The organism is Curtobacterium oceanosedimentum (genome assembly GCF_020297365.1).
Lineage (GTDB): Bacteria > Actinomycetota > Actinomycetes > Actinomycetales > Microbacteriaceae > Curtobacterium.
Genome location: NZ_JAIXIG010000001.1, coordinates 123,205 through 177,310 on the forward strand (window position 1 = coordinate 123,205; position 54,106 = coordinate 177,310).

General features: G+C 72.8%; 62 protein-coding genes (1 of these 62 cut by a window edge). 34 read left to right on the forward strand and 28 right to left on the reverse strand.

The window, feature by feature from the left end; translation table 11 throughout:
* Positions 1-166: 166 nt before the first annotated feature.
* Positions 167-1,396: an ROK family protein gene (locus tag LEL83_RS00530; RefSeq protein ID WP_225557311.1), complete on the forward strand. Its 1,230-nt coding sequence runs from the start codon at positions 167-169 to the stop codon at positions 1,394-1,396.
* Here LEL83_RS00530 and LEL83_RS00535 read toward each other — a convergent pair.
* Positions 1,308-2,000: an NUDIX hydrolase gene (locus LEL83_RS00535; protein ID WP_372454418.1), complete on the reverse strand. Its 693-nt coding sequence runs from the start codon at positions 1,998-2,000 to the stop codon at positions 1,308-1,310. The two genes, LEL83_RS00530 and LEL83_RS00535, sit on opposite strands and share 89 nt — an antisense overlap.
* A gap of 118 nt (positions 2,001-2,118) precedes the next feature.
* Here LEL83_RS00535 and LEL83_RS00540 point away from each other — a divergent pair, with 118 nt between their 5' ends.
* On the forward strand, positions 2,119-2,685 hold the full coding sequence (locus LEL83_RS00540) for a hypothetical protein (RefSeq protein WP_225557312.1): 567 nt from the start codon (positions 2,119-2,121) through the stop codon (positions 2,683-2,685).
* 104 nt (positions 2,686-2,789) lie between these two features.
* On the forward strand, positions 2,790-3,254 hold the full coding sequence (locus tag LEL83_RS00545) for a hypothetical protein (RefSeq protein WP_225557313.1): 465 nt from the start codon (positions 2,790-2,792) through the stop codon (positions 3,252-3,254).
* Positions 3,255-3,294: 40 nt separating this feature from the next.
* On the opposite strand, the gene LEL83_RS00550 is transcribed toward LEL83_RS00545, so the two are convergent.
* Positions 3,295-3,690 carry a hypothetical protein gene (locus LEL83_RS00550; protein ID WP_225557314.1) on the reverse strand — a complete coding sequence of 132 codons (396 nt, stop codon included), beginning with the start codon at positions 3,688-3,690 and terminating at the stop codon, positions 3,295-3,297.
* A 100-nt stretch (positions 3,691-3,790) separates the two neighbouring features.
* On the opposite strand from LEL83_RS00550, the gene LEL83_RS00555 reads away from it, so the two are divergent.
* Complete coding sequence (locus tag LEL83_RS00555; protein WP_198656507.1) at positions 3,791-4,153, forward strand: hypothetical protein; 363 nt, start codon at positions 3,791-3,793, stop codon at positions 4,151-4,153.
* 84 nt (positions 4,154-4,237) lie between these two features.
* On the opposite strand, the gene LEL83_RS16100 is transcribed toward LEL83_RS00555, so the two are convergent.
* Together LEL83_RS16100 and LEL83_RS00565 are read right to left on the reverse strand one after the other, a co-directional pair.
* Positions 4,238-5,221 carry a glycoside hydrolase family 16 protein gene (locus LEL83_RS16100; RefSeq protein WP_225557315.1) on the reverse strand — a complete coding sequence of 328 codons (984 nt, stop codon included), beginning with the start codon at positions 5,219-5,221 and terminating at the stop codon, positions 4,238-4,240.
* 236 nt (positions 5,222-5,457) lie between these two features.
* The gene (locus LEL83_RS00565; protein WP_225557381.1) at positions 5,458-6,651 is read right to left on the reverse strand and encodes an alpha-hydroxy acid oxidase; all 1,194 of its coding nucleotides are present in this window, start codon (positions 6,649-6,651) and stop codon (positions 5,458-5,460) included.
* 308 nt (positions 6,652-6,959) lie between these two features.
* Between LEL83_RS00565 and LEL83_RS00570 the strand changes: the two genes are divergently transcribed.
* Positions 6,960-7,244 carry a hypothetical protein gene (locus LEL83_RS00570; protein ID WP_225557316.1) on the forward strand — a complete coding sequence of 95 codons (285 nt, stop codon included), beginning with the start codon at positions 6,960-6,962 and terminating at the stop codon, positions 7,242-7,244.
* A gap of 30 nt (positions 7,245-7,274) precedes the next feature.
* Here LEL83_RS00570 and LEL83_RS00575 read toward each other — a convergent pair whose 3' ends face one another.
* A complete protein-coding gene (locus LEL83_RS00575; RefSeq protein ID WP_225557317.1) occupies positions 7,275-8,285 on the reverse strand; it encodes a threonine aldolase family protein in 1,011 nt (336 codons plus the stop codon).
* A 59-nt stretch (positions 8,286-8,344) separates the two neighbouring features.
* Between LEL83_RS00575 and LEL83_RS00580 the strand changes: the two genes are divergently transcribed.
* Both LEL83_RS00580 and LEL83_RS00585 read left to right on the forward strand, forming a co-directional pair.
* On the forward strand, positions 8,345-9,259 hold the full coding sequence (locus LEL83_RS00580) for a metallophosphoesterase (RefSeq protein ID WP_225557318.1): 915 nt from the start codon (positions 8,345-8,347) through the stop codon (positions 9,257-9,259).
* Positions 9,260-9,431: 172 nt separating this feature from the next.
* Complete coding sequence (locus LEL83_RS00585) at positions 9,432-10,493, forward strand: NADP-dependent oxidoreductase (RefSeq protein ID WP_225557319.1); 1,062 nt, start codon at positions 9,432-9,434, stop codon at positions 10,491-10,493.
* Positions 10,494-10,534: 41 nt separating this feature from the next.
* Here the strand turns inward: LEL83_RS00585 and LEL83_RS00590 are convergent, their stop codons facing one another.
* From LEL83_RS00590 to LEL83_RS00605, 4 genes are all read right to left on the reverse strand, one after another.
* Positions 10,535-11,386: an ABC transporter permease gene (locus LEL83_RS00590; protein ID WP_225557320.1), complete on the reverse strand. Its 852-nt coding sequence runs from the start codon at positions 11,384-11,386 to the stop codon at positions 10,535-10,537.
* Positions 11,373-12,338 carry an ABC transporter ATP-binding protein gene (locus LEL83_RS00595; protein WP_225557321.1) on the reverse strand — a complete coding sequence of 322 codons (966 nt, stop codon included), beginning with the start codon at positions 12,336-12,338 and terminating at the stop codon, positions 11,373-11,375. Before LEL83_RS00595 ends, LEL83_RS00590 begins: the two co-directional genes overlap by 14 nt.
* A 29-nt stretch (positions 12,339-12,367) precedes the next feature.
* Positions 12,368-13,444, reverse strand: coding sequence for a LolA family protein (locus LEL83_RS00600; RefSeq protein WP_225557322.1), 1,077 nt, complete (start codon positions 13,442-13,444; stop codon positions 12,368-12,370).
* A gap of 143 nt (positions 13,445-13,587) precedes the next feature.
* Positions 13,588-14,070, reverse strand: coding sequence for a ribose-5-phosphate isomerase (locus LEL83_RS00605; RefSeq protein ID WP_198656497.1), 483 nt, complete (start codon positions 14,068-14,070; stop codon positions 13,588-13,590).
* 111 nt (positions 14,071-14,181) lie between these two features.
* Here LEL83_RS00605 and LEL83_RS00610 point away from each other — a divergent pair, with 111 nt between their 5' ends.
* Entirely contained in the window at positions 14,182-15,144 is a 963-nt protein-coding gene (locus LEL83_RS00610) for a sugar-binding transcriptional regulator (RefSeq protein ID WP_198656496.1), read from the forward strand.
* A gap of 96 nt (positions 15,145-15,240) precedes the next feature.
* On the opposite strand, the gene LEL83_RS00615 is transcribed toward LEL83_RS00610, so the two are convergent.
* The gene (locus tag LEL83_RS00615; protein ID WP_225557323.1) at positions 15,241-15,765 is read right to left on the reverse strand and encodes a DinB family protein; all 525 of its coding nucleotides are present in this window, start codon (positions 15,763-15,765) and stop codon (positions 15,241-15,243) included.
* 168 nt (positions 15,766-15,933) lie between these two features.
* Between LEL83_RS00615 and LEL83_RS00620 the strand changes: the two genes are divergently transcribed.
* The gene (locus tag LEL83_RS00620; protein ID WP_225557324.1) at positions 15,934-16,590 is read left to right on the forward strand and encodes a histidine phosphatase family protein; all 657 of its coding nucleotides are present in this window, start codon (positions 15,934-15,936) and stop codon (positions 16,588-16,590) included.
* Between the two features lie 84 nt (positions 16,591-16,674).
* On the opposite strand, the gene LEL83_RS00625 is transcribed toward LEL83_RS00620, so the two are convergent.
* On the reverse strand, positions 16,675-18,414 hold the full coding sequence (locus LEL83_RS00625) for a glycerol-3-phosphate dehydrogenase/oxidase (RefSeq protein ID WP_198656492.1): 1,740 nt from the start codon (positions 18,412-18,414) through the stop codon (positions 16,675-16,677).
* A gap of 212 nt (positions 18,415-18,626) precedes the next feature.
* Here LEL83_RS00625 and LEL83_RS00630 point away from each other — a divergent pair, with 212 nt between their 5' ends.
* The 3 genes from LEL83_RS00630 (at position 18,627) to ald (ending at position 21,803) form a co-directional block, all read left to right on the forward strand.
* Positions 18,627-19,568: a sugar-binding transcriptional regulator gene (locus LEL83_RS00630; protein ID WP_225557325.1), complete on the forward strand. Its 942-nt coding sequence runs from the start codon at positions 18,627-18,629 to the stop codon at positions 19,566-19,568.
* 48 nt (positions 19,569-19,616) lie between these two features.
* Entirely contained in the window at positions 19,617-20,576 is a 960-nt protein-coding gene (locus LEL83_RS00635) for a helix-turn-helix transcriptional regulator (protein ID WP_225557326.1), read from the forward strand.
* 126 nt (positions 20,577-20,702) lie between these two features.
* Positions 20,703-21,803 (forward strand): alanine dehydrogenase, encoded by a 1,101-nt coding sequence (ald, locus tag LEL83_RS00640; RefSeq protein ID WP_225557327.1) that lies wholly within the window; start codon positions 20,703-20,705, stop codon positions 21,801-21,803.
* A 92-nt stretch (positions 21,804-21,895) separates the two neighbouring features.
* On the opposite strand, the gene LEL83_RS00645 is transcribed toward ald, so the two are convergent.
* Entirely contained in the window at positions 21,896-22,672 is a 777-nt protein-coding gene (locus LEL83_RS00645) for a TspO-related membrane protein (RefSeq protein ID WP_225557328.1), read from the reverse strand.
* 164 nt (positions 22,673-22,836) lie between these two features.
* On the opposite strand from LEL83_RS00645, the gene LEL83_RS00650 reads away from it, so the two are divergent.
* Entirely contained in the window at positions 22,837-23,820 is a 984-nt protein-coding gene (locus LEL83_RS00650) for a magnesium and cobalt transport protein CorA (RefSeq protein ID WP_198656487.1), read from the forward strand.
* Between the two features lie 77 nt (positions 23,821-23,897).
* Entirely contained in the window at positions 23,898-26,009 is a 2,112-nt protein-coding gene (locus LEL83_RS00655; protein WP_225557332.1) for an alpha-galactosidase, read from the forward strand.
* A 104-nt stretch (positions 26,010-26,113) separates the two neighbouring features.
* Here the strand turns inward: LEL83_RS00655 and LEL83_RS00660 are convergent, their stop codons facing one another.
* Positions 26,114-26,896, reverse strand: a complete 783-nt coding sequence (locus LEL83_RS00660) for a helix-turn-helix domain-containing protein (protein WP_225557333.1) — start codon at positions 26,894-26,896, stop codon at positions 26,114-26,116.
* A 164-nt stretch (positions 26,897-27,060) separates the two neighbouring features.
* Between LEL83_RS00660 and LEL83_RS00665 the strand changes: the two genes are divergently transcribed.
* The 4 genes from LEL83_RS00665 (at position 27,061) to sufU (ending at position 30,533) form a co-directional block, all read left to right on the forward strand.
* Positions 27,061-28,344, forward strand: a complete 1,284-nt coding sequence (locus tag LEL83_RS00665) for a chloride channel protein (RefSeq protein ID WP_225557334.1) — start codon at positions 27,061-27,063, stop codon at positions 28,342-28,344.
* A 94-nt stretch (positions 28,345-28,438) separates the two neighbouring features.
* Positions 28,439-28,651 (forward strand): Rv0909 family putative TA system antitoxin, encoded by a 213-nt coding sequence (locus tag LEL83_RS00670; protein ID WP_225557335.1) that lies wholly within the window; start codon positions 28,439-28,441, stop codon positions 28,649-28,651.
* A 143-nt stretch (positions 28,652-28,794) separates the two neighbouring features.
* A complete protein-coding gene (locus LEL83_RS00675) occupies positions 28,795-30,087 on the forward strand; it encodes an aminotransferase class V-fold PLP-dependent enzyme (RefSeq protein ID WP_225557382.1) in 1,293 nt (430 codons plus the stop codon).
* Positions 30,084-30,533 carry a Fe-S cluster assembly sulfur transfer protein SufU gene (gene sufU, locus LEL83_RS00680; protein WP_225557336.1) on the forward strand — a complete coding sequence of 150 codons (450 nt, stop codon included), beginning with the start codon at positions 30,084-30,086 and terminating at the stop codon, positions 30,531-30,533. The genes LEL83_RS00675 and sufU overlap by 4 nt, the downstream gene beginning before the upstream one ends.
* 80 nt (positions 30,534-30,613) lie before the next feature.
* On the opposite strand, the gene LEL83_RS00685 is transcribed toward sufU, so the two are convergent.
* Positions 30,614-31,429, reverse strand: a complete 816-nt coding sequence (locus tag LEL83_RS00685) for a hypothetical protein (RefSeq protein ID WP_225557337.1) — start codon at positions 31,427-31,429, stop codon at positions 30,614-30,616.
* Between the two features lie 79 nt (positions 31,430-31,508).
* The gene (locus LEL83_RS00690) at positions 31,509-31,964 is read right to left on the reverse strand and encodes a GNAT family N-acetyltransferase (protein WP_225557338.1); all 456 of its coding nucleotides are present in this window, start codon (positions 31,962-31,964) and stop codon (positions 31,509-31,511) included.
* A gap of 53 nt (positions 31,965-32,017) precedes the next feature.
* Here LEL83_RS00690 and LEL83_RS00695 point away from each other — a divergent pair, with 53 nt between their 5' ends.
* Entirely contained in the window at positions 32,018-32,587 is a 570-nt protein-coding gene (locus LEL83_RS00695) for a uridine kinase family protein (protein ID WP_225557339.1), read from the forward strand.
* A 121-nt stretch (positions 32,588-32,708) separates the two neighbouring features.
* On the opposite strand, the gene LEL83_RS00700 is transcribed toward LEL83_RS00695, so the two are convergent.
* Positions 32,709-33,158: a MarR family winged helix-turn-helix transcriptional regulator gene (locus tag LEL83_RS00700; protein WP_225557340.1), complete on the reverse strand. Its 450-nt coding sequence runs from the start codon at positions 33,156-33,158 to the stop codon at positions 32,709-32,711.
* Between the two features lie 61 nt (positions 33,159-33,219).
* Here LEL83_RS00700 and LEL83_RS00705 point away from each other — a divergent pair, with 61 nt between their 5' ends.
* From LEL83_RS00705 to LEL83_RS00715, 3 genes are all read left to right on the forward strand, one after another.
* Positions 33,220-33,588 (forward strand): VOC family protein, encoded by a 369-nt coding sequence (locus tag LEL83_RS00705; protein ID WP_225557341.1) that lies wholly within the window; start codon positions 33,220-33,222, stop codon positions 33,586-33,588.
* Between the two features lie 276 nt (positions 33,589-33,864).
* Entirely contained in the window at positions 33,865-35,268 is a 1,404-nt protein-coding gene (locus LEL83_RS00710; RefSeq protein WP_308009844.1) for an LLM class flavin-dependent oxidoreductase, read from the forward strand.
* A 4-nt stretch (positions 35,269-35,272) separates the two neighbouring features.
* Entirely contained in the window at positions 35,273-35,764 is a 492-nt protein-coding gene (locus LEL83_RS00715; protein ID WP_225557343.1) for a GNAT family N-acetyltransferase, read from the forward strand.
* Here the strand turns inward: LEL83_RS00715 and LEL83_RS00720 are convergent.
* The 3 genes from LEL83_RS00720 to LEL83_RS00730 form a co-directional block, all read right to left on the reverse strand.
* A complete protein-coding gene (locus LEL83_RS00720) occupies positions 35,749-36,552 on the reverse strand; it encodes an SGNH/GDSL hydrolase family protein (RefSeq protein ID WP_225557344.1) in 804 nt (267 codons plus the stop codon). The two genes, LEL83_RS00715 and LEL83_RS00720, sit on opposite strands and share 16 nt — an antisense overlap.
* 128 nt (positions 36,553-36,680) lie before the next feature.
* Positions 36,681-37,244: a VOC family protein gene (locus tag LEL83_RS00725; RefSeq protein ID WP_225557346.1), complete on the reverse strand. Its 564-nt coding sequence runs from the start codon at positions 37,242-37,244 to the stop codon at positions 36,681-36,683.
* 96 nt (positions 37,245-37,340) lie between these two features.
* Positions 37,341-37,853 (reverse strand): SRPBCC family protein, encoded by a 513-nt coding sequence (locus LEL83_RS00730; protein ID WP_225557347.1) that lies wholly within the window; start codon positions 37,851-37,853, stop codon positions 37,341-37,343.
* A 74-nt stretch (positions 37,854-37,927) separates the two neighbouring features.
* Here LEL83_RS00730 and LEL83_RS00735 point away from each other — a divergent pair, with 74 nt between their 5' ends.
* From LEL83_RS00735 to epsC, 4 genes are all read left to right on the forward strand, one after another.
* Positions 37,928-38,965, forward strand: a complete 1,038-nt coding sequence (locus tag LEL83_RS00735) for a dipeptidase (RefSeq protein ID WP_225557348.1) — start codon at positions 37,928-37,930, stop codon at positions 38,963-38,965.
* 81 nt (positions 38,966-39,046) lie between these two features.
* Positions 39,047-40,063, forward strand: a complete 1,017-nt coding sequence (locus LEL83_RS00740; protein WP_225557349.1) for a PDDEXK nuclease domain-containing protein — start codon at positions 39,047-39,049, stop codon at positions 40,061-40,063.
* A 142-nt stretch (positions 40,064-40,205) separates the two neighbouring features.
* Positions 40,206-41,144, forward strand: a complete 939-nt coding sequence (cysK, locus tag LEL83_RS00745; protein ID WP_225557350.1) for a cysteine synthase A — start codon at positions 40,206-40,208, stop codon at positions 41,142-41,144.
* Positions 41,141-41,725 carry a serine O-acetyltransferase EpsC gene (gene epsC / locus LEL83_RS00750; RefSeq protein ID WP_225557351.1) on the forward strand — a complete coding sequence of 195 codons (585 nt, stop codon included), beginning with the start codon at positions 41,141-41,143 and terminating at the stop codon, positions 41,723-41,725. The genes cysK and epsC overlap by 4 nt, the downstream gene beginning before the upstream one ends.
* 415 nt (positions 41,726-42,140) lie before the next feature.
* Here epsC and LEL83_RS00755 read toward each other — a convergent pair whose 3' ends face one another.
* The gene (locus tag LEL83_RS00755; RefSeq protein WP_225557352.1) at positions 42,141-42,440 is read right to left on the reverse strand and encodes an excalibur calcium-binding domain-containing protein; all 300 of its coding nucleotides are present in this window, start codon (positions 42,438-42,440) and stop codon (positions 42,141-42,143) included.
* Positions 42,441-42,579: 139 nt separating this feature from the next.
* Between LEL83_RS00755 and LEL83_RS00760 the strand changes: the two genes are divergently transcribed.
* The 5 genes from LEL83_RS00760 to LEL83_RS00780 all read left to right on the forward strand — a co-directional run bounded on the left by LEL83_RS00760 (position 42,580) and on the right by LEL83_RS00780 (position 44,758).
* Positions 42,580-42,948 carry an MmcQ/YjbR family DNA-binding protein gene (locus tag LEL83_RS00760; RefSeq protein WP_225557353.1) on the forward strand — a complete coding sequence of 123 codons (369 nt, stop codon included), beginning with the start codon at positions 42,580-42,582 and terminating at the stop codon, positions 42,946-42,948.
* Between the two features lie 69 nt (positions 42,949-43,017).
* Positions 43,018-43,167: a hypothetical protein gene (locus LEL83_RS00765; RefSeq protein WP_198656468.1), complete on the forward strand. Its 150-nt coding sequence runs from the start codon at positions 43,018-43,020 to the stop codon at positions 43,165-43,167.
* A gap of 9 nt (positions 43,168-43,176) precedes the next feature.
* On the forward strand, positions 43,177-43,731 hold the full coding sequence (locus tag LEL83_RS00770; RefSeq protein WP_225557354.1) for an RNA polymerase sigma factor: 555 nt from the start codon (positions 43,177-43,179) through the stop codon (positions 43,729-43,731).
* Positions 43,728-44,447, forward strand: coding sequence for an Asp23/Gls24 family envelope stress response protein (locus LEL83_RS00775; RefSeq protein ID WP_225557355.1), 720 nt, complete (start codon positions 43,728-43,730; stop codon positions 44,445-44,447). The genes LEL83_RS00770 and LEL83_RS00775 overlap by 4 nt, the downstream gene beginning before the upstream one ends.
* Positions 44,444-44,758, forward strand: a complete 315-nt coding sequence (locus LEL83_RS00780; protein ID WP_225557356.1) for a hypothetical protein — start codon at positions 44,444-44,446, stop codon at positions 44,756-44,758. Before LEL83_RS00775 ends, LEL83_RS00780 begins: the two co-directional genes overlap by 4 nt.
* A gap of 87 nt (positions 44,759-44,845) precedes the next feature.
* Here LEL83_RS00780 and LEL83_RS00785 read toward each other — a convergent pair whose 3' ends face one another.
* The 7 genes from LEL83_RS00785 to LEL83_RS00815 form a co-directional block, all read right to left on the reverse strand.
* Positions 44,846-45,718 carry an aggregation-promoting factor C-terminal-like domain-containing protein gene (locus LEL83_RS00785; RefSeq protein WP_225557358.1) on the reverse strand — a complete coding sequence of 291 codons (873 nt, stop codon included), beginning with the start codon at positions 45,716-45,718 and terminating at the stop codon, positions 44,846-44,848.
* A 284-nt stretch (positions 45,719-46,002) separates the two neighbouring features.
* Positions 46,003-46,458 (reverse strand): MarR family winged helix-turn-helix transcriptional regulator, encoded by a 456-nt coding sequence (locus LEL83_RS00790; protein ID WP_225557360.1) that lies wholly within the window; start codon positions 46,456-46,458, stop codon positions 46,003-46,005.
* Positions 46,459-46,633: 175 nt separating this feature from the next.
* Positions 46,634-47,284 (reverse strand): GntR family transcriptional regulator, encoded by a 651-nt coding sequence (locus tag LEL83_RS00795; protein ID WP_198656462.1) that lies wholly within the window; start codon positions 47,282-47,284, stop codon positions 46,634-46,636.
* 130 nt (positions 47,285-47,414) lie between these two features.
* Complete coding sequence (locus LEL83_RS00800; protein WP_225557361.1) at positions 47,415-47,867, reverse strand: DUF1810 domain-containing protein; 453 nt, start codon at positions 47,865-47,867, stop codon at positions 47,415-47,417.
* Positions 47,864-48,655, reverse strand: a complete 792-nt coding sequence (locus tag LEL83_RS00805; protein WP_225557363.1) for a YqjF family protein — start codon at positions 48,653-48,655, stop codon at positions 47,864-47,866. Before LEL83_RS00805 ends, LEL83_RS00800 begins: the two co-directional genes overlap by 4 nt.
* Entirely contained in the window at positions 48,652-49,050 is a 399-nt protein-coding gene (locus tag LEL83_RS00810; protein ID WP_225557364.1) for a DoxX family protein, read from the reverse strand. Before LEL83_RS00810 ends, LEL83_RS00805 begins: the two co-directional genes overlap by 4 nt.
* Positions 49,051-49,109: 59 nt before the next feature.
* Positions 49,110-50,378 carry a bifunctional phosphopantothenoylcysteine decarboxylase/phosphopantothenate synthase gene (locus LEL83_RS00815; protein ID WP_225557384.1) on the reverse strand — a complete coding sequence of 423 codons (1,269 nt, stop codon included), beginning with the start codon at positions 50,376-50,378 and terminating at the stop codon, positions 49,110-49,112.
* Between the two features lie 64 nt (positions 50,379-50,442).
* Between LEL83_RS00815 and LEL83_RS00820 the strand changes: the two genes are divergently transcribed.
* Positions 50,443-51,234 carry an NRDE family protein gene (locus LEL83_RS00820; protein ID WP_225557365.1) on the forward strand — a complete coding sequence of 264 codons (792 nt, stop codon included), beginning with the start codon at positions 50,443-50,445 and terminating at the stop codon, positions 51,232-51,234.
* A gap of 71 nt (positions 51,235-51,305) precedes the next feature.
* Here the strand turns inward: LEL83_RS00820 and LEL83_RS00825 are convergent, their stop codons facing one another.
* Positions 51,306-52,214, reverse strand: a complete 909-nt coding sequence (locus LEL83_RS00825; protein WP_225557366.1) for an SDR family oxidoreductase — start codon at positions 52,212-52,214, stop codon at positions 51,306-51,308.
* Positions 52,215-52,345: 131 nt separating this feature from the next.
* Between LEL83_RS00825 and LEL83_RS00830 the strand changes: the two genes are divergently transcribed.
* Together LEL83_RS00830 and LEL83_RS00835 are read left to right on the forward strand one after the other, a co-directional pair.
* Positions 52,346-53,455, forward strand: coding sequence for an LLM class flavin-dependent oxidoreductase (locus LEL83_RS00830; protein WP_198656456.1), 1,110 nt, complete (start codon positions 52,346-52,348; stop codon positions 53,453-53,455).
* 82 nt (positions 53,456-53,537) lie between these two features.
* On the forward strand, positions 53,538-54,106 hold the 5' portion of the coding sequence (locus tag LEL83_RS00835; protein ID WP_198656455.1) for a hypothetical protein. 61 nt of this gene lie beyond the right edge of the window; only the first 569 of its 630 coding nucleotides appear in the window; its start codon is at positions 53,538-53,540; the stop codon falls past the right edge of the window.

Genomic DNA, 54,106 nt, shown 5'->3' on the forward strand with positions numbered 1-54,106 from the left:
ATGCCGTGCTCCTGGCGGTGGCGTGTGCTTGCACGTCGTCTCCGTCCGTCCGGACCCGGCGTCCCTGCCGTTCCGACCTGCGAACGGCTCCGCTGCCGCTCGCAGGACTAAATGTAGCGAGAAAATCGAATTCCGCAAGGAACTCGTCGCGCGATAGGGTCACGGCATGCCGCCACCCCGTGGAACGAGCGCAGAGACGCTGCTCGCGTACGCCTTCGACTCGTCGGCGTTCACCGCGACCGAGGCGATCGACGCCACCGGCCTGACCCGGTCCACCGTGCTGAGCGCGGCCGAGGAACTCGTCCGGCTCGGCTGGATGTGCGAGCTCGACGACGCCCGCGCCGCGGGGGAGTACCGGATGGGGCGCCCGGCCCGTCGCTACGCGCTCGACACCGCCGCCGGCGTCGTCGTCGGCGTGGACGCCGGGCAGCACCGGGTGACGGCGTTCGTCGCCGACCTGCGCGGCACCGTGCTGGGTCGTGCCGAGGGGGCGCTCGGCGAATCGGGCCTCGACGTGCCCGTGCGGCTCGGGGTCCTGGCCGACACCGTGGCGGCCGCACTCGCATCGGCCGACGTCGACCGCGCCCGGGTCCTGGTCACCGTCGTGGGCATCCCCGCACCGGTCGACGCGGCCGGGGCGTCACCCGACGACGGTGGCTTCTGGGTCCGGATGAACCCCGGGTTCGCCGACGCGGTGCCGCACGGGCGGGTGCTGGTCGAGAACGACGCGAACCTCGCCGCGCTCGCCGAACGGCCGTCCTCGGGAGACGCCTCGTTCGCCGCGCTGCTGTCCGGCGAACGGTTCGGTGCCGGGCTCGTCGTCGACGGGGTCCTGCTGCGCGGTGCCCACGGCGGTGCGGGGGAGATGCGGGTCCTCGAACTCGTCGAGGGTGTCGGCTCGTCCGACGGCATCGGTGCCGTCGCCCGCACGTTCGTGGCCGACGCCGTCGCCGCCGGGCTCATCCCCGCCGACACCGCGCTCGCCGCCGACGCCGCCCTGGTGTTCGCGGCCGCACGGAGCGGTGATCCGGTCGCCCGCACGATCGTCGACCGGTTGGGCGACCGCCTGGCCCGGGTCTGCATCCTGCTCGCGAGCCTGCTCGACATCGACCGCGTGGTGGTCGCCGGCGCGATCGCCCAGCCCGCCGTCGCCGTCATCGACCGCGCACGCGACCTGCTCGCCGAGGGGCACTTCGACCCGGTCCCCGAACTCGTCGCGTCCTCGCTCGGGGCCGACGTCGTCGTCATCGGGGCCGTGGCCCACGCGGTCGACGCGGTGCGGGCCGACCCGCTGTCGTTCCCCCTGCTCAGCCGGGCAGCGGGATCTCCCGATCGCGGTCCCACGGCTCCGTCCAGCCGAGCCGGGCGAACAGCGCATCCAGCAGCATCGCGGTGAACCCCCACACCAGGTGCTCGTCGCCGTCGGCCTCGATGGTGAACGCCGGGCCGCGCCACTCCTGACCACTGCGCCGGATCACGGTGACGCCCCGGTGCGCCGGGTCGAGCAGGTCGGCGACCGGTACCCGGAACACCGCGGCCGACTCCTGGTCGTCGACGACCCGGATCGGTGACGGGTCCCGCCACCAGCCGATGACGGGTCGCACCAGGTGGTTCGAGAACGCCAGCGGTACCGACGGCAGCGTGCCGAGCACCTCGACGCCCCTCGGGTCGAGGCCCGTCTCCTCCTGTGCCTCGCGGAGCGCAGCAGCGACGGCATCGGCATCACCCGGGTCGACACGGCCGCCCGGGAAGGCCACCTCGCCCGCGTGCGAGCGGAGGGTCGCGGCACGGGCGAGCAGCAGGACGTCGAGCTCGCGGGGGACCGCGGAGGCCAGCGCCGGGCGGTCGCTCGCGGTGTGGTCGAGCGTGCCGAAGAGCATGAGCACGGCCGCTCGTCGGGGCGAGAAGGTGTCGCCCGGCTCGAAGGGTGGCGCGGCGTCGCCCCAGCCGGCCGCTGCCACCGCCGCGAGTGCTGCCCGTGCTGATCCGTCCTGCGCCACCCGTTCACCCTAGGCGTGCCGCTGAGCCCTCCGGCCGGTGCGCCCGCTCAGGGTGCTCCCGGGTGGCGTGGGCAGGGTGATCAGAGCGAGGATCGCTCGGACAACCAGGAGAGACACGATGGACCGCTTCCGCTCACTGCCCCTCCCGGCGCTGCTGCCGATCCTGTTCGTCCTGGTCGGTGGCCTGTACTTCGCCATCGGTCTCGTGTCGGACCAGGACACCGACTCCCTGGTCGCGCGGGCCGTCGGCTCCTTCTTCTACGCCCTCGTCATGACGACCTTCTTCGGGTTCCTCATCGCACACCGGCGCCGTCGCGCAGGCGGGACGGAGACGGCGGCGGCGATCCAGCGTGCGGTCCGGAGCGGCGAGCTGCCCGAGCACGTCGACCACGTCGTGTGGACGCGCGAGCTCGAGTCGACGCGCAAGCGGTACCGCAACAACCGGGTCGTCGTGCCGGTCATGGTGGTGCTGTTCGCGGCGTTCTCCGTCTGGGCGGCGGCCACCGTCAGCCCGTTCTGGTGGCTCATCCTGGTGCTGTTCGTCGGGGCGTGCGCCTACTCGGTGTGGGAGACCCGACGGGCACTGCGGAACATCGAGCACCTGTTGACGGCACTGCGCGGCAGTTGGACCATCGACCAGCCCGACGCTTCCCGGACCGACTCGCCGGCGAACCAGGCGGGCTGATCCGAGCCCGGCCGTCGCACCGCTGTGGGGCACCGTGTCAGGATCGGCCGTCGCACGACATCTCTCAGTGAGCGCGCCCTGCTCCGACCGAAGGAGAGACACCCATGCACACCCGAACCCGCCTCAGCGTCACCGCACTGGCTGCCTGCGTCACGGTCGCCGCCCTCACCGGTTGCGCAACGAGCGCCCCGACTCCGTCGCCGTCCGCCACCACGGCGATCGCCGGGGACGAGACCCCGGTCCCGTCCACGTCGCCGACCGCGACGGACGCCCCCACTCCCGAGACCCCGTCGACTCCGTCGTCGTCTCCGTCGCAGGGGTCCGGGACACCGTCGCTCGCGCAGCACATCCACGACGAGTGCAGCAAGGGGGCCGCGGACGCCGGGGTCACCCTGACGTTCACGGAGGACCCGTCGGGGTACACGGGCAGCGACGGGACCTACCAGCTCATCTACCCCTTCACCTTCGACGACGGGCACACCGACCCGTACGCCATCTACAACTGCACGCTCACCGACGACACGGTCGACTCCTCGTACGTCAGCAGCGGGATGACCGACAGCCACTGACCACCGCCGGTGGCGGCACGGGCGGCGGACCGCCCGCGGATCAGGGCGGGGCGTCGCGGGACCAGTAGTCCGCTCGGATCACGAGGAACTCGCCCCGGACCTCCGACGTCAGGTTGACGACGCGCGGATCCCACAGCGTCCCGGGCAGCCTAGCGAACGGCTCGGTGCCCAACCTCGTCGACAGCTCGGCCGGGGTCGTGCCCGCTGGGGGCTGCACGGACACGAGTGCCCAACACCCGCCGGAGGCGCACCCCTCGTCCTCGTCGACCACCGTGCTCCCTGCCGGCAGGGGGATCGACGAGGTCGCCGGGACGTCGCCTTCGGTCGCGCCCGCGAACAAGACGGCGGTGCGCAGACCGAAGAACAGGGCCGCGGCGCCGACGATGAGGACGGTCGCGACGATCGCTCGTCGGGTGGTCGTCCGCGTCCTGGTCACCGTCGCAGCCTAGGCGGCGGCGCGGGCGGAACCCCGGACGTCGAGCCGATCCGGTCGACCGCCGCCGTGGCGAGAGCCGCGCAGGACCTACCCTGGACGGATGCTCTCCCGCCGCGACGCCGCCATCCGGCTCGACATCCCCCTCGAGATGGCGACCCACCACGGGCTGCCCGTCCGCCTCAGCGAAGCCGAGCTCGAGGCGATCGAGCAGGATCCGCCCGCCTGGCTCGTGCAGTCGCGCGCGAACCGCACCGGCACCAAGAAGGTCTGGGTGCGCCTGGAGTGCGTGGTCTGCCACTACGCCGAGACCGCGCGGCCGAAGAAGTGGTGGCCGGACTGGGACCACCTGATGTGCGACTACCACGCGCCGTACCAGGCGCCCGAGCCGACCGCCGGGCTGACCCGGCGCGAGGTCGAGGGCATCGGCAGCCGCTTCGTCGCCCTCGTCGACGAGCGTCGCTGAGCCGGTCGCGACCACGTGACGGACGGGAGGCCCGGTGCCAGCTGGCACCGGGCCTCCCGTCCGTGACGTGCGGACCTGCGGACGCTACTCGGTCGTCGAGACCCAGTCGATGAGCAGGTTGCCCTCGTCGCCCCAGTTGCCGACCTGGAACATGAACCGGTGCGGCGTGGTGGGCACGTCCTCGGTGATGGTCCGCAACTCGGTGCCGTCGACGCTGTACGTGACGGATTCGCCGGGCACCCAGTCCACCGTGTAGGTGTGCCAGTCCCGCCACGAGACGCCGGTGTCGACCTGGACGCGCTCGGCTTCCCGCCCCGGCGTCATCGAGTGGTGGAACACGGACGGGTTCGACTCGAAGTTGCCCTCGGGGAAGTCGATCTCGCCGTCGGACCACACGTTCGACGTCGGCCACAGCATGAACGCCGCACCGTTGCCGTCGCCACCGGTCGCCTTCGCGCGCACGGAGAACGAGCCGCCGACGTGGTCCCACGCGCCGTCGGCGGAACCGAACGTGCCCGCTGCGCCGGCACCGGTGCCGAGCGCGACGTCGAGGACGCCGTCGTGCACGGAGACGGTCCGGCTCGGGGCGTAGATGCCGGAGGTGCCGTCGGGGTAGGGCTGCCACGACTGCGGGTAGGCCGCGGTGACGAGACCCGTCGCGGCCGGCACGTCGAAGTCCTCGACGAACGAGACGTCGGGGGCGATCGCCGCGAGGTCGGCGAGCGACGCGGGCTCCGGTGCCGGGTCGGCCTCGGGGTCGTCGTCGGCGGGTCCGGCCTCGGCGGGTGCGGTGGCCTCGTCGGGCTGCACGGTGTCCTCGACCGGCGCCGAGGCGGCGTCGTCGACGGGCGTCGGTTCGTCGGCGGGCGGAGCGGGCTCGGCGGTCACGGTCGACTCGTCCGCAGGCTCCGGGGAGTCCGTCGGTGCGGGGACCGGGGCGGCGCTCGGCGGTCGGTGTCCGCCGTCGCGCCAGTCGCACCACGGGTGGGCGGCGGCGGCGGTGGGGACGCCGATGACCAGGGCGCTGGCGGCCGCTGCCACCAGGACGGCGCGACGCCGGCGGTTCACCGCGGGCTCCGGCGGGTGTGGGTGCGGGTGTCTGGGGTCGTGCCGCGCGTGGGCGTGCACGTGCTTCGGGTCGTGATGACGGGCTCCTCGGGTGCTTCGGGCGCAGGATGCGGGGAGGGACGGCGCGTCAGCCGGCCGGGTGCCGAGGGGATCGTTGACGCGTCCACGGACATCTTGCACCATGCGTGCCCCGTTCGGGGGGTGTCACGGAAATCGGAGGACGGGGTCCGGTGTCCTCAGGGGCGGGGGATCGGCTGCAACCGCTGCAGCTGGGTGACGTGTGCCGGTTCGAGTTCGTCGAGTGTGGCGACGCCGAGCAGGCGCATGGTGCGTTCGATCTGCTCGGTGAGGATCTGGATCACCCGGTCGACCCCGGCCTCGCCGCCGGCCATGAGCCCGTACAGGTAGGCGCGGCCGACCATCGTGAACCGTGCGCCGAGGGCGACCGCGGCGACGATGTCGGCACCGGACATGATGCCGGTGTCCAGGTGCACCTCGGTGTCCCCGCCGACCTCCTTGACGACGTTCGGGAGCAGGTGGAACGGGACGGGGGCGCGGTCGAGCTGCCGGCCGCCGTGGTTCGACAGGGTGATCCCGTCGACACCCATCGACGCGAGCCGCTTCGCGTCGGCGAGGGACTGGACGCCCTTCACGACGACCTTGCCGGGCCACTGGTCGCGGATCCACGCGAGGTCCTCGTAGGTGACGGTCGGGTCGAACATGTGGTCCAACAGCTCGCCGACGGTCCCGGACCACCGGTCGAGCGACGCGAACGCGAGGGGTTCGGTGGTGAGGAAGTCGAACCACCACCACGGCCGCGGGATGGCGTTGATCACCGTCTTCGGCGTGAGCTGCGGCGGGATCGAGAACCCGTTCCGCTTGTCCCGCAGGCGTGCACCGGCGACCGGGACGTCGACCGTGACCAGTAGCGTGTCGAAGCCGGCGCGCGCGGCTCGGTCGACGAGCGCCATCGACTTGTCGCGGTCCTTCCACATGTACAGCTGGAACCAGTTGCGGCCGTGCGGGTTCGCGCCCTGGACGTCCTCGATCGCGGTGGTCCCCATCGTGGAGAGCGAGAACGGGATGCCCGCCCGCCCCGCGGCCCGCGCCCCGGCGCGTTCGCCCTCGGTCTGCATCATCCGGGTGAAGCCGGTCGGGGCGATCCCGAACGGCAGGGCGGTGGGCGCGCCGAGCACGTCGCGGGAGGTGTCGACCGTCGACACGTCGCGGAGGATCGCCGGGGTGAACTCGATGTCCTCGAACGCCTGCCGGGCACGGGCGAGGGAGATCTCCGCCTCGGCGGCGCCCTCGGTGTAGTCGAACGCCGCCTTCGGGGTGCGGCGGGCTGCGATGTCGCGCAGGTCCCAGATGGTGAGCGCGGACTCGAGACGCTGGCGCCGACCCGGCAGCGAGGGCTTCTTGAACTGCATCAACGGCGCGAGGTCGCGGACGGTCGGCAGCTGGCGTCGGACCCGCGTCCGGGCGGTCGAGGCCGGACTCGTCGTCGGTGCCGGGGCACCGGTGGCGGGGTCGACGCGGTGCTGGTCGTCGCTCGAGGTCATGGAGACATCCTACGTCTCGGGCATCTGGGCGGGGAAGGGCCACCTGCCCGCGGGTCGACCCGGGCAAACGGTCGGACCTCTCCCGGTCGTCGCTGCCGTCGGCTGCTGTCGACCACCACCGCCCGCCCCGCCATCGGGGGATGGGCGGGCGCCGTCCGGAACCCTACGGTGGACGCATGCGACACCTGCGTGGCCGGAACCCCTACCAGTTCGCCCTCGGCGCCATCGCCGCGGTGGGCGGTGCGCTCATCGTGCTGAACGTCGTGGTGCAGATGGTCGCGCCACCGTCGGACTCCGGTTACGCGTACGTCGCGGGTGGGTACGCGTCGGGAGCATCGACGCTGGTGGCGTTGTTCGGGTTCATGGCGGTGCTGGCGACCATCGCGTGGCTCGTGGTCGGGGCACTCCTGTGGGGTCCGCGCCGGACGCCGGACACGGACACCGACACGGTGGCCGACTGAGGCCCTGCGGGCAGGTCCTCGCGCCGCTCGTCACCGGGGCAGGCGGGCCAGCACCTCCGCCGCGCGGGCAGCGTCGTCGTCGGAGACGTCGAGATGCGTCACCAACCGCACCCGACGCGGACCGAGCTGCATCACCCGGACCCCGGCGGCGGCCGCAGCGGCCACGAACGCCGGCGGATCGGACACCTCGGCGAACACGATGTTCGTCTCGACGGTGTCCGGATCGACGTCGAGTGCCGCGGCGAGCACCCGGGCGTTCGCGTGGTCCTCGGCCAGCCGCTCGACGTGGTGCGTCACCGCGAAGCGCGCCGCCGCCGCGAGGAACCCGGTCTGCCGCATACCGCCGCCGTACCGCTTCCGCCAGATCCGCGCCGCCGCGATGCGTTCCGTCGAGCCGACGAGCACCGAGCCGACCGGTGCGCCGAGGCCCTTGGACAGGCAGACGGACACGGTGTCGAACCCGGCGGCCAGCTCGTGCAGCGGGGTGGCCGAGGCGACGTGCGCGTTCCACAGCCGGGCGCCGTCCAGGTGCACCGCGATCCCGTGCTCCCGAGCGAAGGCCTGCACGGCGGAGACCTCGGACGCGGGCTGCACCGTGCCGCCGCCGAAGTTGTGCGTGTTCTCGACCGCGATCGCGGTGGTCGACACCGAGTAGGCGCCGGCGTTCGGTTCGGCGATGTCCCGCACGGCCGAGGCGACCAGCCGCCCGCGGTCGGACGCCCAGGTGCGGGTGGTGATGCCGGAGAACACCGCGGCGGCGCCGAGCTCGGCCCGCACCACGTGGGCCTGCTGGTCGGCGACGAGTTCCTCGCCGAGGCCGACCAGCAGCCGCAGCCCGAGCTGGTTCGCCATCGAACCGGTCGGGGTGAACAGGCCGGCCTCGTGCCCGAGCAGTGCCGCGACGTCCTGTTCGAGCAGGTTCGTCGTCGGGTCCTCGCCGAAGACGTCGTCGCCGACCTCGACGTCGAGCATCGCTGCGCGCATCGCGGCGGTCGGACGGGTGACGGTGTCGGAGCGGAGGTCGATGAACGCGTCGGTCACCAGGCAACGCTAACCCGCGACCGGCGCGGCGCACGACCGCCGTGGCTACCGTGGTGGACATGCAGCCGCCCGCCGCCGGGACCCTCCGGATCCTCCACCTGTCCGACACCCACCTGACCGGCGACGGAGCCCTGCACCAGGGGTCGGTCGACACCACCGCCGCGCTCGACCGCCTGCTCGGCCACCTCGACGACCTGCCCGGCGTCGGGCTCGTCGTGGTGTCGGGCGACGTGTCCGAGGACGGCAGCCCGGCCTCGTACACCGCGGTGCGCGAGCGGATCGGTGGCTGGGCCGAGCGGCACGGAGCGGCCCTCGTCGCCGTGCCGGGCAACCACGACCTGCGCGACGGCTTCCGGCAGGTGCTCGCGAACGGTCACGTGCTGGGCGAGGGCGGTCAGCCGCTGGCGCACACGATGGAGTACCTGCCGCCCGAGGTCCCGGTGTCCGGGCAGTCGGTCGTCGCCGGCCGCCGCATCGTGACCGTCGACACGAGCGTCCCCGGCGCCGGGTACGGCGAGATCGACGGGACGTCGCTCGAGCGGCTCCACGCGGCGCTCGCCGGCGAACCCGCTCCGCACGGCACCGTCGTCGTCCTGCACCACCCGCCCCTGCCGGCTCCGACCGAGCTGCACGAGGCCCTGCGGCTGCAGAACCCCGACGCGCTCGCCGAGGCCCTGCGTGGCTCGGACGTCCGCGTCGTGCTCGGCGGCCACTACCACCACCACTTCGCGGGATCACTGGCCGGCGTGCCGGTCCTGGTCGCGCCCGGGGTCGCGAACGACACGGACGTCACCGGCGCCCACGACGAGGAGTCGGCGACCCTGGACAGCGGCGCGCTCGTCGTGGACGTCGCCGCGGACGGCTCCGTCTGGTCGACACCGGTGCGCGCGACGCGTCCCGAGGGCGAACCGCTCGCGTTCCACATCGACGCCGCCACGGTCGCGTCGGTCATCGCGGCGGCCGGCAAGCACTGAGCGCTCGCCTGCGCGCTGGACGCGCGCCGTGACGGACGGGAGGCCCGGGGCCGTGTCCGCCACGGGCCTCCCGTCCGTCACCGGGTCCCGTCCGTGTGTCGGTACCCCGCCTGTTCGGGTTGCACGCGGGAACACCGAGTAGGCCGGAGCGACACGGAGCAGAGGAGCAGCCATGCGGATCGGCAGTGCAGTCCAGTACGACCGGTACGGCGACTTCGACGTCGTCGAACTCGTCCCCCAGGAGAAGCCGTCGGCCGGCCCCGGAGAGATCGTCGTCGAGACCGTCGCCGCCGGCCTGAACCACATCGAGCGGTTCCTGCGCGAGGGGAAGCTGCGCGACCACGTCGACCTGGAGTTCCCCGCCCGCCAGGGTGTGGACTTCGCCGGCATCGTGCGCGCGAAGGGCGACGGGGTGAAGGACCTGCGGGTCGGTGACGAGGTGATGGGCCACGCGCCGAACGGCGGAGCGCACGCCACCTGGATCGTCGTGCCGCGCGGCGCCGTCATCAAGAAGCCGGAACACGTCGGGTGGGAGGTCGCCGGCGGCCTGTACCTGGCGGGGTGCACCGCGGTGTCGGTGGTGCGATCGCTCCGCCTGGGGCCCGAGGACACCGTCGTCGTCACCGCGGCCGCCGGCGGGGTCGGTCACATCGAGTGCCAGCTGGCGCACGACGCCGGAGCGACCGTGATCGCCCTCGGCAGCGCACGCAACCACGACTACCTGCGCCAGATCGGGACGCTGCCCGTCGTGTACGGCGAGGGCGAGGAGGACCGCATCCGCGCCATCGCCGGCGGGCGCCCGATCACGGCCTTCATCGACAACCACGGCGAGAGCAACGCGGAACTGCTGGCCGAGCGGCTCGGCGTCAGCGAGAAGCGGTTCGTGTCCTCCGAGGAGCGCCGCGACATCGAGGTGCGGTTCCTCCGCGCCCCCGCCGAGGACGAGGAGACCCGGGAACTCCTGACGCTGCTGACGAAGGCCGTGCAGGACCGACGCGTGCAGGTGCTCATCTCGGGCTTCTACCCGTTCGAGTACATCGTCGAGGCGTACGAGGACCTGGCCGAGATGAAGTCGCGCGGCAAGGTCGTGATCGGCATGCAGACCGTCGAGACCGGGGCACGGCTGGACTGGTACCGCTCCGAGAAGGCCCGTGACCTGCGCGACCGGTACGCCGAGGCGCGGGGGACCGACACGGAGACGATGGCCGGCGGATCGGCGACGCCCGCGAGCTGAGGTGTGGGCGCGGTCGGCACCACGGTGCCGGCCGCGCTCCGTCAGCTCAGGATGTCCTTCGAGGCGAACCGGCTGTACGCGAGCGCCCCGAAGACCACGACGTACCCGAGCTGCAGGACGGCGTTCGCGCTGAACGAGTCGAACGCGATCGGGTCGCGCAGCAGGTCGCCGAACCCGAGCCACTGGTGCGAGAACAGGAACGGGTGCAGCCAGTCGAGCTGGGGGAGCTGGTCGAGCACCTGCGACGCCCCGGCGAGCACGACGGTCGCGGCCATCGCGCCCACCGGCACGTTCGTCAGCGTCGAGGCGAACATGCCGATCGCCACGAGTCCGAGCATCGACATCGCCACGTACAGCGCCAGCAGCAGCGCGCGCCCGGCGTACGACCAGCCGCCCACCTGCGTGCCGGACAGCAGCGTCACCGGGCCGATCGGGAAGAGGACCGCGCCGATCGCGGCCCCGACCAGCACGACGAGCAGCGTGGCGGCGAGGCAGAACGCCACCGCCCCGGCGAACTTCACGAGCACGAACCGCAGCCGGCCCGTCGGTGCGACGAGCAGGTAGCGGATGGTGCCGTGGCTCGCCTCGCCCGCGACGGTGTCACCGGCCACCACGCCCACCGTGAGCGGCAGGAACAGCGGGATCGACACCGTCAGGGCGGTGAAGGCCACGAACAGGCCGTTGTTGGTGATGTCGCCGAGGAACGCCGGCCCGCCGTCGTCGCCGTCGGTCGTCAGCTTGACGGCGACGGCGATCAGGATCGGCACGAGCGCGAGCGCCCCGAGCATCGCCCAGGTGCGCCGGCGTCGGAAGACCAGGGCGAGTTCGGATCCGAGCAGGGCGAACGGGCGCTGCCGGCGTGCGGTCGGCACGGCGGCGTCAGGCTGCGACATCGAATCCCTCTCCGGTGAGCGCGACGAACAGGTCCTCGAGGGTGCCGCCGCCCACCGCCACGCCACGCACCCGCACGTCGGCGCGGACGAGTTCGGCGGTGATGGTCTCCGGCAGCAGCTCGTGCGGCAGGTCGGCGACCAGGACGTCGGCGCCGCCGTCGTGCCGGGGTGCGAGTCCGAGCCGGGTCAGCACCGTGGCGGCCTGCCCGACGTCCGGCGTGCGGACGGTCACGGTGCGGGCTCCGGCGGCCCGGAGTTCGTCGAGCGGACCCTGGGCCACGATCCGACCCGTCCGCATCACCGCGGCGTGCGTGCACACCTGCTCGATCTCGGCGAGCAGGTGGCTCGACACGAACACCGTCGTGCCGTCGTCCGCCAGGGAGCGGATGAGGTTGCGGACCTCGCGGGTGCCCTGCGGGTCGAGGCCGTTCGTCGGCTCGTCGAGCACCAGCAGGTCCCGCGGCGAGAGCAGGGCGTTCGCGAGCCCGAGCCGCTGCTTCATGCCGAGCGAGTACGCGTGCGCCTTCTTGTCGGCGGCGTGGGTCAGTCCGACGCGGTCGAGGGCGCTCGCCACGCGAGCCTTCCGGGTGCGCGGGTCCGAGGTGGGGTCGGCGGCGTCGAAGCGCTGCAGGTTCGCACGGCCGGACAGGTACGGGTAGAACGCCGGCCCCTCGACCAGTGCTCCGACCCGCGGCAGGACGTCGTGCAGCGCCGTGGGCATCGGTCGGCCGAGCACCTCGATCGTGCCGCCCGTCGCGCTCGACAGGCCCAGGAGCATCCGGATCGTGGTGGTCTTGCCGGAACCGTTCGGTCCGAGGAACCCGAAGACGGCCCCGCGCGGCACCGCCAGGTCGATGCCGTCGACCGCGCGTTGCCTGCGGAAGACCTTCTGGAGGCCCGTGGTGCGGATCGCGAGGTCGGCTGCGGTCGGGGCCGTGGGTGCGTCGGGCACGGCCGTGCCCACGCTCGGGTCGTCCGTGCTCACTTCGCGGCGGCGACCAGGGAGGACACCGGCACCGCACCCGCGAGCACGCGGCCGTCGTCGGTCAGGTAGACGGACACCAGGGCGGTCTGCACGGCGCGGCCGCCGTCGACCGGCTTCGTCAGCTGGTCGAGCAGACCCGAGGCCTCGCCGTCGAGCCCGGACCGGTCGACCGTGCCGGCGGGGAGCTCGGCGATGGTGCCCCAGCCCGTGCCGGAGAACGTCGGTTCGTCGCCGCTGCGTGCACGGTCGTGACCGCCGTGCCCGCGCTGCTCATGGGTCGCGGCGTCGGACAGGTCCTTCTCGGTGACCTCCGCGTTCGACGGCGGGGTGAAGTCGAACAGCCGGGCGGCCGGAGCGCCGTAGTCGAGGCTCGTGAAGCCGACCTGCACCGCGGGGTCGTCCGAGCCGGCGGCCTCGACGGTCGCCCGGAGCGGCAGCCCGGTCTGCTGGTCGACGGCCAGGCGCACGGCACCGACGAGGGTGTCCGACGACTTCGGCGTCAGGGTGATCTGCCAGGCGTCGTGCCCGGCGACGCGCACCGCGGCCGGCCCCGACACGGTGGTGGTCGGGGTGATCGCGTCGACGGCCTGCCGCGCGACGTCGGCGGGGGTGGTCGTGCCGTCCCGCAGGTCCTCGGGCGCGTCGCTCGGCAGGGTCACGTGCGTGGCCGTGCAGTCCTTCGAGTCCCACGTCCAGACGTCCGACCCGTTGCGGACGACGTCCTGCTCGGCGAGCTGCTGCGTCAGCTGGAAGCGCTGCTTGTCCGGGCCGTCGACGTACACCCGGGCGGTGTGCGACGACGTGAGCAGACCGAGGACGTCCGACGCGTCGCCCTCGAGCGAGGAACCGCCGGAGCCGGTCGGGAGCTCGGGGAGCCCGAGTGCGCTCGTCTGCGCGAGCTTGCCGGAGTACTGGGCGTCCGACGACTCGGCGATGCTCGCGATGACGTCAGCGGCGGTGGGGTTCTTCCCCGCGATCGGGTCGTCCGCGGCGTTGGCGATCATCGGGGCGGCAACGGCGCCGGCGACGACGACCGGTGCGATGACGGCTGGCAGCCAGGCTGACTTCTTCATCGGGATTCCCATCGTGGAGCATCAGAGACGTGAGCACGGTACGTCCGCCCGCCGACAGGCAGCTGGGCGTCCGACCTCCTCCCACAGTGCTCCCCGCCGCGCAGCACCACCATCCACCCGGAGGATGATCTGCGGACGCGGGGCTAGCCCTGCGCGTCGACGCCGGCGGGCGCGCTGCCGTCGTACTCGCAGATCGCCTGGACCTTCGACGCGCTCGCGCTGGTGCGGTCGAACTCGTAGCCGAGCCACTCCTTCGCCAGGCGGCGCGCGAGCTCGATTCCGACGACGCGCTGCCCCATGCAGAGCACCTGGGCGTCGTTCGACAGCACCGAGCGCTCCACGCTGTACGAGTCGTGGGCCGTGACCGCGCGGATGCCGGGCACCTTGTTGGCGCTGATCGCGACGCCGAGACCCGTGCCGCAGACCAGGATCGCGCGGTCGGCCTCGCCGTTCGCCACGAGTCGTGCGGCGTCCACCGCGACGTGCGGGTACGCGGTGTGCCCGTCGGCGTCCACCCCGACGTCGGTGACGTCCGACACGCGCTCGTCGGCGAGCAGGTCGGCCTTGATGATCTCCTTGTAGTCGAACCCGGCATCGTCGGACCCGATCACGAGACGGTACGTCATGCGTGTGTTCCTTCCCGGCCCGTGGCACCGGGCCCCGTCCCAGTGTGCGCGGCACCTGGACATCTGTCCAGCACACAATTTCTGCCCGAGCAGAGGCGGTAGCATCGCCCCATGTCCGCCGACGTCCCCACCGCCGAGGCTGCCCGGACCCGCTTCCCGCTCGACACCGTCTACCAGGCGGCGCGGATGTACTACCTCGAGGACGCCACGCAGGTCGAGATCGCGGCCCGCCTGGGGGTCTCGCGGCCGACCGTCTCGCGGCTCGTCGCCGAGGCCCGCAAGGCCGGACTCGTCCGCATCGAGGTCGTCGACCCGTTCCAGGACGAGACGGTGGCGCTCGCCGAACGCCTGCAGGTCGTGCTCGGCCTGCGCGCGGTGCACCTCGCCGCGGTCACCCACGCCGCGACGCTCGGCGCCGACCTGGCCGGTCCGATCGCCGCGGCGGTGGAGGGCATGGGCCTGGTCCCCGGCGACGCCGTCCTGATGTCGTCCGGTCGCACGGTCCACGACGTCGCCCGGTCCGGCATGCCGACGATGCCGGGTGTCCAGCTCGTGCCGACCGTGGGCGGGCAGACCGACCCGATGCCGTGGTTCCAGACGAACGAGATCACGCGCACCGCCGCCGAGCACTCGGGCGCCATCCCGGCGTTCCTGTTCGCGCAGGCGCTGCCCTCGCCCGCGATGCGGTCGACCCTCGACGAGGACCCGGCGTTCCAGCACGTCGTCGGACTCTGGAGCCGCGCGAAGGGTGCGATCCTCGGGATCGGTGCACCCACCCCCACCCGCGACGCCCTGGCCAGGGGCATCCCGACCGACGACGCCGTGTTCGACCACGCCGCGGGTGACGTCTGCCTGAACTTCTACGCCGCCGACGGTTCGGCCATCGAGTTCCCCGGCAGCGACCGGATGGTGCGGACCTCGCGCGAGATCCTGGCGTCGGTGCCGCACGCCGTGGGGGTCGCCGTCGGCAGCGCGAAGGTCCCGAGCATCATCGGCGCGGTGCACGGCGGGCTCGTGAACGAGCTCGTCACGGACGCCGCGACCGCGCGGGCCGTGCTCGACGCCCTCGCCTGACCGATCCCGGTCGGTGCCGGATCCGGTGGTGACCGTCGCCGGACGGGAGGCGCGGTGCGGCGCCGCGCCGCGCCTCCCGGCCGGTGGTCCCCGCGTCTAGGGCGTGCGCCGCACGTCCCACAGGTGGTGCACCGGGTCGTGCGCGTAGTAGGTGGCGAGCGTCGCGACGGTGAAGGCGCTGCCGTCGGACCGGAGCCCGGTGCGCTCGAGCACCTCGTCGGGGACCGCCGCGAAGGCCCGGGCCGCGCGGTCAGCCGACTCGCGCAGCTCCTCGGCGACGACCGCGGGGTCCTGCTCGGAGTAGCGGTCCTCGACGGCGGTGGCGTCCTGGTCCCAGTTCGCGAAGGTCGGGGTGTCCTGGGTGAGCATGAGCTCGAGGCGCTCGGCCATCTTCCGGTGCACGTCCCGCACGTGGGCGCCGTACTCGAGCGGCGACCAGGTGTGGTCGTCCGGACGGTCGCGCACGTCGTCGCGCCGGAGGACCTCCGGCCACGCGGCGGTGTTCTCGTCGATGATGCCCGGCACGTCGCGGACGGTCACCACGCTGCCGTCGTAGCCGCACTCGGGACACGCGGACTCGATGACCCACGTCCAGTTCTTCGTCTCGGGTTCGATCGCCACGCTGCCGATGGTAGGGCCTCGGCGCGCGGAGGTCACCGCGCGCACACGAGCAGTGCGACGATCCACCCGTCGATCGACCGGTGCGATGTCGGAACATGCGCACGCATCCGCGCTCGCCCTCGCGCAGTGCGAGATCCACGCGTCGGCGGCGGTCCGTAGGGTGGCGGCATGCGACTGCTGCTCATCCGCCACGGCCAGACCCCCGCGAACGTGCACGGCATCCTCGATGCCGTGGTGCCCGGACCCGGACTGACCGAGCTCGGGCAGCAGCAGGCCGACGCCCTGCCGGCGGCGCTCGCCGACCGGGGGATCGAGCGCCTGTTCGCGTCGACCATGGTCCGGACGCAGATCACGGCGGCACCGCTGGCGACCGCGCTCGGGCTCGAACCCGTCGTCCTGCCCGGGCTCCGCGAGATCGAGGCGGGCGACACCCAGGGCAAGAACGACAAGGTGTCGGTGCAGACCTACATCTCCACCGTGCACGGCTGGTCAGGCGGTGACCGGACCACCCGGATGCCGGGCGGCGAGAGCGGCACCGAGTTCTTCGAGCGGTACGACGACGCCGTGCGCCAGATCGAGGCCTCCGGGGTCGCGGTCGCCGCTGCCGTGAGCCACGGTGCCGCCATCCGCACCTGGGCGAGCGCCGCGGCGCAGAACACGCCGGACCACTTCGGCACGAAGCGGAACCTGGAGAACACCGGCATCGTCGAGCTCGAGGGCTCCTCGGCCGACGGCTGGCGCCTGGTCGACTGGGAGGGCGAGCCGGTCGGCGGCGACCAGCTCATCGACCGCACGGCGCTCGACCCCACCGGCGAGCGGTTCTGACGCGCGGGCGCTGACGCGAGCAGCAGACGGACGGGAGGCGCGGTGCCAGCTGGCACCGCGCCTCCCGTCCGTCTGTCGCGTCGACTACGCGAGCTGCGCCGACGTCAGCGGCACGATGACGCCGTGCGACTCGCGCAGCACGTCGAGCGTGCGCTGCACCTCGTCCGCGCGCTCCTCGGTCGTCCAGTCGAGCGCACCGGCGAGCACGTCGGCCAGCTCGTCGAGCAGCTCGATCGTGACGCCGCCGACGAACGCCAGGTTCGTGCGGCGCAGGACGACGTCGACCAGGTGGACGGCCTGCTCGTGGCGGGCGAAGTACGCGACCTCGGCGCGGGTGAGCGACGGGTCCGACTCCAGGGCCTCGACCGGGCCGTCGGTCAGGACGTCCACGACCTCGGCGGCACGGGTGCCGTAGCGCTCGAGCAGGCCCTCGACGAGGGACTCGTCCAGGCCGTCGCGGTGCGACTTGATCCACAGGGCGCGCTGCGCGTCAGTGGCCGGGAAGTCCTTGCCGCCGCCGATCGGCATGCCGGTGGTGTCGACCTTGCGGGTGATGCCGAGCTTGGTCGTCGCCTCGGTGGACAGGTGTGCGGCGAGGGCGCGGAAGGTCGTCCACTTGCCACCGACGAGCGACAGCACGGTCGACTCCGGCAGGCCGGCGATCTGGGTGTCCACGATCCGGTAGTCGCGGGACACGAAGCCGGGGGCGGTGTCCTCGTGGCGGGGGAGCGGGCGGATGCCGGAGTAGCTGTAGACGATGTGGTCGCGGGTGACCTCGATCTGCGGGAACACGTGCTTGACGAGCCCGAAGAAGTAGTCGATCTCCTCGTCGGTCGTCGTGACCGGCTTCGCGGGGTCGGCGTCGATGTCGGTCGTGCCGATGAGCACCCGGCCCTTGAGCGGGTAGATGAGGACGATGCGGCCGTCGTCGTTCTCGAAGAACAGCTCACGGCCCTTGGTGGCCTCGAGCAGCTCGTCGTTGTGGACGACGATGTGCGAGCCCTTCGTGCCGCCCATGAACTTCGTCTCGCCGCCGAACGCCTCGTTCGTCAGGTCGGTCCAGGGCCCCGATGCGTTGATCACGACGTCGGCGGTGAACACGAACTCGTCGCCCGTCTCGCGGTCGCGCAGCAGCACGCCGCCGTCGCGGGTGCCGGCGGCCTCGACGTAGTTCGTCGCGCGGGCGGTCGCCGCGGAGCCGGTCCCGGTGCCGGCGGTCAGGCCGTCCTTCAGGACGTCGAGGGCCAGACGCTCCGGCTCGTGCACGCTCGCGTCGTAGTAGGTGCCCGTGTACTTCAGGTCCTTGTTGAGGGCCGGCATGTCCTCGAGCGCCGCCTTCTTGGTGCGGAAGACGTGCTTCGGGACGGAGCCGCCGTCGCGCGAGAAGGAGTCGTAGATCGTCATGCCGATCTTGATGAGCATCGCGCCGCGCTCCTTGGTGGAGCGCTGCTTGTGGGTCAGCATGCGCAGCGGGGCGTTCATGATGCCGGAGAACGTCGAGAAGATCGGCATCGTCGTCTGCAGCGGCTTGACGTAGTGCGGGGCGATGCGGATCAGGCCGTTGCGCTCCTGCACGCTCTCGCGCACCAGGCGGAACTCGCCGTTCTCCAGGTAGCGGATGCCGCCGTGGATCATGTGGCTCGACGCCGCCGAGGCACCGGAGGCGTAGTCGCCGCGCTCGACCAGGGCGACGTCGACACCCTGCAGCGCGAGGTCGCGGAAGGTGGCGATGCCGTTGATGCCGCCGCCGACGACGAGGACCTGTGCATTCGGGCGCTCGGTGAGGGCGGTCACCGTGTTCCGGGGCTGTGTCTTCTTCGACATGGTTCGTCGCTTCCTTCGTCCGTTCGTGGGGTCACCAACGATCGTGCGCTCGTCGCGCATTGCGGGCAACCTGGGTGCACGAACGTGCAGAACAGGTGTCGCGCAGTGCGAACGGGCGGTCTGGAGGCTCGGCCGGGGTTGCAGACGCCCTGCACGTCCGTGCATGGTTGCGTTCGACAGATCGGAGCACCATGAGCGATGCGGGTCAGCCCATGCGCACCCAGCAGGCGCTGCGCGCCGCGCACCTGTACTACCTGCAGGACCTGACGATGGACGCCATCGCCGACGAGCTCGGTACGTCGCGCTCGTCGGTGTCCCGCCTGCTCAAGTACGCGCGCGACACCGGCCTGGTCGACATCCAGATCCGGTCGCCCCTGGACCAGGCCGCGGCCCTCAGCCGGTCGATCCGGTCGCGGTTCGGGGTGCACGCGCACGTCGTGCCGGTGCCCGACCACACGAGCGACGTCGACCGGCTCGAACGGGTCGCGCTGTCGGCCGCCCGGATCCTGACGCAGTACGTCGAGTCGAACATGGTGATCGGGCTGTCGTGGGGCTCGACGGTGAGCGCGGTGAGCCGGTACCTCGTGCCGAAGACCACGCACGGGTCGACGATCGTGCAGATCAACGGGGCCGCGAACACCCGCACGACGGGCATCGTGTACGCCTCGGAGATCCTGCGGCGGTTCGGCGAGGCGTACGGCGCCTTCGTGCAGCAGTTCCCCGTACCGGCCTTCTTCGACGACCCCGCCACCAAGGAGGCCCTGTTCCGCGAGCGTTCGATCCGCCGCGTGCTCGACATGCACGAGCGGATGGACCTGGTCGTGTTCGGTGTGGGTGCCCCGCAGGCGCCGGTGCCCTCGCACGTGTACTCCGGCGGGTACCTCGACCCGGCGGACCGCGAGGAGCTCACCCGGGCACAGGTCGTCGGCGACGTGTCGACGGTGTTCTACCGGGCCGACGGGTCGTGGCGGGACATCGGTGTGAACGCCCGCGCGGGCGGACCCGACCTGGACACGATCAAGCGCGCGCCGCGACGGGTGTGCGTCGTGGCCGGTCGCTCGAAGGCCGCCTCGTTGCGCGGGGCACTGGCCTCGGGACTCGTGACCGACCTGATCCTGGACGAGAGCGTCGGACAGGCCATCCTGCAGCCCTGAGTCAGCATCTGAAGCAGATTGTCGGTGGGTACCAATACGTTCTGCACCATGCTGCCTTCTCTCGAACAGCCCTCCGAGCGGTACCGCCGCCGGCTCGTCGGCAACGACGTGGACGAGGCGCTCGCGTTCTTCACGGGCGACTACGACTTCCGGGCCCCGGTCGTCCGGCGCACCCACGAGAACGCGTACTGGGACTTCGCCGGGGTCGGTGACGAGCGCATGTCGCTCCGCTCCTCGCGGTTCCTTGTGGACCTGCGGAGCGAGAGCCGCGTCGACGACCAGTTCCTGGTGGCCTGGCTGCGGCACGGCTCGAGCCGGATCACCTCCGGGGGCGAGGAACACGAGCTGCAGGCGGGCGTCCCCGTCGTGCTGCCCTTCGCCGAGCCCTACGAGCTGCACCACCGCGACATCGCCCTGAACCTGGTGCACCTGGACCGCGACTTCGTCCGGGCGATCGCCGGGGACGACGACTTCGCCTTCGACACGATGCGGCGGCCGACGTCCGAGGGCGCGGCGCTCTGGCAGGCGGTGGTGCGCCGGCACTCGTCGACCTGGCTCGACGTCGAGCGTCCGATGAGTCCGATCGAGCAGCGCGACATCGCCGAGGCGTTCGCGACCGCGGCGATCCGGGCGTTCCCCCGCCGCGACCGCTGGCGCGCCGCGGTGTCCGGCAGCGGTCCCGAGCACGAGCGGCTGCGCCGTGCCCTGGAGTTCGTGCACGAGCACGCCCGCGAGTCGATCGGCACGCCGGAGATCGCGAGCGCCGCGGGACTGAGCCCGCGCGGCCTGCAGCAGTCGCTCCGGCGGCACCTCGACCAGACGCCGGGCGAGTTGCTGCGCGGCGTGCGGCTCGACGGCGCGCGCACCGACTTGGTGAGCAGCGGCTTCGACGAGACGACGGTCGCCGAGGTCGCGCGGACCTGGGGATTCGGACACCTCGGTCGCTTCTCGGCGACGTACCGCACCCGGTTCGGTGAGCTGCCGAGCGAGTCCCTGCGCGGCAGCTGACGGCGCTCCGCCGAATCACGTCGCACGGATCCGGCTGATCCTGCTCGGATCTTCGGTGGGACGGTGCTCGGAGCGAATCCGCGGCTCAATGGTGGAGACGAACGCACCGCCCACGAAGGAGTCCGCATGCGCATCGGCGTCCCGACCGAGATCAAGAACAACGAGTACCGCGTGGCGGCCACGCCGGCGGGGGCTGCCGAGCTGAGCGCCCACGGGCACGAGGTCCTGGTGCAGGCCGGGGCCGGTGTCGGTTCGGCCTTCACCGACGACGAGTACCGCGCTGCCGGTGCCACGATCGTCGACTCCGCCGCCGAGGTCTGGGACCGCGCGGAACTCGTGCTGAAGGTCAAGGAGCCCGTGGCGTTGGAGTACCCGATGATCCGACCGGGCCAGGTGCTCTTCACCTACCTGCACCTGGCCGCCGACCGCCCGTTGACCGACGCGCTCGTCGACTCCGGGGCCACCGCGATCGCCTACGAGACCGTGCAGCTGCCGGACCGCTCGCTCCCGCTGCTGTCGCCGATGTCCGAGGTCGCCGGCCGCCTGTCCGCCCAGGTCGGCGCCCACCACCTGATGCGCGCGAACGGCGGGCGGGGGCTGCTGCTCGGCGGGGTCCCCGGCGCACCGAAGGGACGGGTCGTCGTGATCGGCGGCGGCGTCGCGGGCGAGCACGCCGCGACGATGGCGCTCGGCATGGGCGCCGACGTCACCGTGTTCGACATCAGCCTGCCGCGGCTGCGCGCGCTCGACGCCCGCTTTGACGGCCGCATCACGACCCTGCGGTCGTCGGCCCACGCCATCGGCGAGGCACTGCGCGACGCCGACCTGGTGATCGGCTCGGTGCTGATCCCCGGGGCGTCGGCGCCGAAGCTCGTGACCGACGCCATGGTCGCGGACATGCGGCCGGGGTCGGTGCTCGTCGACATCGCGATCGACCAGGGCGGCTGCTTCGAGGGGTCGCACCCGACCACCCACGACGACCCGACCTTCGCCGTGCACGACACCGTGTACTACTGCGTGGCGAACATGCCGGGGGCCGTGCCGCGCACGAGCACGATCTCGCTGACGAACGCCACGCTGCCCTACGCCGTCGCGATCGCCGACCGCGGGTGGGAGGCCGCGCTCGAGGCCGATCCCGCGCTCGCCGCCGGCCTGAACGTGCACGGGGGAGCGGTCACGAACGCCGCGGTCGCCGCCGCCCACGGCCTGGTGGCCGCCGCGCGCTGAGGCCGCGCGACTCTTCGCGCTGAGCGACACCTCACGGCCCAGCGGCTGCGTGAGGTGTCGCTCAGCGCGAAGCGGCGCGTAGCGGTCGTGCGTCAGGCCACGACCCACCCGGCGCGCGCCCGCACGACCACGGTCACGACGACCACGGCCGCCGCGGCCACCACGGCCGTGACCGCCGTCGGCAGGGAGACGAGCGGTCCCTCGAACCGGGCGACCGCCACCCACGCCAGGCCCCACGCGAGCGAGGCCGCCGGGGCGAGGCGACCGCGCCCCCAGAACGCCAGCAGCACGCCGACCAGTCCGGCCACCGCCGCGACCGCCACGCCCCAGAGGTCCTGCCCGAGGCCGAAGCCCCGGAAACCTGCCGCCGTCAGCACCGCGGCCGTGTTCGCCGCCGTCGCGACGCACACCCACCCCAGGTAGAGGCCGAACGTGCCGTCGACCAGGATCGCCTCGACGACGCCTCGCGAGCGGGTCCGGCGCAGGATCGAGAACGTCCAGACCAGCACGACGAGCAGCGCGACGATGATCGGCTCGCTGGCCCACAGCAGCCCGAACTGCACCGACAGGATCCACGCCGCGTTGAGCAGCAGGGACAGCACGGCCGGCAGCACCAGGCGGTCGTGTCGCTCGTCGTTCGCGGTGCGGACGAGCTGCAGGACCGCGTAGCCGATGAGTCCGGCGTAGATCACGCTCCAGATCGAGAAGGCCGGGCCGCCCGGGGCGATCGCGGTCGACGACGCGGAGAGTGCGCCTCCGGCGGCGTCGGCGATCGGCGTCCCACCGGCGGCTCCCGAGCCGATGTACGCCCCGACGACGGCGACGACCGCGCTCACCGCGACGGCGATCCGCTTCCAGATGCGCTTCATGACAGTCCCTTTCGTCAGCATGCTGATGACCTGCACGGTAGACGTCGAACCGGGGACCGTGCGCAGCGCGCGTCCAGCGAAGCGGGGGACGGGCCGCAGGCGGCGGGGCGGCCCCGCGCCGCGCCTCCCGTCCGTCCACGCGATGTGCTGCGTACGGTGGTCGCGTGAGCGTCGAACTGAACACCGTCTACATCGACCGGATCGCCCCGATCGCGAGCCCGTCCCTCGACGACACCTTCCGGATGCTCGACGAGCAGGGCGCCAGCGCGTGCATCGTGCTGCACGAGCCGGACGCCCAGGAACTCGGCGACGTCGCGGTCGCCCTCGGCCTGCACGAACTGGCCGTCGAGGACTCCGCCGAGGGTCACCAGCGCCCCAAGCTCGAGCGCTACGGCTCGACGCTGTTCGTCGTGCTGAAGCCGGCGCTGTACAACGACCGGCAGGAAGAAGTGGCCTTCGGCGAGGTGCACGCCTTCGTGGGGGAGCGCTTCTTCCTGGCCGTCGTCAAGGCCGACCCTCGTGGCCCGCAGACCGTGCCGCGGGCGCTGCAGCGGATGAGCGGCAAGCCGGGGCTGGTGACGGTGGGGCCGCAGGCGCAGCTCTGGGCGCTCATGGACTCGATCGTCGACGGCTACGTCCCGGTCATCGACGGGCTCGAGGAGGACATCAACCAGATCGAGGACCAGCTGTTCTCCGGTGAGGCCGGGGTGTCCCGCCGGGTGTACGAGCTGTTCGGCGAGGTCGTCGACTTCCAGCGGGCCGCCCGGCCGCTCATCCACATCATCGAGAACCTGCACCGCGGCGCCGAGAAGTACCACCTGCCGGTCGAGATGCAGCGCCGGTTCCGCGACGTCCTCGACCACGCCATCCGGACCGTGGAGCGGCTCGACACCTTCCGGCAGCTGCTGCAGAACGCGCTGACGGTCGACTCCACCCTGGCGGCGCAGAAGCAGAACGACGACACCAAGCGGATCTCGGGCTGGGCGGCGATCCTGTTCGCACCGACCCTGATCGCCGCGATCTACGGCATGAACTTCACCCACATGCCCGAGCTCGGGTGGACGTGGGGCTACCCGCTGTCGATCCTGGCGATGATCCTGTTCGCGGCGATCCTGTACGTGGTGTTCAAGGTCAAGCGCTGGTTCTGAGCCGCGCCGCCAGCGGAGTTGCGACGGGCACCCCGACCGGCGAGGCTCGGGGTGCAACGACGCCGACTGGAGCCCGCATGCCGCACGACCTCGTCCACCTGACCGCCGGGGGCGTGTCCCTGGTCCTCGACTGCCGCGGTGCCGCCCTGCCCGCCGTCGTGCACTGGGGCGCTGCCCTCGGACCGCTCGACGGGGAAGCCCTCACCGCGCTCGCCGACGCCGACGTCGCCCCGGTCGCCCCGAACGAGATGGACGAGCCCGTCCGCCTGGCGCTGCTGCCGGAACCGCACCGCGGCTGGACGGGCCGACCGGGTCTCGCCGGACACCGTGACGGCCACGACTGGGCACCGGCGTTCACCGTGACCGCGCTCGACGTGACCGACACCACGTTCACCGCCCACGCCGTCGACACCACCGCCGGGCTGGCCGTCCGGCTGACGGTCGAGATGCTCGACTCCGGACTCGTCCGCGCCCGGGCCGCCGTGACGAACACCGCCGAGGGCGTCTACACCGTCGACGACCTCACCGTGGCGATGCCGATCCCGTCCGGTGCGCGCGAGATCCTGGACTTCGCCGGGCGCTGGGGCAAGGAACGGACGCCGCAGCGCCGCGAACTCGTCGTCGGCACCCACCAGCGCGAGGGACGGAAGGGCCGGACCGGTGCGGACGCCGCCACGGTGCTGACGGTGGGGGAGCCCGGCTTCGGGTTCGCCCACGGCCGGGTGTGGGGCGTGCACACGGCGTGGAGTGGGAACCACCGCCACCACGCCGAGCGGCTCAGCACCGGTCGGCAGGTCGTTGGCGGCGGTGAGCTCCTGCTGCCCGGCGAGGTGCGGCTCGGACGCGACGAGTCGTACGAGGGGCCGTGGGTGTACTTCGCGCACGGCGACGGCCTCGACGACCAGGCACGGCGCTTCCACCGCTGGCTGCGCAGCCGTCCGCAGCACCCGAACTCCCCGCGCCCCGTCACGATCAACGTGTGGGAGGCCGTCTACTTCGACCACGACCTCGCCCGGCTGGTCGACCTCGCCGAGCGGGCGGCGGCGCTCGGCGTCGAGCGGTACGTGCTCGACGACGGCTGGTTCCGCGGTCGGCGCGACGACCACGCGGGCCTCGGAGACTGGTACGTCGACGAGGACGTCTGGCCGGACGGCCTCGGGCCCCTGGTCGACCGCGTCCGCGCGCTCGGCATGCAGTTCGGGCTGTGGTTCGAGCCCGAGATGGTCAACGAGGACAGCGACCTCGCCCGCGCCCACCCCGAGTGGCTCATGCAGGCGGACGGCCGGTTGCCCGTCCGGTCGCGCGACCAGCAGGTGCTCGACCTCGCGATCCCCGAGGCGTACGAGTACGTGCTCGAACGTATGACCGCGATCATCGGCGAGTACGGCGTCGACGCCGTCAAGTGGGACCACAACCGTGACCTCGTCGACGCCGGGTTCCCCGGTGGCGGCGCCGCCGTGCACGAGCAGACCCTTGCCACCTACCGCCTCATGGCGACGCTCGGACAGCGGTTCCCGTCGCTCGAGATCGAGTCGTGCTCGTCCGGTGGTGCCCGCGTCGACCTGGGCGTCATCGAGCACACCAGCCGGGTGTGGGTGTCCGACGACATCGACCCCCTGGAGCGGCAGCACATGCACCGGTGGACGCAGCAGCTCCTGCCGCCGGAGATGCTCGGAGCGCACGTCGCGAGCGGGCGGAACCACACCACCGGCCGCGTCCACGACCTCGCGTTCCGTGCCGGCACCGCCCTGGTCGGGCACCTCGGCATCGAGTGGGACCTGGCCCGGGCGACGCCGGCCGAGTCCGCGGAGCTCGCCGAGTGGATCGCGCTGTACCGGGAGGTCCGCGGTCTGCTGCACGGCGGCGACCTGGTGCGCTCGGACGAGACCGACCCGTCCCGGCTGGTGTACGGCACCGTCGCCCCCGATCGACGGAGCGCGGTGTTCTACCTGGCGAGCACCGGCCGCTCCGACGTGTCGGGCACGGGCCGGGTCGCGTTCCGCGACCTCGACCCGGACGCCGACTACCGCGTCGACCCGGTCGTCATCGGTGACGGTCACGGGCTGGTCCGACCGCCGTGGTGGTCCGGCGAGCGGGTGTTCCGCGGACGGGTGCTCAGCACGGTCGGCCTGCAGCCGCCGCTCATGCCTGCCGACTGCGTGGTGCCGTTCCGGGTGACGGCCGTCTGACCGCGGGCGGTCGGTGCGCGGTCTGGAGGCACGGTGCGGCTCCGCGGGGACCGCTCGGGCCGGGTGGGCGGCCCGGTCGACGGCTCGGCTGTGGCGGCCCCTCCTCAGACGGTCGCGCGAGTTCCGACGGCCGGGGCCAGCTTCGCCTGCACGTACGGGGCCCACGCGGTCCGCAGCGCGGTGAACGCCCCCGCGGCGACGACGACGAGCAGGACGGCGGTCGCGGCGGCGATCCAGAGGCCCTGACCCCGGCCGGGTTCGATCAGCGCGACGACGATGAGCGGCAGCGGCGAGGACACCCACATCGCGCAGGCGACCGCCGTCGCCCGGGTGCGCTGCCGTCGGCGGACGCCCTCGAGGCGCTCGGCCCACCGCAGCGCCCGCGCGCCGAACCGCACCCGTTCCTGGCGGATCGGCAGGTACGGGGACAGCCGGCCGGACGCCCGGACGAGGTGGAGCGTCGCGACCAGGGCGATCGCGAGCAGCGCCCCGAGCCCGATCGCGATGGCGACCTCGACGCTCGTGGGGACGAGGCCGGCGTCGGCCCCCGCGATCAGCAGCACGACCGGGGCCGGCGACGTCACGAGCAGGGCCACCCCGAGGGCGATGTCGCGCCAGGCGCTCCGCGCTGCGCCGGCGAAGTGCCGAGCAGCAGCGTCGTCCCCGGCGGCCGGACCGTCGGTGTCGTCGTCCTCCGGGTCCTCCACGACCAGCTGACGGACCGGGACCTCGAGTGCCGCGGCCAGACGCGTCAGGGTGTCGAGGCTCACGTCGTTCCCGGCCTCGAGCCGTTGGACGGTCCGGACCGTCACCCCGCTGACCTCGGCCAGGCGTTCCTGGGTCCAGCCCCGCTCGGTCCGCAGCCCGACGATCCGTGTCTCGCTCATGTCGCCCACAGTACGAGCGACACGCGTCCGGTCCCACGCTCGTGACCCGACAGACAGCCGACATCCACCCGACAGGGCGCGGTGCCGCGGGCCCTCGGCGCGTCCGAGCGCCGACGCGGCGGCCTTCGGCGCTCCCCGGTGAGCCCACCCACTAGGCTTCCGGCATGCCGCACTCCGGTCTCGCGACCCCTGTCTGGGCGGTCAAGCTCGCGGTCATCACCGCCCTGGTCGGCATCTCGGGCGGCATCGCGGGGATCGCGGTCTGGCTCGCCCTGCAGCTCATCCAGTTCGTCGCGTTCGGCTACGGTTTCGGCGGGCACCTCGAGGCCGCCGACGCGCCGTCCGGCCTGAACCGGTTCCTGGCGATCACCGCCGCCGGTGTGCTGACGGGGGTCGCGTGGTGGGCACTCCGACGTTGGGGGCGGTCGATCGTCTCGGTGACCGCCGCGGTCGACGGGGCCCGGATGCCGGCACTCGCGACGCTCGCCAACGCGGGCATCCAGATCCTCGCCGTCGGCCTCGGTGCCTCGATCGGCAAGGAGGTCGCGCCGCGCGAGGTCGGGGCCTGGCTCGCCCAGCTCGTCACACGCCGCGCCGGCCTCACGCCACGCGAGACCCGGATCCTCGTGGCGTGCGGAGCGGCGGCCGGTCTCGCGGCGGTCTACGACGTGCCCCTCGGCGGCGCCCTGTTCGCGGTGGAGGTCCTGCTCGGCGAGATCAGCCTGGCGACCGCGCTGCCCGCGTTCGCGACGAGTGCGGTCGCGGCGATCGTCGCCCGACTCGTGATCCCGGACGAGGTGCTCTACGACGTCCCTGCGATGCACCTGACCCCGTCGCTGCTGGTGTGGGCGATCGTCGTCGGCCCCGTGCTCGGGCTGGCCGGGGTCGGGTTCGTCAAGCTGACGAACCGGCTGCAGGGGATCGCGCCGAAGGGCTGGCACCTGCTCGTCGTGCTGCCCGTCGTCTTCGCGCTGGTCGGGCTCATCGCCATCCCGTTCCCGGAGATCCTCGGCAACGGTCGGGCGCTCGGGCTCGTGGCGATGAACACCGCGCTCGACGACGACCCGTTCGCCGGGCTCTCGCCGATCGTCCTGCTCCTGCTGCTCGGTGTGCTGCGCACCGTGACGACCACGGCCACCATCGGCGCGGGCGCGGTGGGCGGCACCCTGACGCCCTCGATCGCGATCGGCGCGGCGATCGGCGGCGGACTGGGCGGTGCGTGGCTGCTGCTCTGGCCCGCCGACGGCCCGAGCCTGGCGGCCTTCGCGTTCGTCGGCGCCGCGGCGTTCCTCGCCACGACGATGCGTGCGCCCTTCACGGCCCTCGTGCTCGTCGTCGAGTTCACGCAGCAGGGCGTCGACATCCTGGTGCCCTCGTTGCTGGCGATCTCCGGTGCCGTCGCCGTCGGCCACGTCCTGGCCCGCCGCCGCAGCGCCCAGATGGTGTGAAGACCCCGAACGTTCCGGTACGCGCGTCGTGGGCTCGGCCTACGCTCGGCGGCACGACGGAGCGACGGGCTCCGCACCGACACGAGGAGCAGCGATGGCGGCGTTCGACGACATCACCAAGAAGGCGCAGGCGTTCCTGCAGGACGGCAAGGTCCAGGACGCCCTGAAGAGCGAGCGCGCCGAGGGCGTCAGCGACAAGGTGCTCGGCGGCGTGGCCGACGCCGTCAAGAAGGCGACCGGCGGCAAGTACGACGACAAGATCGACGGCGCCCGCGACGCAGCGGACAAGAAGCTCGGCAACGAGTAGCCGACGGACCACCGTCGACGCGCGCTGCCCCGGACCGCTCCGGCCCGGGGCTGCGCCGTGCCGACTGGACGGCGTCGGGAACAACGGCCACCATTGACGGGTTGTCGTGGACGGCAACACCAGGAGGACGAGACGTGACAGTCGTGGCGCCGAACCAGCCGCTCACCGAGACCGAGGTCGCAGCGATCAAGCGGGACTTCCCGATCCTCGCGCAGGACGTGAACGGGCAGCCGCTGGCGTACCTGGACTCCGGTGCGACGGCGGAGCGCCCGCGCCAGGTCCTCGACGCCGAGCGCCGGTTCCTGGAACACGACAACGCCGCCGTCCACCGCGGGGCCCACACGCTCGCGGCGCTCAGCACCGACGCCTACGAGGACGCCCGTGCCACCGTCGCCGGGTTCATCGGGGCCGCCGCCCCGACCGAGGTCGTGTGGACGGCGAACGCCACCGACGCCCTGAACCTGGTCGCCCACGGCATGGCGAGCGCCAGTGCCGGCCGCGGCGGGCCCGACGCCGCGCGCTTCCGTCTGGGTGAGCGCGACGAGATCCTGGTCACCGAGGCGGAGCACCACGCCAACCTCGTGCCGTGGCAGGAGCTCGCCGCGCTGACCGGTGCGACGCTGCGCTGGATCCCGGTCGCCGACGACGGCACGTGGACCGCGGACGACGCCGCCGCGCTCATCACCGACCGCACGAAGGTCGTCGCGTTCTCGCACGTCTCGAACGTCACGGGCATGGTCGCGCCCGTCGAGCAGATCGTCGGGCTCGCCCACGCCCGCGGTGCCCTCGTCGTGCTCGACGCCTGCCAGTCCGCCCCGCACCGTCCCCTCGACGTGCAGCAGCTCGGCGTCGACTTCGCCGCGTTCTCCGGGCACAAGATGCTCGGCCCGAACGGGATCGGGGTGCTGTGGGGTCGCGGCGACCTGCTGAACGCCCTGCCACCGTTCCGCACCGGCGGTTCGATGATCACCACCGTGACGATGGAGGGCTCGGAGTTCATGCCCGCGCCCGAGCGGTTCGAGGCCGGCACGCAGCCCGTGTCCCAGGCCGTCGCCCTCGCCGAGGCCGTCCGCTACCTGCAGGGCATCGGCATGGAACGTGTCCGCGCCCACGAGGAGCACCTCGCCCGTCGCATGCTCGACGGTCTCGCCGCCGTCCCGGGCATCCGCGTCGTCGGCCCGCCCGCCGGCGTGCCACGGTCCGGCCTGGCGGCGTTCGACGTCGAGGGCGTGCACGCCCACGACGTCTCCCAGTACCTGGACGCGCAGGGCATCGCCGTCCGGTCCGGGCACCACTGCGCCCAGCCCCTGCACCGACGCCTCGGCCTGACCGCCACGAGCCGCGCGAGCACCTACGTCTACACGACCGAGCACGACGTCGACCGGTTCATCGCAGCCGTCGCCGAGGTCCGCGACTACTTCGGAGCATCCGCGTGAACACCCTCGACTCCCTGTACCAGCAGGTCATCCTCGACCACGCGAAGGCCCGGCACGGTGACGGCGAACTGCCCGACGCCGACGCCTCGCACTTCGAGCGCAACCCCACGTGCGGCGACGAGATCACCGTCAGCCTGCGGCTCGAGCCCAGCACGGACCGCATCGCCGGGCTCGCCTGGCAGGGCGACGGCTGCTCGATCTCGATGGCCTCGGCGTCCGTCCTCACCGACATGGCCGTGGGCCGGACCGTCCCGGAGCTCCTCGCCCTCACCGACGAGTTCCGCACCATGATGCGCTCGCGCGGCGTCGGCGAGCCCGACGAGGACGTCCTCGAGGACCTCGTCGCCTTCCACGGCGTCTCGAAGTTCGTCATGCGCGTCAAGTGCGGCATGCTCGCCTGGGTGGCGGCGGAAGCCGCCGCGCGCGAGGCGACCGCGTCCCGCTGAGCCAGGTGCGGCTCGCGATCGCGACCACCTGACCGACGGGAGGCCCGGTGCGGGCCGGTCCCGCGCCTCCCGTTAGCGGCTCAGCTGACCGCGCCGATCTCGCGGAGCGCGTCGCCGACGGTGATGCGCTCGTCGTGTTCCTGCGCCCGCGCCCACCGCTCGTGTGCGAGGCGGACGGTGGCGGCGTCGAGGCCGAGGAGCTCGTACAGGCCGTCGAGTTCTCGGGGAACCAGGTCCGCGAGCGGCAGGGGGAACTTCCGATCAGGGCTGGCGTAGCCCTGCTGGGCGAGCTGCTCGACCACGTCCGGGTCGGTCTCACGGGCTTCCATGAGCAGCACGACGCTCCGGGCCCGGGTCGTCCCGGACAGGAACACCGACCGGACGTTCGCGTCGGGGTCTGTCGCGAGGGCGATCTCGACGGCCAGCGGGAGGTCCTCGGTGCCGGCGAGTTCCCAGCGCTGGCTCGTGTCGCCCTGGATCGCCGTGAGCATGTCCGGGTGGACTCCGAAGCCGCGCTCGCCCCGGTCCGGCGTCGACGACGTCGCACGCGGGTCGTCGCTGACCCGCGCCGACGGGAAACCGACCCCGGCGTAGACGGTGTGGGCGATCGGCAGGAACTGGAGCGCCTCGTGGAGTGCGGTGGCGGCGTCCTGCACCGCCGGGGCGGTGACGTCGCCGTCGGCGTCGTCGAGCGCCCTGGCGTAGTCGGACAGCGCGGTGTGCTGCTGGTCGACCGCCCGGGCGAACATCTCCTTGCCCCGGGCGGTGTCACCGAGGAGCTGTGGGTCCAGGTGGAGTGTGACCGCGCTCGGGTCCTGCAGGTGGCCGCGGGGCGTGCCGCCGCTCGACATCGTGAAGCTGAAGGTCTCGTCGTCGTGCTCGCCGGTCTCGGTCACGTCGCTGACGCTACCGGCTCAGGGGAGCGTGGCGACGAGCTTCCGCCCGCCGGATGGCCGACGCCGTCGACGAGCAGCTTCAGCGCGGTTCGTGGGATGCTCGTTCGGCGGCACGCAGCGTCATGAACACGTCGACACCGTCGTCGGTGTCGAGCACGAAGCCGTGGCGTTCGTAGAGTCGGCGAGCGGGGCTGCCCACCAGCACGTTGAGGCGCGTCGGGCCGTCGTGCGGTTCGTCGAGGACGGTGCGCAGCACGGTCGATCCGACCCCTCGCCCCTGGACGTCGGGCGCGAGGTAGAAGTGCTCGACCCAGCGGACGTCGCCCTCGACCCGGACGGTGATCGACCCGACGTCGCGGCCGTCGACCACGACGATGCGGGTCAGCTGCGGCTGGAACGCGTCGCGGAGTCGCTGCCGGACGCGCGTCTCGTCGAAGACTCCGAGGCGTGTCAGGTCGTCGCGCAGCACCACGGCCCGGAGCTCGACGAGCCACTCGAGGTCCTCGGTGGTGCTGTCCCGCAGTGCGACGTCCATCCGATCAGCCTACGAACACCGGCACACCGTCATCGACCTCGTACGCTTGCCCGATGGACCGCGCCAGCGTCATCGACCTTGTCGCGTCCCGCCGTGCCTCGGCTCGTGCACCGATCGTCGTCGGTGTCTCTGGGTACTGCGGATCCGGCAAGTCCACGCTGACGCGCACGCTCGTCGAGGCGCTCCCCGGCGCGGTCCGCATCCGCGGCGACGACTTCCTCGACCCCCTTCGGTCTCATCAGCGCTCCGTCGATTGGGACGGCGTCGATCGTCCCCGTCTGGTCTCTTCGGTGTTCGAACCGCACCGTGCCGGTCGGGCGAGCACGTTCCAGCGGTTCGACTGGTCCGCGCGTGCGCTCGGACCGGCTGAGCCGCTGCCGAGGACGGACGTGCTGGTCGTCGATCTGATCGGACTCTTCCATCCCGACGCGCTCCCGCACCTCGACGTCACGATCTGGTGCGACGTCGATCTGCAGACGGCGGCGCAGCGGGGGATGGCTCGGGATCGAGCGCTGGGGCGCCGTCACGAGAACCTCTGGCGTGACGTGTGGATCCCGAACGAGCGTGACTTCGAAGAGCGGTTCTCGCCGAGGGACGGTGCGGGCGTGCGCTACGAAGGCTGATCTGGGTCCGCGCTCGTCATCGAGGACGTCGGGGCGGACCCGCTGGCCGTGACGGCCGGGTGACCTGGAGGACCACCGCGAGCGGGCCGGCGAGCAGGGTCCGTGCACGGAGGCGGCTGGGTCAGTCCTGCCTGCGGAGGGCCGTGACCATGCTCCGGAGGACCCGACGGGCGTCCGCCTGCTGCTGCTCGGTCAGGCCCTCGAGCATCCGCTGCTCGACACCGCGGACCGCGGCGCTCGCCTGCTCCAGGCTCCGACGCCCGCTCGCGGTCAGCTGCGTCGGCAGCGCCTTGCCGACGGACGGCTCACTGGCCCGCGTGACGAAGCCGTCCCGCTCCAGTGCTTGCAGCAGGACGTTCATCGACTGCCGGGTGACGAAGGTGCCGCGGGCGAGCTCGGAGTTCGACAAACCGGGGCGCTGCGCCAGCAGCTCGAGGCAGGAGTAGTGCGTGATCGTCATGCCCAGTGGCCGCAGGACGGCTTCCATCGATGCGCGCAGGGCGCTCGCCGTCTCCTTGAGCAGGTAACCGATCGACGTGTCGAGGTCGATGCCGTCTCCGTCTTGACGCATGTCAGAAGTCTGACATACGTTGGTGCGTGTCAGAAGACTGACACAACCGAAGGAGCACCACATGCCCGTCACCGGCCCCGACTTCATCTCCCTGCAGAGCCGCGACCTCGCCGCGTCGCAGGCGTTCTACGAGCAGTACCTCGGTCTGGTCCGCGCCCAGGCCGGTCCGCCGCACGCCGTCGTGTTCGAGACCTCGCCGATCGCGTTCGCCCTGCGCGACCTGGCGCCCGGGACCGATCTCGACGCCGTGTCGCAGCCGGGCATCGGTGCCGCGATCTGGATGCACGCGACCGATGTGCAGGCGATCCACGACGCCCTGGCAGCCGACGGTCACCGCATCGTCTCGGCGCCGATCGACGGCCCCTTCGGTCGGACCTTCACGTTCGCCGACCCCGACGGCTACCACGTCACGCTCCACGACCGGGCCTGAGCCGCGGGAGCGATGTCACGTCGCACAACCGAAGTGCGCTCGCGCCGTGCGATCGCGCGGCTCCGAAGCACTTCGGTTGTGCGACGCGCATCCGCGCCGGGGGCCCGCCCCACCCGCACCGCGCCGGGGACCCGGCGACCGGCGCGGCCGGCCACCAGCCCGGCCGGGGCGGCGGGGCGGAGGCGGGGCGGGCCTCCAGGCCGGTGCCGGAGCCGGCCCGTCACGCTTCGTCACGGTCCGTGACGGACGCGCGCGACCGACGTAGCGTCTCGACCCGTGAGCAGCAGCAGCGAGCACCGGCAGATCCGCTTCAACGCGTTCGACATGAACTGCGTGGCGCACCAGTCCTCCGGGCTGTGGCGGCACCCGCGCGACCGCTCGCGGGACTACCGCGACCTGAGCTACTGGACGGACCTGGCGAAGACGCTCGAGCGCGGGGCGTTCGACGGCATCTTCATCGCCGATGTCCTGGGCACCTACGACGTGTACGGCGGGTCGAACGAGGCCGCGCTCCGCACCGGGTCGCAGGTGCCCGTGAACGACCCGGTGCTGCTCGTGTCGGCGATGGCGTCGGTGACCGAGCACCTGGGCTTCGGGATCACGGCGGGTACCGCGTACGAGCACCCGTACCCGTTCGCCCGACGCATGTCGACGCTCGACCACCTGACGAAGGGCCGGGTCGGCTGGAACGTCGTCACCGGGTACCTGCCGAGCGCGGCGCGGAACATGGGGCAAACCGACCAGTTGTCGCACGACGACCGCTACGACGTGGCCGACGAGTACCTCGAGGTCCTCTACAAGCTGTGGGAGGGCTCGTGGGAGGACGACGCCGTCGTCGCGGACCGCGACGCCGGGATCTTCACGGACCCCGCGAAGGTGCACCCGATCGAGCACCACGGCACACACTTCGACGTCCCCGGCATCCACCTGTCCGAGCCGTCCGTGCAGCGCACGCCCGTCATCTACCAGGCGGGCGCCTCACCGCGCGGCATCCGCTTCGCCGCCGAGAACGCCGAAGCGGTCTTCGTGGGCGCACCGACCGTCGAGCAGCTCGCGTCGACCGTCGCGAAGGTCCGTGACGCCCTGGAGGCAGCTGGTCGCGACCGGTACGCCGCCCGCGTCTACACACTGCTCACCGTGATCACGGACGCCACCGACGAACTGGCCCAGGCGAAGTACGAGGACTACCTGTCGTACGCCTCGGAGCTCGGCGCCCTGGTGCTCAACTCGGGGTGGATGGGCGTCGACCTGTCGCAGTGGGACCTCGACGAGCCCCTCGGCGACGTCGAATCGAACGCGATCCAGTCCGCCGCGGCGAACATCGCGGCGGCCACCGGCGAGGACGGGTCGTCGTGGACGATCCGCGACCTCGCCCGGCACACGGCGATCGGCGGGCTCGGGCCGGTGGCGGTCGGCGGGGGAGCGACCATCGCCGACCGGCTGCAGGAGATCCAGGAGCTGACCGACGTCGACGGCTTCAACCTGGCGTACGCGGTGACCCCGGGCACGTGGGAGGACGTCATCGAGTTCGTGATCCCGGAGCTCCGTGCCCGCGGGGCCTACCCGGAGGAGTACGAGCAGGGCTCGCTCCGGCAGAAGCTGCACGGACGGGGCGACCGGCTGCCCGAGGAGCACCGTGGGGCCTCGTTCAGGATCGGGAGCCGCGCCGCCGTAGGCTGAACGGATGATCGAATCGTCCGTGGTCGTGCGTCCTGCGAGCCCCGACGAGACGGCCGCCTGCATCGACCTGTGGGCAGCCGCGGTCGCCGCACGGGACGGCGTCGTCGAGGACCCCGCGGTGCGGGAGCGCGCCCGGCAGAAGTTCGCGGCCGAGCACGTCGCCTGGCTGGTGGCTCCCGGTGACGACGGCGCGGTCGACGGCTTCGTGCTCGTGACGGCGCCGGGCACCGGGCGGTCGACGGACCCGACGGACGCCGCCTACCTGTCGTTGCTCGCGGTGCGACCCGGCGTGCAGGCGCGGGGGCTCGGGCGGTCCCTGCTGTCGGAGGCGGTGCACGACGCGCGAGCTGCCGGTCACCCGCGCGTGGTGCTGCACGTGCTCGGCGACAACGACCGGGCGGTGCGCCTGTACGAGGCGGGTGGCTTCGTCGCGACGGGCGACGAGTTCGCACACGCCCTGAGCGGCGTCACGACCCGGGTCTACGTCGCGGGCTGATCCCGGCGGCCGCCCGACTGCGGTCCTGCGGGCTGTCCGACCGGGGTCCAGGTGGGGAAGGTGGCGGAGCGGCCGTCGCCGGACGACCGCCGCGTGACCCGGCGTCGGACCCACGGCAGGACGTGCTCCCGGTAGTAGCGCAGCTCCTCGCCGAGCCTCGCCCGGGACCTGCCGTCGTCGGTCGGTTCGACCGGTGCGGGCGCGTCGGTGACGGCGTGCAGGGCGAGTTCGGCGACGCGCTGGTGGCCGGTGGCGTTCATGTGCAGCCGATCGTCCGACCAGAACTCCGCCCGCCGCAGGTGCGGGTCGCGCGAGACGTCGACGAACGGCAGGCCACGACGCCGGGCGAGCGTGCCGAGCGCCTCGGCCCAGGCGTTGCCACGGCGGTTGATGAGGGACCCGAGCGGCAGTCGAGCGCTCGGGTCGGCCGGGCTGAGGAGTGCCAGGCGGGCACCGGTGATGGCGACCCGGTCGGCCGCTGCCTCGACGAGGGCGAGGAGCGCGGGGACGTCGTAGCCGGGGCGCAGCATGTCGTTGCCGCCGGCGCAGAACGTGATGAGCGTCGGTGCCGGGTCGAGCGCGAGCGCGGCCTCGAGTTGCCCGTCGATGACGCCCGCGAGCAGCCGCCCGCGCACGGCGAGGTTGGCGTACGAGACGCCGGTGTCCGGCGCCGCGGCCATCCCGCTCGCGAGTCGTCCGGTCCAGCCGGGGAGCGGAGCGGGACCGGCGTCGCCGATGCCCTCCGAGAAGCTGTCGCCGATCGCGACGTAGCGGATGGTCTCGTGCATGGGTGCATCATCGTGCACATGGCTGTGCACGTTCTCTGTGCCGCCGCGAGCTTCGTGAGCAGGAATGGTCGGGTCGCCGTTCGGCACCCGACCATTTCTGCTCACGAAGGGCTCGTCTCCGCGTCGCGTCAGTGCACGGCGGGGGCCGGCACCGGGAAGACGTCGTCCGACATCGGCCACGGGGCCCACTTCGGGCGCGGTGCGTACAGCAGGTACGGCTGGGGCGTCGGGTAGCTCACCAGCTCGAGGGTCGACCCCCACGGCGTCCGCGTGTAGACGAAGCGGTTGCCGGTGCCGGCCTCGTCGCCGCGCAGGTCACGCGGGTCGGAGTTCCTGGTCCCTCCGGCTGCCTCGACCCGGGCGAGTGTCTCGTCCAGGTCGTCGGCGTACACCGCCAGGTGCTGCCAGCCGAGGTCCGACGGGTGCGCCGCGGTCCGCTGCTCCGGGCCGAGGTACTCGAACAGCTCCAGGCCCGGGCCCTCGGGCAGCGCGAGCATCCGCATGGCCCCCTGCGCCATCGTGCTCGGGATGCCGAGGTAGCCGTGCGCCTCGGCCGTACCGTTCGGAGCCTCGTCACGACGCCGCATGTCGTACAGGACGACGGCGTCGAACGCCGCCTCGAAGAACGCCGTGGCTGCGTCGATGTCCGGCACCGTGACGCCCACGTGGTCGATCCTGATTCCCCTGCTCATGGTCGATTCCTACCATCGCGGCGGGCTCGCGATCCGCTCGGTCCGGTGGGCGTGCGTCATCGGTGCGGCAAGCCGCAGCGAGCGACGGTCTGGCGGCTACTGACCGGAGCTGCCCGGGCCGCCGGAGCCCCCCGAGCCACTGGCACCACCGTGGCCGTCGGCGCGGAGCTCGGCGGCGAGCGAGGCGTTCCGGTCGGCGATCAGCCGTGGCATGTACCGACCGAGGGCAAGCACCTCGGCCAGACGGCCCAACGGGCCGAGCGGAGCGCGGAAGGTGATCGTGTCGACCATGCGCGTGCCGCCGGCCGACGGCTCGAACCGGTGCTCGTGGTGGAAGCGGGCGAACGGACCACGGACCTGTTCGTCGACGAACCGGTGTGGTGCCTCCAGAGTGGTGATCCGGCTCGTCATCCGCCAGACGATCCCGAAGTGCCGCGCACGCCACGTCACGGTCTCGCCCAGGCCGATCGTCCCGGAGGTCGTGCCGGCGACGGCGCGCTCGCCGCTCGCGGCCATCGACCGCTCGTGCGCGCCGATGTCGAGCGACAGCGCGATGGCGCGCTCGGGGGAGCAGGCGAGCTCCGTCTCGCACCGGAACGAGACCGTCACCGGACCGGCCGGTCCGTCGACGTGTTCGTGGAGGTCACCCGGAGATCGTAGCGACGGGCGGTAGCGTCGCAGGCATGACGTTCGACGCGCTCCCGTTCCCGGTCATCGACGGCCACAACGACCTGCCGTGGGAGCGCCGCGAGTCCCACGACTCCGGCGTGGAGGGCATCGACACCGAGGCCGACTCGCTGCACACCGACATCCCGAAGCTCCGCGCCGGTGGCGTCGCCGGCCAGTTCTGGTCGGTGTTCGTCCCCGCCGACGACCCAGACCCGGTGCGCACGACCCTGCAGCAGGTGGACCTTGCCCACCGGATCATCGAGCGGTACCCCGACGACCTCGCGTTCGCCCGGACCGCCGCCCAGGTGCGTGCCGCGATCGACACCGGTCGCATCGCGTCGTTGCTCGGAGCCGAGGGCGGGCACTCCATCGGTGACGACCTGGCCGTGCTCCGCACCCTCGCCCGGCTCGGCGTCCGGTACATGACGCTCACCCACAACGACGACACCCCGTGGGCGGACTCCGCGACGGGGGAGCGGGCGCACGGTGGCCTCACCGACCGCGGACGTCAGGTCGTCGCCGAGATGGAGCGGATCGGCATGCTCGTCGACCTGTCGCACACGGCGCCGGCGACCATGCGGGACACCCTCGACGTGGCGACCCAGCCGGTCGTCTTCAGTCACTCGTCCACGGTCGCGATCGACGACCACCCGCGGAACGTCCCCGACGACGTGCTCGCCCGGCTGGCCGACAACGGCGGCGTGGTCATGATCACCTTCGTGCCGAAGTTCGTGTCGCGGGCGTGGGCGGACTGGGAGGAAGGCGGCTCGGTCGGGGAACCGCCCTTGGTGACCGTGTCCGACGTCGCGGATCACGTGGAGCACGCCCGCGACGTCGCCGGTGCGGCGCACATCGGTCTCGGCGGCGACTACGACGGCACCCCGGTGCTGCCGCCGGACCTGCGGGACGTGTCGCGGTACCCGGTGCTCGCGGCGGAGCTCGAACGACGTGGCTGGGGCGGGTCCGACCTGCGGGCGCTCGCCGGGGGCAACGTGCTGCGGGTGCTCGAGGCGACGGACGAGCGGTTCGTGCGGACGTCGCTCGCGCGCTGACCCGGACAGGGCGAATGCCTCGCATCCGTCGTCCATACCGATTCGTGGACAGCCAGCCTGGCGCCCGTCCACCATCGGCGGATGACCGATGACGCCGCACTGCCGGACGAGTACGCCGAGACCCTCCGGTCGATCCGAGACCGCGTGACGGCGACGAGAGGGCGGGTGCAGCTCGCGGCGAACGCTCACCTCGTCCACCTGTACTGGTCCATCGGTTCGGTGTTGCTCGAGCGGTCGAGGGCCGGACGTTGGGGGAGCGGGGTGCTCAACCAGCTGGCTGCGGACTTGCGCACCGAGTTCCCCTCGATGAAGGGGCTCTCGGCGACCAACCTGAAGTACATGCGGCAGTTCGCGGCGACGTGGCCTGACGAAGCGGCAATCGGTCAACAGTCTGTTGACCGATTGCCGTGGGGGCACGTCACCGTGCTCCTCGGGCTCCCCGACCAGTCGGCGCGGATCTGGTACGTCCGCGCAGCGGTGCAGGGCGGCTGGCCGCGGAACGTCCTGCGTCACAACATCCGCAGTCGGCTGTGGGAGCGCGCGGGTGCTGCACCCACCAACTTCAGCCGTTTGCTCGACGCGGACGGAGAGGACCTCGCGCAGCAGATCACCCGCGACCCGTACGTCCTCGACTTCCTGGCCGTGGACGGCGACCGCGACGAGCGCACCATCGAGTCCGCGATGGTGGACCGCATCGCGGACACCCTCCGCGAGCTCGGCTCGGGGTTCGCCTTCGTCGGCCGCCAGGTGCACTTCGACGTCGACGGGAGCGACTTCTTCGTGGACCTGCTCTTCTTCCACGTGGAGCAACTGCGCTACGTGGTCGTCGAGCTCAAGAGGGGGGAGTTCCGCCCCGATCACGTGGGTCAGCTCTCCTTCTACGTCGCCCTCGTGGACGCACGACTGCGCCGAGCGCGGCACGCCGAGACCGTCGGGCTCCTGCTCGTCGCCGGCAAGAACGACGCGGTGGTCCGGTACTCGCTCGGCGCCTCGAACGCGCCGGTCGGCGTCGCGTCGTACGACCTCCTTCCACCCGAGATCCGGCAGGCGCTGCCGACCGAGGCGCAGCTGCAGCGTGCGCTGCGCGGACGCGCGTGAGACCCGGCCTGGAGGCGCGACCCGCGTCCGGCGCGGAGCGCCCGTCACGGACAGGACCACGCTGGGTCCGGTCGCTAGGATCGGGCGCACACCGCGCCTCCAGGAAGAGCGATGCGCGACTGACCCGCAGAGGACGGACCGGATGAGCGGCACCATCTACGAGAACATCTCCCAGGCGTTCGGCAACACCCCCCTCGTCAAGCTGAACCGCCTGCCGAAGGCCGGCGGTGCAGAGGTCCTCGCCAAGCTCGAGTTCTACAACCCCGGCGCGAGCGTCAAGGACCGTCTGGGCGGCGCGATCATCGACGCGGCCGAGGAGTCCGGCGAACTGCAGGCCGGTGGCACCATCGTCGAGGGCTCGTCGGGCAACACCGGCATCGCGCTCGCCCTGGTCGGTGCCGCCCGCGGCTACCGCGTCGTCATCACGATGCCCGAGACGATGAGCGTCGAGCGCCGTGCGGTCATCCGCGCCTACGGTGCCGAGATCGTCCTGACCCCCGGGCCGGAGGGCATGAAGGGTGCGGTGGCGAAGGCCGAGTCGATCGTCGCCGAGACGCCGGGCGCGATCCTCGCCCACCAGTTCGAGACGGCAGCGAACGCCGCGATCCACCGGAAGACGACGGCGGAGGAGATCCTCCGCGACACCGAGGAGCACGTCGACGTGTTCGTCGCGGGCGTCGGCACCGGCGGCACGATCACGGGTGTCGGCCAGGTGCTGAAGGAGCGGGTGCCCGGCGTGCAGATCGTCGCGGTCGAGCCGAAGGACTCGCCCCTGCTCACGGAGGGCAAGGCCGGGCCGCACAAGATCCAGGGCATCGGCGCGAACTTCGTGCCCGAGGTGCTCGACCGCAGCGTCATCGACGAGGTGTTCGACGTCGAGCTCGATGACGCGCTCCGCGTGGCCCGCGCCCTGGCGACGGAGGAGGGGATCCTGTCCGGCATCTCGTCCGGCGCGATCATCCACGCTGCGCTCGAGATCGCGGCCCGCCCCGAGAACGCCGGCAAGCGGATCGTCGCCATCGTGTGCGACACCGGGGAGCGCTACCTGTCGACGGTGCTCTTCGAGGGGCTCACTGCGTGAGTCGAACCGGGCGCCGGGGTGTGCTGCGGACGGTCCGCGAGGACCTGGCCGCAGCACGCCGCGGCGACCCCGCTGCCCGGGGCGACCTGGAGAACGCGCTCCTGTACCCGGGCCTGCACGCCGTCTGGACGCACCGGCTCACGCACCGGTTGTGGATCGCCGAGGGGCTGCCCGGATCACGCTTCGTCGCGCGGCTGCTGGGGCAGGTCGCCCGGGCGGTGACGGGGATCGAGATCCACCCCGGGGCACGCATCGGTCGCCGCTGTTTCATCGACCACGGGATGGGGGTCGTGATCGGCGAGACCGCAGTGGTCGGCGACGACGTGCTCGTGTTCCACGGCGTGACGCTCGGCGGTCGCGGGTTGCAGCACGGTCCGGGAACACGACGGCACCCCGTGGTGGGGGACCGCGTGGTGCTCGGTGCCGGGTCCTCGCTCATCGGGGCGATCACCGTGGGGTCGGACTCAGTCGTCGGAGCGAACACCGTCGTGACGAAGGACGTGCCGGCAGGGTCGGTGGTCACCGGGGTGGCTGGTACCGCACGGCCGCGGACGGGGCACGAGGGCGTCCCGTCGCTCTGAGTGGTCCGGGAGACGCTGCTGGAGACGCCGTCGTGGCAGCGTCACGCCGTCGTGTCAGCGCGACGCCGTCGTCTTATTGCGACGAACGTCGTGTCGAGATGACGCCGGCCTCGTGGTCGTTCGTCGCTTCGAGATGACGCCGGTGTCTCGGCCGTCCGTCGCGTCGAGATGACGCCGGTGTCTCGGATCGACGCCGCCGAATGCTCGAGACGCCGACGGTTCTGACGGCGTCTCGAGCGCATGACGGCGCTTCGCGAGGACGACAGCGTCTTGAGCGCACGATGACGGCCTGCCGGGAAGACAACGACGGCGTCTCGAGCGCAGGACGGCGTCTCGAGCGCACGACGTCGTCTCGGTCGCACGACGACGACGGCGTCTCACGCACACGACGGCGTCATGTGCGGTGGAGAGCGGGTCAGCTCTTCTCGCAGGCGATGCCGTCCTTGTCGCGGTCGAGCTTCGTGTTCGCCTTGTACAGCGCGTCGTCCTTCTTCACCGTGCCCTTGAGCGCGCGGTAGGTGGCCTTGCCGCCGGAGACGACCTTGTTCTTCTTGACGGACTTCTTGGCGATGCCGCCCGAGTAGACCTTGTGGACGGCGGAGCAGTTGGCGTACGACTTCGGTGCCGCCTGGGCGGTCGTGGCGCCGCCGACGACGACGGAGGTCGCGAGGACAGCGGTGGCGGCGGCGATGCCGAGGGTTCGGATGATGCGCACGGGTTCCCCCTGGAACTGGTGGTGATCGCCGGGGCGACCGCCGCGTCGGGTGCGCGGCGTGGGAATCCTACGACGTGATCGGTCCTCACGACCCGCCCCCGAACGGGTGGGTGTCTGCGGCGTGCGGCAGGCTGTCCGCATGGACGGCGAGCAGCTGCACGAAGTCGCGATCCGCACGGCGGCGGGGCTGCCCGCGGCCGTCGAGACCCAGCCCTTCGGCGAGGGTGCGATCGTGTACAAGGTCGTCGGCAAGATGTTCGTGATGGTCACCGAGGTCCGCGGCGTCCCGATCGTCAACCTCAAGTGCGCGCCGCCGCACGGAGCGGCCCTGGTGCGCGACCACGCCGAGATCACGCCCGGGTGGCACATGAACAAGCGGCACTGGATCACGCTGTCGCCGGGCGACGGGATCGACGAGACCCTGGTCGAGGACCTCGTCGCCAACGCGTACGACCTGGTGGTCGCCGGGCTGCCCGTGGCGAAGCGGCCGATCGACAGGGAACCCTGAACGCGCGTGTGACGAACGGGCCGCTGCCTCCGTCTCATCGGTACCGGACCACCCGACCGAGGAGACCGCATGGCACGCACCGACCCCGTCACCAGGAGCACGCGCTCCCACCCGCTGGCGCAGACCCGTGTCCGGTCCCTCGCCGCACGGCCCGTCGGTCCGCTGCGCGTGGTCCCGGCCGCCGGTCGCACCCAGCCGATCACCACCCGTCACCAGTAGAAGGAACGCGTGCACCAGCAGTCCCTCGCCGAGCTCGACGACGCGGTCCTCGCCGGCCGGTCGTCCGACGGCGACGTCCGGGCCTTCGAGGTCCTGATCCGCCGCCACACCCCGCTGCTCCGCGCCTACGCCCGTCGCACACTCGGTTCGACCGACGAGCTCGACGACGTGGTGCAGGAGACGTTCATCACCGCCTGGGACCGGCTGGACGGCCTCGACGACCCGGCGCGTGTGAAGTCCTGGTTGATGCGCATCCTCAGCCGCAAGTGCCTCGACCGCATCCGTGCCCGCCGCGTCCACGACGACGTCACGGAGCTCGAGGTCGCCGCGCCGGCGGACGACGCCCCAGAGCGGGTCGCCGAGGCGCGCTCCCGCGAAGAGGCCGCCGAGCGGGCGCTGGCCGAACTCCCGGAAGCGCAGCGACGGTGCTGGATCATGAAGGAGGTGCTCGAGTACCGGTACGACGAGATCGCCGCCGAACTCGACCTGCCACCGTCGACGGTCCGGGGCCTGCTGTCCCGAGCGAGGAAGAACATGATCCGACTCATGGAGGGATGGCGATGAGCGACCACGACGGCATCCGACCGGACGGCCCCGACGCCCCCGACACGACGGACCTGCCCGACAGCCCCGAGGCACTCGACGCGCTCGAGCCCGGCGACCTGGACGGCCACTCGATCGACGAGCTCGCCGACTACCTCGACGCCGGCATGCAGCCGGCCGACCCGAGCATCGACGACTCGCCGGCCTGTCAGAACGCCCTCGCGGCGATCATCCGGGTCCGGCACGCCTCGCTCCGATCGCTCGAGGCGGCGGCTCGCGACGAGGCCCCGGCCGACGAGTCGTGGATCGGCAACGTCCTGGCGAACATCTCGATCGAGTCCCGCTCCGGTCGTGACGTGCCGCTCCGGCCGCTGTCGGAGACCGAGCACCCCGTGATGACCGAGGGCGCCATCCGTTCGCTCATCCGGCGCACCGGCGACGGTGTGCCCGGTGTGCTCGTGGCCCGGTGCCACCTGGACGGCGACGTCACCGAGCTGGCCTCGCCGGTCCGGGTGGTCGTCGAGATCGCGATTGCCACCGGCCCGTCGATCCCCGCGACCGCCGAGCTCGTGCGGACCGCGGTCGCCGGCACCCTGGCGGAGCAGACCGACCTGCTCGTCGAGGCGATCGACGTGGTCGTGCGCGACCTGCTGCCGGAGCACCAGGCCGAGCACGAGCACCAGACCGAGCACGAGCACGAGACGACCCACGGCAGCGATCAGGAGGAGGCCCGATGAGCACCACCGACGAGACCCTCGCCGCGATCGAGGCCGCCGTCACCGAGGTCCCGGGCGTCACCGACCTGTACCGCGCCCGGCCGACGGTCGCGAGCGCCGTGCAGGCCGTCCGCAGCATCGCGACGAACGCCGGCCCGCTCCTCCGCGCCGTCGTTGACGACGACGGCGTCCTGCGCGTGGTGATCGGCACCGACGGCGTCCGCCCGGCCCCCGAGGTCGCCCGCGCCGTGCACGACGCCGCCCTCGCGACCGCGACGGCCCTCGGCCTGTCCCTCAGCCGCGTCGACGTGCGCGTCGCGCGGGTGGGGTGAACCGGACCACACCGACGGACGGGAGGCCCGTGGCGGATCCGCCACGGGCCTCCCGTCCGTCACCGGTCGCGGTCGCGACCGCGGGGATCAGTAGAAGTTGTTCGCCTGCGAGTGCGCCCACGCGGCGCACGGGGTGCCGTACGCGGCGCTGATGTACTGCAGGCCCCAGGTGATCTGGGTGGTCGCGTTCGTGCGCCAGTCCGAGCCGGCGGTCGCCATCTTCGAGCCGGGGAGCGCCTGCGGGATGCCGGTCGCGCCGCCGTTCGCGTTGACGGCCTGGTAGTCCCACCCGGACTCTTTGGTCCACAGGTTGTCGAGGCACTGGAACTGGTCGGCCCCCCAGCCGTACTCGGCGGACGCCATCGAGGTCGCCGTCGCCTTCGCGCCGGCCACGGTGTTGCCCGCGGCGAGCTTGCGCGCGGCATCGGCGGCCTCGGCTGCTGCGCGCTCGTCGGCGGCGGCCTTCGCTGCCGCCGCGGCCTTCGCATCGACGTCCCGCTTGTCCTGGGTGGCGCTCGCCTGGGCGACGTGCGTCGTGGAGGCGACCGTCGTCGAGATCCGCGTGGTCAGGGCGGCACCGGACAGCTCCGGGTAGTCCCGCAGGGCGTCGACGCGGCGCTCGAGCGCCGAGGTGTCGACCTTGTCGTTCGCGGTCTGCATGACGGTCTTCGCCGTGGTGATCGTCGCGGCGGCCTGCGCGCGGTCGAGTGCGGTGCCGTGCAGCGCCGGCTGCGGGGTCGACGACGCGCTCGCGGTGCCGGACGGGACGCCGAGGGCCTCGCCGATGGCGGGCTGGGTGCCGACGGTCAGCGCACCGCCGGCGACGGCGAGGACGGCCACGCCGCCGGCGACCAGGGTCGCCCGGTGCCGCAGCGCACGGCGCAGGCGCCGGGACGGGGTGTTCAGCGCCTGACGTCGGGTCGAGGCGGTGGTGCTGGGGAGCTCGGGGGTGTGTCGCATCGGTTCCGGTGGGTCGGCGGCTCGCGGGTGGCGCTCCGGGACACGTCGGGTGGTCGATCGTGCGGGCGTGACGGGCGTCGGTGACGTCGTCATCGGGGGAGGCCGCGGGCCGGTGGGGACCGGACGGTGGGGTGGGGCCCGTCCGTCCGCCGGGCGACCGTGGGGTGGTCGCCGTCAGGCGGAGCGGACACCATGACCGGGCAGCCTGGGCGGCCCGTCCAGGAACACTGGCAGAACGGTCCGTCCACCTGCTCGGTAACGGTTCGGTAACGGCCGGAGAGGCGTCAGAAGGTGTGAGGTTCCTGGGCGTGCTCACCCTGCGCGACGCGCTCGAGGGCGCCGAGCGCACTCGCGATGGCCTCGACGTCGTCGTCGTCGAGTTCGCCGATCAGCTCGGCGACGATGCCGGTGCGGTTCGCGCCGGCGCGTTCGACCGCCGCGATGCCCTCCGGCGTGGCCGAGACCATGAACGCCCGGCCGTCGCGCGGGTCGGCCTCGCGCTCGATGAACCCGCGCTGCTCGAGCTCGGTCAGGATGCGGGTCATGGTCGGCTTCGTGACGACCTCGATCCGCGACAGGTCGCCGGGGCGCAGGGGACCGTGGCGCTGGATCGACGCGAGGGCCGACACGATCCCGTAGCCGAGCGACGCCGAGTCGGTGCGTGCCCGACGGTTGATCCGTCCGACCGCGGCGGCCAGGCGTGCGGCGACCTCGGTGCGGTCCGTCGGGCGGGTGCTCATGTGTGGCTCCGGGTGGGGGTTCGGGTGGTCGCTCGCGATGCTATCGGCTCCCGAGCGCCCCAGTCTGGGAGCGTCGCGGTCGTGGTGCGCCGGGTCCGGCCGGTCGCCGCGCACCGGGCTCCGCGGCGTCCGACGCCCTCGAAGCGCCTGTTCCTGTACGGCGGTACAGGAACGTTCAGCGCTTCTCGCCCGGCAGCTGGTGGATCGCCTCGGTCGCCAGCTCGGCCGCCACGTTGTCGCCCGACTCGGTCGCCGCGCGCAGGCGGCGGAAGTCCTCGGTCATCCGGTCCCAGTCGACCAGCTCGTCGAGGTTCGGCAGGCGCAGCCGGAAGGCCAGGCCGTCCATCGTGTCGCGGCACACGCGCTGCAGGTTCTCGTTGCCGCACTCGGCGACGTAGAGCGCGAAGACGTCGAGGGCGTCGTGGTTGACGGCCGGGACGTCGTGCGCCTCGAGCTCGGCGATGGTGGTGTCGAGCTGCGCCAGGATCTTCTTCCGGGCCGCTGCGCCGAGACGGGGGACCGCCAGGCGGACGACGCCGCCGAACAGCACGCCGAGCGTCTGCATCGCCTCGACGACCTCGGCCGGGTCCGGCGTGGTGACGCGGGTGTACCGGTTCGGTGCCATCTCGATCAGGCCGGCCCGGGACAGCTGGCTCAGGGCCTCGCGGATGGGGGTGCGCGAGACGCCGAGCCACGAGATGAGCTCGTCGTCGTTCAGCCGCTCGCCGGGCAGCAGCGTGCCGTCCATGATCGCCGCGTGGATCTTGTGCCGCACGGTGTCGCGGAGCAGCTGGTGCTCGGTCGGGGCGCTGCGGGGGACCGGCATGCGTTCTCCTTCGGGGACGGGGCGGGCTGCCCGCCTCACCGTACCTGATATGGGACCGGTCTTGCGCTCGGCTCGGGGCCCGCCGTGCCCTCGACCCCGCGCTCGCTCCGGCGCCCGGTCCGGCCACGGTTCAGCGGTCGTCGTCCGCCGCCTGGGTCGACCCGCCGAGCAGTCGCGTCGTCGCCGGGTCGACGGCGCCGCCGTACCAGCGGTCGAGCACCGCGGAGAACGGGCGCGGGTCGTCGGCGACCGCGGCGAACAGGGTCGCCGACGACCGCAGCTTCACCGCGTCGGTGCCGCCGAGCACCGCGTCCGCCGACCGTCCAGGCGCCGCCGCGACGACCTCGGCGGCCGTCCGCAACCGCGTGCCGAGCACGGGGTGCGCCAGGTACGCCCGTGCCTCGTCGGCACCCGAGATCCCGTACCGCTCGGCGGTCGCGCTCCGCCCGAGTCCGGCGAGCTGGGGGAACACGAACCACATCCAGTGCGACGTCTTGCGGCCGCGGCGGAGCTCGTCGAGTGCGACCTCGTGCACCCCGTCCTGCGCCCGGACGAAGCGCTCCAGGTCGAACGGGTCGGTCACCGGACCACCCCGCCCCAGCCGTACCGCACCGTGGTGCCGTCGACCACGAGCAGCGAGTCCGGCTCGCGGTCGAACAGGCCGGGCATCCCGACCGCGTCGGGCAGGTCGCCCTCGAGCCGGTCCAGGCGACCGGCCCGCGTGGTCAGCGGCGGGTGCTGGCGCTGCCAGAACAGCGTCTGCGTCAGGTACCGGGCGTGGATGCCCGCGCGCGTGGTGAGTTCGGCGGCCAGCGGGGTGTCGACGATCTCGCCCGCGGTCACCCGGACGGTCGCCGCGTGCCGGGGTCGTGCCGTCCCGGTCGTCCGGCCCGGGCGCAGGGAGCGTGCCCACCGGACCGGGTGCAGTGCGCGGGCCGGGTGCCGGACGGACCGGTGCGCCACGGTGTCACCGCGGCGGCCGGACCGGGCGTGCGAGAACGTGTACGGCACGCCGAGCAGCGCGTGCGCCGCGACGATGGCGGGGACGTTCGCCGTGTCCACGGTGCGGTAGGTCACTCCGCGACGGCCGTCGTCGTCCACCGTCAGGACCTCGATCGTCACCTCGCTCATCGTGCCGAGCCGGCCGGCGGACGGGAACGGCGGCACCCGGGTCTCGCGGAACACGTAGGCGGACAGGCCGACCCACGCACTGCCGTCGACCACGTCCGGCCGCGTCCCGCGCGGGACGAGCCGCTGCAGCGCCGCCGGGTCGGACCGCCAGTGCGCGAAGACGATGTCCTCCCAGGCGTGCTGCGTGACCGGCCGGTGCAGCAACGGCACCGCCGCACGGGTCCACGACGGCTGGTTCACGGCTTCGAGGCGTGACGGGCGACGCGCACGGCCCACAGCACGAGGGGCGCCTGCAGGGGGAGCCGGAGCACCGAGACGATCCGCATCGTCCGGCTCGACCGGGGGTGGTCGAGCAGGTCGCTCGCCATCTTGAGGTTGGCCGGGAACACCGCCGCGAACAGTGCAGCGGCCGCCCACCCCGAGGTCCGTCGCGCGGCCGGGACCACCAGACCGGCGGCGATCGCGAGCTCGGCGACGCCCGAGGCCAGTGTCGTCAGCCGCGGCGGCAGGGCGTCGGGGACGATCCGGTCGTAGCCGCGCGGGCGCAGGAAGTGGGTGATGCCGGCCCCGCCGAGGATCACCGCGAGGATGGTGGCCGTGCGGTCGGCACGTCGGGTCCGCTCACGTCGTCGCATGGCCCCATCGTGCTCGCCCCTGCTCGGGAGCGGCCGGAGGTGCCGCGGGTGCGGCGGGCTCAGGTGAGGGCGGTCGCCACCAGGTCGAGGACCGCCGTCGCCACCTCGGCCTTGGTGCCGGAGGTCTCCCGCACCACCTCGCCACCGGGCACGAGGACCTCGATCGCGTTCTCCTCGCGCTCGAACCCCGCCGACCAGCCGACGTGGTTCACGACGAGCAGGTCGGCCGGCTTGCGGGCGATCTTGGCGCGGCCGAGCTCGATCCGGGCGGCGCGGTCCGGCTCGGTCTCGGCGGCGAACCCGACGATGATCTGTCCCGTCCGCCGCGCCGCGACCAGCTCGGCCAGGACGTCCGGGTTCCGCACGAGCTCGAGCGTCATGTGCTCGCCCTGCGCGTCCTTCTTGAGCTTCTCGGCGTGCACCTCGGCCGGCCGGTAGTCCGCCACGGCGGCCGTCATCACCACCACGTCGGCCTGCTCCGCCGCGCGGTGCACGGCCTCGGCGAGCTCGAGCGCGGATCCCACCGGCACGACGGTGGCGTCCAGCGCGTCGGTGGTCGCGGTGTCGATGTTCGCCGCCACGAGGGTCACGGCTGCGCCGCGACGGACGGCGTCGGCCGCGATCGCCAGGCCCTGCCGTCCGCTCGACCGGTTGCCGACGAAGCGCACCGGGTCGACGGGTTCCCGCGTGCCGCCGGCGCTGACGACGACGCGGACGCCCGCCAGGTCGCCCTGCTCGCCGCGGGCACCGGTGCCGGCCTGGAGGCCCGGGTCGACCCCGGCGCGTCGGCCCCCGTCGGTCGGGTGGTCGAGCACCGCGAGTGCCGCGGCGACGATGTCCTCCGGCTCCGCCATCCGACCGATGCCGGCGTCGTCGCCCGTGAGCGCACCGACGACCGGCCCGACCAGGTGCACGCCGCGCTCGCGCAGGGTGGCGACGTTCGCCCGGGTGGCCGGGTGCTCCCACATCTGCGGGTGCATCGCCGGCGCGACGACGACGGGGGCCTCGGTGGCGAGCAGCGTCGTGCCGAGCAGGTCGCTCGCCAGGCCGCCCGCCATCCGCGCCAGCGAGTCGGCGGTGGCCGGGGCGATGACGACGAGGTCGGCGCGGCGGCCGAGTGCGACGTGCCGGACCTCGGCGACGTCGTCCCAGACGCTCGTGGTGACCGGGTTGCGGCTGAGGGCCTCGAGCGTCGGCAGGCCGACGAAGCGCAGGGCGCCCTCGGTCGGGACGACGTGCACGTCGTGGCCGCGCTTGACGAGGTCGCGGACGACCCCGACGGCCTTGTAGGCGGCGATGCCCCCGGTGATCCCCACGATGACGGTCAGGGCGCGCTCAGCTGGTGCGTTCACCCGGCTCACGCTACCGGGACCACGTGCGAGGATCGAGGGCATGTGCACCGTCGTCGTCCGCGTCGACCCCGGGGCCGCGTGGCCCGTCACCGTGCTCGCCCTGCGGGACGAGTCGCCCGAGCGTCCCTGGGACCCGCCGGCGGCCTGGTGGCCGGACCGCGACCCGAGTGTGCGCGGTGTCCGTGACCGTTCCGCGGGCGGCGCGTGGCTCGCGGCGTCCGACCGGGCCGGCCTGGCGGTGGTGCTCAACCGGTCGGAGGCGGTGCCGAGCGACGACGGCACGTGGACGACCCGGGGCGTGCTGCCGGTCGACGCCCTCGCCGACGACCACCTGCCGGGTGACGACGGCGTGCTGCCGACCACCCGGGCGTTCAACCTCGTGCGCGCGACGGCCGAGGGCGCATCGGTCCTGACCTGGGACGGCGAACGGGTGCGCACCACCGAGCTCGGACCCGGCGTCCACATGGTCACGCACGGCGAGGCCGACGACCCGGCGGCTCCGCGGATCGGCCGGTGGCTCGGTGCCTTCCGCGCGGTCGACGCGCCCGTCGGCCCGCCCGAGCTCGGTCCGTTCGACGAGCTGCGGGCCGCCGACGCCGGCACCGACGCGGGGGACGGCTGGAGCGGCTGGTTCGGGGTGCTGGCGGACTCGGCCGCGCTGCCCACGGACCACCCCGACGCCATCCTGCGCGACGTGCACGAGGCCGAGGGGCACATGACGACCCTGTCGATCGTCGCCGCGGCGATCGCTCCCGACCGCACCGTGCTGCAGCACGCCCGGCTGGCCGACCCCGGTCGGCTCGACGGGTCGGTGGAGCTGCACCGGGCCTGACGGGGGCCGCGGGGCGGAGCCGGGCCGGGCCTCCCGTCCGCGCGACCGCACCGTCCCGGCGGCGCGAGGGGTCAGAACGGCGCGCGCGTCCCGGTGAGGTCCTCGGCGACCGCCCACAGGGAGCGGGCGAGGTCGGCGCTGCGGGCCGAGCCGGGGATCGACACGGTGGTGGCGGGGCCGGACATGCCGAACGCGCCGGACGGACCGTAGTAGGCGCCGCCCACCGCGTTCGGTCCGACGGCGGCGTAGAGCAGCGGCTCGGTGCCCTGCTCCACGCTCTGCGCGAAGGGCATCTGTCGGTCACCGGACCGACCCGACCCGGACCGTCCGAGCGACCGGCCGTTCGCCATGAGGTTCGTGCGGGTGATGCCGGGGTGCGCGGCGGTGCTGAGCAGGGGGACGTCGGCCTCGACGGTCAGGCGGTGCAGGTGCAGCGCGAGGAGCAGGTCGGCGAGCTTCGACTGCCCGTAGGCACGCCAGCCGTTGTAACCTCGCTCCCACTGCAGGTCGCGGAACCGGATGCTGCCGCCCATCGCCGCCAGGCTCGACATCGTCGTGACCCGCGGGGCCTCGGCGCGGAGCAGTGCGGGCAGCAGCAGGTTCGTCAGCGCGAACGGCCCGAGGAAGTTCGTCGCGAGCTGCAGCTCGAAGCCGTCGACGGTCTCGATGCGGCGCGGCGGGGCCATCACGCCGGCGTTGTTCACCAGGACGTCGATCGGGCGGTCCTCGTCGACGACGCCGGCGGCGAAGCGCCGCACGCTCGCGAGGTCGGCGAGGTCGAGTTCACGGACCTCGAGGTCGGCGTCGGGGTGGGCCGCGCGGATGTCGGCCGCAGCGGCGTCGCCCTTCCCGGTGTCGCGCACCGCGAGCACGACGCTCGCGCCGGCGGTCGCCAGGCGCAGTGCGGCTTCTCGGCCGGTGCCGCTGTTGGCGCCGGTCACGACGATGCGGCGTCCGGTCTGGTCGGGGAGGATCGGCATGTCGGTGACCGTACACGCGCCACGTGCGCCGCAGCCGCGTGGGCTGCGGGGTGCGGCCGCTGGTGCGTGCGCCGCAACCGCGTCCGTGGTAGTTTGATGCAAACGCATGGAAGTGCGACCAGGAGGAGACCATGAGCAACGCATTCGGTACCGACCGCCCCTCGGACGTGCCGCCGCCCGCACCCGACCGGGTCGGCCCCCTGCAGCTCGGGCTCGACACCTTCGGCGACGTCACCGAGCGCGCCGACGGCAGCCTGCAGTCCGACGCGCAGAGCATCCGCGACGTCGTCGACCAGGCCGTCCTCGCCGACCAGGTGGGCGTCGACTTCATCGGCGTCGGGGAGCACCACCGCGCCGACTTCGTGGTGAGCGCGCCCGAGGTCGTCCTCGCCGCGATCGCCGCGTCGACCTCGAAGATCCGCATGGGATCGGCGGTCACCGTGCTGTCCTCCGACGACCCGGTCCGCGTGTACGAGCGGTTCGCCACCGTCGACGCCCTGTCGAACGGCCGCGCCGAGGTCATCCTGGGTCGTGGCTCGTTCACCGAGTCGTTCCCCCTGTTCGGCTACGAGCTGAGCGACTACGAGGTCCTGTTCGAGGAGAAGCTCCAGCTCTGGGCAGCCCTGCGCGGCGGCGACGCCGTCACGTGGTCCGGCACGAAGCGCGCGAGCCTGGTCGACCAGGACGTCTTCCCGAAGCTCGAGCACGGCGCCATCCCCACCTGGATCGGCGTCGGCGGATCCCCGCAGTCGGTCATCCGTGCGGCGTCGTACGGCCTGCCGCTGTTCCTCGCCATCATCGGCGGGCAGCCCGCGCAGTTCGCCCCGTTCTCGCGCCTGTACCGCCAGGCACTGGCACAGCTCGAGCTGCCGCAGCAGCCCATCGCGATGCACTCGCCGGGCTTCGTGGCCGCCACCGACGAAGAGGCCGCCGAGCGCTACTGGCCGTACCACAAGGCCGTCACCGACCAGCTCGGCCGGGAGCGCGGCTGGCCGCCCCTCGACGTCGCCGGCTACCGCGCGAGCCTGTCGGCCGGCGGGTCGCTCTACGTCGGGTCTCCGGAGACGGTCGCCCGCAAGATCGCGCGCAACATGCGGATCCTCGGCGCCTCGCGCTTCGACATGCGGTACGCCACGGGGCGTCTGCCGCACGCCGACATGATGCGCTCGATCGAGCTCTACGGCACGCAGGTCGCGCCGCGGGTGCGCGAGCTGCTGGCGCAGCCCGTCCCCGTCGCCTAGCCGCGCGGCGGGCGCGCCAGCCGGGAGGCCCGCACCGGCCCGCCGTGATCGCCTCACGGCGGCGCCGGGTACGGTCCACGGCATGCCCTCACGTCCCAGCACCTCCCACGTCGAGCGTCGGTTCCGCGGCCGGATCATGGGCGTCGGCACGACCTCGGGCGTGCGGATCGTCGTCGGCATGTGGGAGCAGTCGCCGTTCGGCGCGTTCACGGACGTGTTCCTCGAGCTGCCCGACGGCACGAGTGTGCTGCTCGCCCCCGACGAGATCGTCGCCGCGTACGTCTCCGGCACCTACCGCTTCGACACCGTCTCGGTCGTCGACGTCCGTGCCCGCCGGACCGCCAGCGGCCTCGAACTGTCGGCCGGGGCACTGGAGGCGTCGATCGACGTCGGCGGCATCTCGCCGCTCGGCCGGATCCTGCGCATCGTGCCGAAGCCCGTCGCGCGGGACCCGCGCTGGCTCGCCGCGATCGACCCCGTCGCGCGTCTGGTCGCGCCCGGTTCCGGCACCGCGGGCTCGGCGGGCAACGGCCGCCGCGAGTACTACGGCGTGACCGGGGCGCACGACGTCACCGGTGTGCGCGGCAGCTGGGCGGGGGAGCCGCTCGGGGAACTCGCGCCGCTCGACCCACCCGTGGCGTTCGGCTTCGC

Bases quoted from the DNA above. Each gene is read 5' to 3' on its own strand.
- LEL83_RS00530 (WP_225557311.1), top strand. From the start codon at position 167: ATGCCGCCACCCCGTGGAACGAGCGCAGAGACGCTGCTCGCGTACGCC.
- LEL83_RS00540 (WP_225557312.1), top strand. From the start codon at position 2,119: ATGGACCGCTTCCGCTCACTGCCCCTCCCGGCGCTGCTGCCGATCCTG.
- LEL83_RS00545 (WP_225557313.1), top strand. From the start codon at position 2,790: ATGCACACCCGAACCCGCCTCAGCGTCACCGCACTGGCTGCCTGCGTC.
- LEL83_RS00555 (WP_198656507.1), top strand. From the start codon at position 3,791: ATGCTCTCCCGCCGCGACGCCGCCATCCGGCTCGACATCCCCCTCGAG.
- LEL83_RS00565 (WP_225557381.1), bottom strand. From the start codon at position 6,651: ATGCAGTTCAAGAAGCCCTCGCTGCCGGGTCGGCGCCAGCGTCTCGAG.
- LEL83_RS00570 (WP_225557316.1), top strand. From the start codon at position 6,960: ATGCGACACCTGCGTGGCCGGAACCCCTACCAGTTCGCCCTCGGCGCC.
- LEL83_RS00580 (WP_225557318.1), top strand. From the start codon at position 8,345: ATGCAGCCGCCCGCCGCCGGGACCCTCCGGATCCTCCACCTGTCCGAC.
- LEL83_RS00585 (WP_225557319.1), top strand. From the start codon at position 9,432: ATGCGGATCGGCAGTGCAGTCCAGTACGACCGGTACGGCGACTTCGAC.
- LEL83_RS00590 (WP_225557320.1), bottom strand. From the start codon at position 11,386: ATGTCGCAGCCTGACGCCGCCGTGCCGACCGCACGCCGGCAGCGCCCG.
- LEL83_RS00600 (WP_225557322.1), bottom strand. From the start codon at position 13,444: ATGAAGAAGTCAGCCTGGCTGCCAGCCGTCATCGCACCGGTCGTCGTC.
- LEL83_RS00605 (WP_198656497.1), bottom strand. From the start codon at position 14,070: ATGACGTACCGTCTCGTGATCGGGTCCGACGATGCCGGGTTCGACTAC.
- LEL83_RS00610 (WP_198656496.1), top strand. From the start codon at position 14,182: ATGTCCGCCGACGTCCCCACCGCCGAGGCTGCCCGGACCCGCTTCCCG.
- LEL83_RS00620 (WP_225557324.1), top strand. From the start codon at position 15,934: ATGCGACTGCTGCTCATCCGCCACGGCCAGACCCCCGCGAACGTGCAC.
- LEL83_RS00625 (WP_198656492.1), bottom strand. From the start codon at position 18,414: ATGTCGAAGAAGACACAGCCCCGGAACACGGTGACCGCCCTCACCGAG.
- LEL83_RS00630 (WP_225557325.1), top strand. From the start codon at position 18,627: ATGCGCACCCAGCAGGCGCTGCGCGCCGCGCACCTGTACTACCTGCAG.
- LEL83_RS00635 (WP_225557326.1), top strand. From the start codon at position 19,617: ATGCTGCCTTCTCTCGAACAGCCCTCCGAGCGGTACCGCCGCCGGCTC.
- ald (WP_225557327.1), top strand. From the start codon at position 20,703: ATGCGCATCGGCGTCCCGACCGAGATCAAGAACAACGAGTACCGCGTG.
- LEL83_RS00645 (WP_225557328.1), bottom strand. From the start codon at position 22,672: ATGAAGCGCATCTGGAAGCGGATCGCCGTCGCGGTGAGCGCGGTCGTC.
- LEL83_RS00655 (WP_225557332.1), top strand. From the start codon at position 23,898: ATGCCGCACGACCTCGTCCACCTGACCGCCGGGGGCGTGTCCCTGGTC.
- LEL83_RS00660 (WP_225557333.1), bottom strand. From the start codon at position 26,896: ATGAGCGAGACACGGATCGTCGGGCTGCGGACCGAGCGGGGCTGGACC.
- LEL83_RS00665 (WP_225557334.1), top strand. From the start codon at position 27,061: ATGCCGCACTCCGGTCTCGCGACCCCTGTCTGGGCGGTCAAGCTCGCG.
- LEL83_RS00670 (WP_225557335.1), top strand. From the start codon at position 28,439: ATGGCGGCGTTCGACGACATCACCAAGAAGGCGCAGGCGTTCCTGCAG.
- LEL83_RS00690 (WP_225557338.1), bottom strand. From the start codon at position 31,964: ATGGACGTCGCACTGCGGGACAGCACCACCGAGGACCTCGAGTGGCTC.
- LEL83_RS00695 (WP_225557339.1), top strand. From the start codon at position 32,018: ATGGACCGCGCCAGCGTCATCGACCTTGTCGCGTCCCGCCGTGCCTCG.
- LEL83_RS00700 (WP_225557340.1), bottom strand. From the start codon at position 33,158: ATGCGTCAAGACGGAGACGGCATCGACCTCGACACGTCGATCGGTTAC.
- LEL83_RS00705 (WP_225557341.1), top strand. From the start codon at position 33,220: ATGCCCGTCACCGGCCCCGACTTCATCTCCCTGCAGAGCCGCGACCTC.
- LEL83_RS00715 (WP_225557343.1), top strand. From the start codon at position 35,273: ATGATCGAATCGTCCGTGGTCGTGCGTCCTGCGAGCCCCGACGAGACG.
- LEL83_RS00720 (WP_225557344.1), bottom strand. From the start codon at position 36,552: ATGCACGAGACCATCCGCTACGTCGCGATCGGCGACAGCTTCTCGGAG.
- LEL83_RS00725 (WP_225557346.1), bottom strand. From the start codon at position 37,244: ATGAGCAGGGGAATCAGGATCGACCACGTGGGCGTCACGGTGCCGGAC.
- LEL83_RS00735 (WP_225557348.1), top strand. From the start codon at position 37,928: ATGACGTTCGACGCGCTCCCGTTCCCGGTCATCGACGGCCACAACGAC.
- LEL83_RS00740 (WP_225557349.1), top strand. From the start codon at position 39,047: ATGACCGATGACGCCGCACTGCCGGACGAGTACGCCGAGACCCTCCGG.
- cysK (WP_225557350.1), top strand. From the start codon at position 40,206: ATGAGCGGCACCATCTACGAGAACATCTCCCAGGCGTTCGGCAACACC.
- LEL83_RS00760 (WP_225557353.1), top strand. From the start codon at position 42,580: ATGGACGGCGAGCAGCTGCACGAAGTCGCGATCCGCACGGCGGCGGGG.
- LEL83_RS00765 (WP_198656468.1), top strand. From the start codon at position 43,018: ATGGCACGCACCGACCCCGTCACCAGGAGCACGCGCTCCCACCCGCTG.
- LEL83_RS00775 (WP_225557355.1), top strand. From the start codon at position 43,728: ATGAGCGACCACGACGGCATCCGACCGGACGGCCCCGACGCCCCCGAC.
- LEL83_RS00780 (WP_225557356.1), top strand. From the start codon at position 44,444: ATGAGCACCACCGACGAGACCCTCGCCGCGATCGAGGCCGCCGTCACC.
- LEL83_RS00785 (WP_225557358.1), bottom strand. From the start codon at position 45,718: ATGCGACACACCCCCGAGCTCCCCAGCACCACCGCCTCGACCCGACGT.
- LEL83_RS00790 (WP_225557360.1), bottom strand. From the start codon at position 46,458: ATGAGCACCCGCCCGACGGACCGCACCGAGGTCGCCGCACGCCTGGCC.
- LEL83_RS00795 (WP_198656462.1), bottom strand. From the start codon at position 47,284: ATGCCGGTCCCCCGCAGCGCCCCGACCGAGCACCAGCTGCTCCGCGAC.
- LEL83_RS00810 (WP_225557364.1), bottom strand. From the start codon at position 49,050: ATGCGACGACGTGAGCGGACCCGACGTGCCGACCGCACGGCCACCATC.
- LEL83_RS00820 (WP_225557365.1), top strand. From the start codon at position 50,443: ATGTGCACCGTCGTCGTCCGCGTCGACCCCGGGGCCGCGTGGCCCGTC.
- LEL83_RS00825 (WP_225557366.1), bottom strand. From the start codon at position 52,214: ATGCCGATCCTCCCCGACCAGACCGGACGCCGCATCGTCGTGACCGGC.
- LEL83_RS00830 (WP_198656456.1), top strand. From the start codon at position 52,346: ATGAGCAACGCATTCGGTACCGACCGCCCCTCGGACGTGCCGCCGCCC.